The organism is Streptomyces sp. NPDC006430 (assembly GCF_040612395.1).
Lineage (GTDB): Bacteria > Actinomycetota > Actinomycetes > Streptomycetales > Streptomycetaceae > Streptomyces.
This window is the reverse complement of record NZ_JBEXQA010000033.1, coordinates 1-56,000: the sequence shown is the minus strand read 5'-3', so window position 1 is coordinate 56,000 and position 56,000 is coordinate 1. Positions and strand designations below refer to the sequence as shown.

The 56,000-nt window shown below is 71.2% G+C and carries 55 protein-coding genes (1 of these 55 running past the window's edge); 31 read left to right on the top strand and 24 right to left on the bottom strand.

The annotated features are described in order from the left end of the window. The 4 genes in view from ABZZ20_RS31050 to ABZZ20_RS31035 are tightly spaced (at most 18 nt apart) and all read left to right on the top strand, a layout consistent with a single transcriptional unit that may run on beyond the window. Positions 1 to 747, top strand: partial view of an acetyltransferase gene (locus ABZZ20_RS31050; RefSeq protein ID WP_356875337.1) — the 3' portion only. Its footprint begins 18 nt before the window's first position; 747 of the gene's 765 nt are visible here — the last part of the coding sequence; its start codon lies off the left edge, out of view; the stop codon is at positions 745 to 747. Further along, entirely contained in the window at positions 744 to 1,859 is a 1,116-nt protein-coding gene (locus ABZZ20_RS31045; protein WP_356875335.1) for a DegT/DnrJ/EryC1/StrS family aminotransferase, read from the top strand. Before ABZZ20_RS31050 ends, ABZZ20_RS31045 begins: the two co-directional genes overlap by 4 nt. An 18-nt stretch (positions 1,860 to 1,877) precedes the next feature. Beyond that, positions 1,878 to 5,177, top strand: coding sequence for a DUF4082 domain-containing protein (locus ABZZ20_RS31040; protein ID WP_356875333.1), 3,300 nt, complete (start codon positions 1,878 to 1,880; stop codon positions 5,175 to 5,177). Beyond that, a complete protein-coding gene (locus ABZZ20_RS31035; RefSeq protein WP_356875331.1) occupies positions 5,174 to 6,220 on the top strand; it encodes a glycosyltransferase in 1,047 nt (348 codons plus the stop codon). The genes ABZZ20_RS31040 and ABZZ20_RS31035 overlap by 4 nt, the downstream gene beginning before the upstream one ends. Before the next feature lie 59 nt (positions 6,221 to 6,279). Here ABZZ20_RS31035 and ABZZ20_RS31030 read toward each other — a convergent pair whose 3' ends face one another. Next, positions 6,280 to 6,969 carry a hypothetical protein gene (locus tag ABZZ20_RS31030; protein ID WP_356875329.1) on the bottom strand — a complete coding sequence of 230 codons (690 nt, stop codon included), beginning with the start codon at positions 6,967 to 6,969 and terminating at the stop codon, positions 6,280 to 6,282. A gap of 80 nt (positions 6,970 to 7,049) precedes the next feature. Here ABZZ20_RS31030 and ABZZ20_RS31025 point away from each other — a divergent pair, with 80 nt between their 5' ends. Together ABZZ20_RS31025 and ABZZ20_RS31020 are read left to right on the top strand one after the other, a co-directional pair. Then, positions 7,050 to 9,071 carry an O-antigen ligase family protein gene (locus tag ABZZ20_RS31025; protein ID WP_356875327.1) on the top strand — a complete coding sequence of 674 codons (2,022 nt, stop codon included), beginning with the start codon at positions 7,050 to 7,052 and terminating at the stop codon, positions 9,069 to 9,071. Then, positions 9,017 to 9,985 carry a glycosyltransferase family 2 protein gene (locus ABZZ20_RS31020; protein WP_356875325.1) on the top strand — a complete coding sequence of 323 codons (969 nt, stop codon included), beginning with the start codon at positions 9,017 to 9,019 and terminating at the stop codon, positions 9,983 to 9,985. Before ABZZ20_RS31025 ends, ABZZ20_RS31020 begins: the two co-directional genes overlap by 55 nt. A gap of 10 nt (positions 9,986 to 9,995) precedes the next feature. Here ABZZ20_RS31020 and ABZZ20_RS31015 read toward each other — a convergent pair whose 3' ends face one another. From ABZZ20_RS31015 to ABZZ20_RS30975, 9 genes are all read right to left on the bottom strand, one after another. Continuing rightward, positions 9,996 to 10,802, bottom strand: a complete 807-nt coding sequence (locus tag ABZZ20_RS31015; RefSeq protein WP_356875323.1) for a glycosyltransferase family 2 protein — start codon at positions 10,800 to 10,802, stop codon at positions 9,996 to 9,998. Between the two features lie 27 nt (positions 10,803 to 10,829). Beyond that, positions 10,830 to 11,921: a hypothetical protein gene (locus ABZZ20_RS31010; protein WP_356875321.1), complete on the bottom strand. Its 1,092-nt coding sequence runs from the start codon at positions 11,919 to 11,921 to the stop codon at positions 10,830 to 10,832. 6 nt (positions 11,922 to 11,927) lie between these two features. Next, positions 11,928 to 13,412: an oligosaccharide flippase family protein gene (locus tag ABZZ20_RS31005; protein ID WP_356875319.1), complete on the bottom strand. Its 1,485-nt coding sequence runs from the start codon at positions 13,410 to 13,412 to the stop codon at positions 11,928 to 11,930. Continuing rightward, entirely contained in the window at positions 13,409 to 14,179 is a 771-nt protein-coding gene (locus ABZZ20_RS31000; protein ID WP_356875317.1) for a chain length determinant protein, read from the bottom strand. The genes ABZZ20_RS31005 and ABZZ20_RS31000 overlap by 4 nt, the downstream gene beginning before the upstream one ends. Positions 14,180 to 14,318: 139 nt before the next feature. Continuing rightward, a complete protein-coding gene (gene wecB / locus ABZZ20_RS30995) occupies positions 14,319 to 15,449 on the bottom strand; it encodes a UDP-N-acetylglucosamine 2-epimerase (non-hydrolyzing) (RefSeq protein ID WP_356875315.1) in 1,131 nt (376 codons plus the stop codon). 4 nt (positions 15,450 to 15,453) lie between these two features. Continuing rightward, entirely contained in the window at positions 15,454 to 16,710 is a 1,257-nt protein-coding gene (locus ABZZ20_RS30990) for a nucleotide sugar dehydrogenase (RefSeq protein WP_356875313.1), read from the bottom strand. Continuing rightward, entirely contained in the window at positions 16,710 to 17,489 is a 780-nt protein-coding gene (locus ABZZ20_RS30985; RefSeq protein ID WP_356875311.1) for a WecB/TagA/CpsF family glycosyltransferase, read from the bottom strand. Before ABZZ20_RS30985 ends, ABZZ20_RS30990 begins: the two co-directional genes overlap by 1 nt. Continuing rightward, positions 17,486 to 18,655: a hypothetical protein gene (locus ABZZ20_RS30980; RefSeq protein ID WP_356875309.1), complete on the bottom strand. Its 1,170-nt coding sequence runs from the start codon at positions 18,653 to 18,655 to the stop codon at positions 17,486 to 17,488. The genes ABZZ20_RS30985 and ABZZ20_RS30980 overlap by 4 nt, the downstream gene beginning before the upstream one ends. Before the next feature lie 428 nt (positions 18,656 to 19,083). Continuing rightward, positions 19,084 to 19,683, bottom strand: a complete 600-nt coding sequence (locus ABZZ20_RS30975; protein WP_356875307.1) for a DapH/DapD/GlmU-related protein — start codon at positions 19,681 to 19,683, stop codon at positions 19,084 to 19,086. 289 nt (positions 19,684 to 19,972) lie between these two features. On the opposite strand from ABZZ20_RS30975, the gene ABZZ20_RS30970 reads away from it, so the two are divergent. After that, positions 19,973 to 20,230 (top strand): hypothetical protein, encoded by a 258-nt coding sequence (locus ABZZ20_RS30970; RefSeq protein WP_356875305.1) that lies wholly within the window; start codon positions 19,973 to 19,975, stop codon positions 20,228 to 20,230. Between the two features lie 62 nt (positions 20,231 to 20,292). Here ABZZ20_RS30970 and ABZZ20_RS30965 read toward each other — a convergent pair whose 3' ends face one another. Further along, positions 20,293 to 20,484, bottom strand: coding sequence for a hypothetical protein (locus tag ABZZ20_RS30965; RefSeq protein ID WP_356875303.1), 192 nt, complete (start codon positions 20,482 to 20,484; stop codon positions 20,293 to 20,295). Continuing rightward, positions 20,481 to 21,167: an HSP18 transcriptional regulator gene (locus ABZZ20_RS30960; RefSeq protein WP_356875301.1), complete on the bottom strand. Its 687-nt coding sequence runs from the start codon at positions 21,165 to 21,167 to the stop codon at positions 20,481 to 20,483. The genes ABZZ20_RS30965 and ABZZ20_RS30960 overlap by 4 nt, the downstream gene beginning before the upstream one ends. A 134-nt stretch (positions 21,168 to 21,301) precedes the next feature. Between ABZZ20_RS30960 and ABZZ20_RS30955 the strand changes: the two genes are divergently transcribed. The 9 genes from ABZZ20_RS30955 to ABZZ20_RS30915 all read left to right on the top strand — a co-directional run bounded on the left by ABZZ20_RS30955 (position 21,302) and on the right by ABZZ20_RS30915 (position 26,719). Beyond that, positions 21,302 to 21,736: an Hsp20/alpha crystallin family protein gene (locus tag ABZZ20_RS30955; protein WP_356875299.1), complete on the top strand. Its 435-nt coding sequence runs from the start codon at positions 21,302 to 21,304 to the stop codon at positions 21,734 to 21,736. A gap of 106 nt (positions 21,737 to 21,842) precedes the next feature. Next, the gene (locus ABZZ20_RS30950; RefSeq protein WP_356875297.1) at positions 21,843 to 22,238 is read left to right on the top strand and encodes a DUF2267 domain-containing protein; all 396 of its coding nucleotides are present in this window, start codon (positions 21,843 to 21,845) and stop codon (positions 22,236 to 22,238) included. 113 nt (positions 22,239 to 22,351) lie between these two features. Continuing rightward, positions 22,352 to 22,756: a DUF2267 domain-containing protein gene (locus ABZZ20_RS30945; protein ID WP_356875355.1), complete on the top strand. Its 405-nt coding sequence runs from the start codon at positions 22,352 to 22,354 to the stop codon at positions 22,754 to 22,756. Between the two features lie 343 nt (positions 22,757 to 23,099). Beyond that, positions 23,100 to 23,303: a cold-shock protein gene (locus ABZZ20_RS30940; RefSeq protein WP_053678014.1), complete on the top strand. Its 204-nt coding sequence runs from the start codon at positions 23,100 to 23,102 to the stop codon at positions 23,301 to 23,303. 157 nt (positions 23,304 to 23,460) lie between these two features. Continuing rightward, the gene (locus ABZZ20_RS30935) at positions 23,461 to 23,598 is read left to right on the top strand and encodes a hypothetical protein (RefSeq protein WP_356875294.1); all 138 of its coding nucleotides are present in this window, start codon (positions 23,461 to 23,463) and stop codon (positions 23,596 to 23,598) included. Next, on the top strand, positions 23,595 to 25,064 hold the full coding sequence (locus tag ABZZ20_RS30930) for a DEAD/DEAH box helicase (protein ID WP_356875292.1): 1,470 nt from the start codon (positions 23,595 to 23,597) through the stop codon (positions 25,062 to 25,064). The genes ABZZ20_RS30935 and ABZZ20_RS30930 overlap by 4 nt, the downstream gene beginning before the upstream one ends. Before the next feature lie 63 nt (positions 25,065 to 25,127). Continuing rightward, positions 25,128 to 25,523, top strand: a complete 396-nt coding sequence (locus ABZZ20_RS30925; protein WP_356875290.1) for a CBS domain-containing protein — start codon at positions 25,128 to 25,130, stop codon at positions 25,521 to 25,523. A 140-nt stretch (positions 25,524 to 25,663) separates the two neighbouring features. Further along, on the top strand, positions 25,664 to 26,002 hold the full coding sequence (locus ABZZ20_RS30920; protein ID WP_356875288.1) for a MerR family transcriptional regulator: 339 nt from the start codon (positions 25,664 to 25,666) through the stop codon (positions 26,000 to 26,002). 201 nt (positions 26,003 to 26,203) lie between these two features. Then, on the top strand, positions 26,204 to 26,719 hold the full coding sequence (locus ABZZ20_RS30915) for a histidine phosphatase family protein (protein WP_356875286.1): 516 nt from the start codon (positions 26,204 to 26,206) through the stop codon (positions 26,717 to 26,719). Between the two features lie 253 nt (positions 26,720 to 26,972). Here the strand turns inward: ABZZ20_RS30915 and ABZZ20_RS30910 are convergent, their stop codons facing one another. After that, positions 26,973 to 27,704 (bottom strand): DUF72 domain-containing protein, encoded by a 732-nt coding sequence (locus ABZZ20_RS30910; RefSeq protein ID WP_356875284.1) that lies wholly within the window; start codon positions 27,702 to 27,704, stop codon positions 26,973 to 26,975. Positions 27,705 to 27,999: 295 nt separating this feature from the next. On the opposite strand from ABZZ20_RS30910, the gene ABZZ20_RS30905 reads away from it, so the two are divergent. Continuing rightward, positions 28,000 to 28,464 carry a DUF5709 domain-containing protein gene (locus ABZZ20_RS30905; protein ID WP_356875282.1) on the top strand — a complete coding sequence of 155 codons (465 nt, stop codon included), beginning with the start codon at positions 28,000 to 28,002 and terminating at the stop codon, positions 28,462 to 28,464. An 87-nt stretch (positions 28,465 to 28,551) separates the two neighbouring features. Here the strand turns inward: ABZZ20_RS30905 and ABZZ20_RS30900 are convergent, their stop codons facing one another. Continuing rightward, positions 28,552 to 28,746 (bottom strand): hypothetical protein, encoded by a 195-nt coding sequence (locus ABZZ20_RS30900; RefSeq protein ID WP_356875280.1) that lies wholly within the window; start codon positions 28,744 to 28,746, stop codon positions 28,552 to 28,554. Positions 28,747 to 28,930: 184 nt separating this feature from the next. Here ABZZ20_RS30900 and ABZZ20_RS30895 point away from each other — a divergent pair, with 184 nt between their 5' ends. Continuing rightward, entirely contained in the window at positions 28,931 to 29,959 is a 1,029-nt protein-coding gene (locus ABZZ20_RS30895) for a serine hydrolase domain-containing protein (RefSeq protein ID WP_356875279.1), read from the top strand. A gap of 62 nt (positions 29,960 to 30,021) precedes the next feature. On the opposite strand, the gene ABZZ20_RS30890 is transcribed toward ABZZ20_RS30895, so the two are convergent. Beyond that, a complete protein-coding gene (locus ABZZ20_RS30890) occupies positions 30,022 to 30,444 on the bottom strand; it encodes a secondary thiamine-phosphate synthase enzyme YjbQ (protein WP_356875277.1) in 423 nt (140 codons plus the stop codon). Positions 30,445 to 30,590: 146 nt separating this feature from the next. Beyond that, complete coding sequence (locus ABZZ20_RS30885) at positions 30,591 to 32,588, bottom strand: NAD-binding lipoprotein (protein ID WP_356875275.1); 1,998 nt, start codon at positions 32,586 to 32,588, stop codon at positions 30,591 to 30,593. A 266-nt stretch (positions 32,589 to 32,854) separates the two neighbouring features. Between ABZZ20_RS30885 and ABZZ20_RS30880 the strand changes: the two genes are divergently transcribed. Continuing rightward, positions 32,855 to 33,814 (top strand): aldo/keto reductase, encoded by a 960-nt coding sequence (locus ABZZ20_RS30880; RefSeq protein WP_356875273.1) that lies wholly within the window; start codon positions 32,855 to 32,857, stop codon positions 33,812 to 33,814. A 69-nt stretch (positions 33,815 to 33,883) separates the two neighbouring features. Here ABZZ20_RS30880 and ABZZ20_RS30875 read toward each other — a convergent pair whose 3' ends face one another. Both ABZZ20_RS30875 and ABZZ20_RS30870 read right to left on the bottom strand, forming a co-directional pair. Then, positions 33,884 to 34,153, bottom strand: coding sequence for a DUF4190 domain-containing protein (locus ABZZ20_RS30875; RefSeq protein ID WP_356875271.1), 270 nt, complete (start codon positions 34,151 to 34,153; stop codon positions 33,884 to 33,886). Next, positions 34,150 to 34,332: a hypothetical protein gene (locus tag ABZZ20_RS30870; RefSeq protein WP_356875269.1), complete on the bottom strand. Its 183-nt coding sequence runs from the start codon at positions 34,330 to 34,332 to the stop codon at positions 34,150 to 34,152. Before ABZZ20_RS30870 ends, ABZZ20_RS30875 begins: the two co-directional genes overlap by 4 nt. 94 nt (positions 34,333 to 34,426) lie before the next feature. On the opposite strand from ABZZ20_RS30870, the gene ABZZ20_RS30865 reads away from it, so the two are divergent. Further along, positions 34,427 to 35,062, top strand: coding sequence for a TetR family transcriptional regulator (locus ABZZ20_RS30865; RefSeq protein ID WP_356875267.1), 636 nt, complete (start codon positions 34,427 to 34,429; stop codon positions 35,060 to 35,062). 104 nt (positions 35,063 to 35,166) lie between these two features. Here ABZZ20_RS30865 and ABZZ20_RS30860 read toward each other — a convergent pair whose 3' ends face one another. Continuing rightward, positions 35,167 to 37,473, bottom strand: a complete 2,307-nt coding sequence (locus ABZZ20_RS30860) for an immune inhibitor A domain-containing protein (protein WP_356875265.1) — start codon at positions 37,471 to 37,473, stop codon at positions 35,167 to 35,169. Positions 37,474 to 37,682: 209 nt separating this feature from the next. On the opposite strand from ABZZ20_RS30860, the gene ABZZ20_RS30855 reads away from it, so the two are divergent. From ABZZ20_RS30855 to ABZZ20_RS30820, 8 genes are all read left to right on the top strand, one after another. Then, complete coding sequence (locus ABZZ20_RS30855) at positions 37,683 to 39,143, top strand: APC family permease (RefSeq protein ID WP_356875263.1); 1,461 nt, start codon at positions 37,683 to 37,685, stop codon at positions 39,141 to 39,143. A 276-nt stretch (positions 39,144 to 39,419) separates the two neighbouring features. Beyond that, a complete protein-coding gene (locus ABZZ20_RS30850) occupies positions 39,420 to 39,746 on the top strand; it encodes a GYD domain-containing protein (RefSeq protein WP_356875261.1) in 327 nt (108 codons plus the stop codon). An 812-nt stretch (positions 39,747 to 40,558) separates the two neighbouring features. Further along, positions 40,559 to 41,827, top strand: coding sequence for a phenylacetate--CoA ligase family protein (locus ABZZ20_RS30845; protein ID WP_356875259.1), 1,269 nt, complete (start codon positions 40,559 to 40,561; stop codon positions 41,825 to 41,827). Next, complete coding sequence (locus tag ABZZ20_RS30840) at positions 41,824 to 43,242, top strand: MFS transporter (protein ID WP_356875257.1); 1,419 nt, start codon at positions 41,824 to 41,826, stop codon at positions 43,240 to 43,242. Before ABZZ20_RS30845 ends, ABZZ20_RS30840 begins: the two co-directional genes overlap by 4 nt. Further along, the gene (locus tag ABZZ20_RS30835) at positions 43,239 to 44,375 is read left to right on the top strand and encodes a GNAT family N-acetyltransferase (protein ID WP_356875255.1); all 1,137 of its coding nucleotides are present in this window, start codon (positions 43,239 to 43,241) and stop codon (positions 44,373 to 44,375) included. Before ABZZ20_RS30840 ends, ABZZ20_RS30835 begins: the two co-directional genes overlap by 4 nt. Continuing rightward, on the top strand, positions 44,372 to 45,547 hold the full coding sequence (locus ABZZ20_RS30830; RefSeq protein WP_356875253.1) for an acyl-protein synthase: 1,176 nt from the start codon (positions 44,372 to 44,374) through the stop codon (positions 45,545 to 45,547). The genes ABZZ20_RS30835 and ABZZ20_RS30830 overlap by 4 nt, the downstream gene beginning before the upstream one ends. Beyond that, positions 45,544 to 48,054: an aldehyde dehydrogenase family protein gene (locus tag ABZZ20_RS30825; protein ID WP_356875251.1), complete on the top strand. Its 2,511-nt coding sequence runs from the start codon at positions 45,544 to 45,546 to the stop codon at positions 48,052 to 48,054. The genes ABZZ20_RS30830 and ABZZ20_RS30825 overlap by 4 nt, the downstream gene beginning before the upstream one ends. A 309-nt stretch (positions 48,055 to 48,363) precedes the next feature. Next, complete coding sequence (locus ABZZ20_RS30820; RefSeq protein ID WP_356875249.1) at positions 48,364 to 48,537, top strand: hypothetical protein; 174 nt, start codon at positions 48,364 to 48,366, stop codon at positions 48,535 to 48,537. 172 nt (positions 48,538 to 48,709) lie between these two features. Here ABZZ20_RS30820 and ABZZ20_RS30815 read toward each other — a convergent pair whose 3' ends face one another. Genes ABZZ20_RS30815 through ABZZ20_RS30805 form a run of 3 tightly spaced genes read right to left on the bottom strand, consistent with a single transcriptional unit; the run spans position 48,710 to position 51,794 of the window. Then, positions 48,710 to 49,786: a Gfo/Idh/MocA family oxidoreductase gene (locus ABZZ20_RS30815; protein ID WP_356875247.1), complete on the bottom strand. Its 1,077-nt coding sequence runs from the start codon at positions 49,784 to 49,786 to the stop codon at positions 48,710 to 48,712. Positions 49,787 to 49,809: 23 nt separating this feature from the next. Beyond that, positions 49,810 to 50,778: a BadF/BadG/BcrA/BcrD ATPase family protein gene (locus tag ABZZ20_RS30810; protein ID WP_356875245.1), complete on the bottom strand. Its 969-nt coding sequence runs from the start codon at positions 50,776 to 50,778 to the stop codon at positions 49,810 to 49,812. Further along, positions 50,772 to 51,794, bottom strand: coding sequence for a hypothetical protein (locus ABZZ20_RS30805; RefSeq protein WP_356875243.1), 1,023 nt, complete (start codon positions 51,792 to 51,794; stop codon positions 50,772 to 50,774). Before ABZZ20_RS30805 ends, ABZZ20_RS30810 begins: the two co-directional genes overlap by 7 nt. A 311-nt stretch (positions 51,795 to 52,105) precedes the next feature. Between ABZZ20_RS30805 and ABZZ20_RS30800 the strand changes: the two genes are divergently transcribed. The 3 genes from ABZZ20_RS30800 to ABZZ20_RS30790 are packed head-to-tail and all read left to right on the top strand — an operon-like array spanning position 52,106 to position 54,893. After that, positions 52,106 to 52,903, top strand: a complete 798-nt coding sequence (locus tag ABZZ20_RS30800) for a phytanoyl-CoA dioxygenase family protein (protein WP_356875241.1) — start codon at positions 52,106 to 52,108, stop codon at positions 52,901 to 52,903. Then, on the top strand, positions 52,900 to 53,736 hold the full coding sequence (locus ABZZ20_RS30795; protein ID WP_356875239.1) for an NDP-sugar synthase: 837 nt from the start codon (positions 52,900 to 52,902) through the stop codon (positions 53,734 to 53,736). Before ABZZ20_RS30800 ends, ABZZ20_RS30795 begins: the two co-directional genes overlap by 4 nt. After that, positions 53,733 to 54,893: a 3-dehydroquinate synthase family protein gene (locus ABZZ20_RS30790; RefSeq protein ID WP_356875237.1), complete on the top strand. Its 1,161-nt coding sequence runs from the start codon at positions 53,733 to 53,735 to the stop codon at positions 54,891 to 54,893. The genes ABZZ20_RS30795 and ABZZ20_RS30790 overlap by 4 nt, the downstream gene beginning before the upstream one ends. 27 nt (positions 54,894 to 54,920) lie before the next feature. On the opposite strand, the gene ABZZ20_RS30785 is transcribed toward ABZZ20_RS30790, so the two are convergent. Further along, a complete protein-coding gene (locus ABZZ20_RS30785) occupies positions 54,921 to 55,481 on the bottom strand; it encodes an NUDIX hydrolase (RefSeq protein WP_356875236.1) in 561 nt (186 codons plus the stop codon). Between the two features lie 118 nt (positions 55,482 to 55,599). Next, a complete protein-coding gene (locus tag ABZZ20_RS30780; RefSeq protein ID WP_356875234.1) occupies positions 55,600 to 55,818 on the bottom strand; it encodes a hypothetical protein in 219 nt (72 codons plus the stop codon). Positions 55,819 to 56,000: the final 182 nt, after the last annotated feature.

Below are 56,000 nucleotides of genomic sequence, written 5' to 3'. Positions count from 1 at the left end.
CAGGACCTGCTGATCGTCGGCGCCGGCGGATTCGCCCGGGAGACCGCCCAGGCCGTACGGGCCGCCGTCGCCGCGGACCGGGAGCGGGGGCACCTCCCGCGCTGGCGGCTCGCCGGGCACCTGGACGACGACCCGGCCCTGCACGGCCGGGACATCGACGGCGTGCCGGTGCTCGGCGGATGCGACCTGGTGCACGGCCGGCCGGCCGCCCGGGTCGTGGTCTGCGTCGGCAGTCCGCGCGACTACGCGGTACGGGCCCGTCTGGTGCGCCGCCTGGCACTGCCCGCGAGCCGCTACGCGACAGTGGTCCACCCCACGGCGGCGGTCTCGGCGTCCTCGGTGATCGGCGCGGGCTCGGTGCTGCTCGCGCACTGCGTACTGACCGCGGCGGTGCGGGTGGGGGCGCACGTGGCGGTGATGCCGCACGTGGTCCTCACCCACGACGACACCGTCGGGGACTACGCGACGCTCGCCTCGGGGGTCCGCCTCGGCGGCGGGGTGCGGCTGGGGCAGGGGGCATACGTGGGCGCGGGCGCGCTCGTGCGGGAGCACACCACGGTCGGCGCCTGGTCGCTGACCGGTATGGGAAGCACGGTACTGGCCGACGTGCCGCCGGGAGAGGTGTGGGCCGGAAACCCGGCCCGCCGGCTGCGCGCGGCGGACGGCCCGGCACTCGATGAGCTGCGGGCCGATGGCAAGGAGACCGGCCGGAGGCCGGAGACACGGATGGGGAGCACAGTCGGATGAACCAGATACCGCTCGTCGACCTGAAGGCGGCGCACGCCGAAGTCGCGCAGGAATTACGGGCCGGATTCGACCGCGTGCTGGCCGGCACCGCCTTCATCGGCGGGGAGGAGGTCCGTGCCTTCGAGCGCGAGTACGCCGCCTTCGCCGGGGTCGACCACGTCATCGGCGTGGCCAACGGCACCGACGCCCTCGAACTGGCCCTGCGTGCCCGTGGGGTGGGCGTCGGGGACGAGGTGGTGCTGCCCGCCAACACCTTCATCGCCACCGCAGGGGCCGTCGCCCGGATCGGTGCCCGGCCGGTCCTGGTGGACTGCCTCCCCGACACCCTGCTGATGGACCCGCAGGCCGCGCTCGACGCGGTCGGAACGGCCACCCGCGCCGTGGTCCCGGTCCACCTGTACGGGCAGTGCGCCGCCGCCGCGGAGCTGGCCGCGCAGCTGCCGTCGCACGTCAGGATCGTCGAAGACGCCGCGCAGAGCCAGGGAGCCACCCGGGACGGCCGCTCGCCCGGCAGTGGCCAGATCGCCGCCACCAGCTTCTACCCGGGCAAGAACCTGGGTGCGTACGGCGACGCGGGCGCGGTGGTGACCGACGACGCCGAGGCGGCCGACCTGGTGCGGGCGCTGGCCAACCACGGCGGCACCGCCAAGTACCGGCACGACGTGGCCGGCTTCAACAGTCGGCTGGACGGTCTGCAGGCCGTCGTACTGCGGGCGAAACTGGCCCTGCTGGCCGACGGCAACGCCGCCCGCCGCACGGCCGCGGCCCGCTACGACGAACTGCTGGGCGATCTCGCCGCCGCCGGACGCCTGACCCTGCCCGTCACGGGCAAGGGCAACGTCCACGTGTGGCACCTGTACGTCGTCCGCGTCCACGGCGCGGACCGTGACGCGGTCGTCGGCAAGCTCAACGCCGAGGGCATCGGCGCCGGCGTGCACTATCCGGCCCCGGTCCACCTCACCCCGGCCTTCGGGCACCTCGGCCACGGTCGCGGGGACTTCCCCCACGCCGAACAGGCCGCGGACCGGATGCTCTCCCTCCCGCTCTTCCCACAGATCACCGCAGCTCAGCAGCGGCGGGTCGTGGACGCGCTCACCGACGCCCTGCGCTGACGCACAAAAGAGGTACAGATGAACAGACGGACAAGGTTGCTCCGGTACGGCCTCTTCACCGTGGTCGCGGCCCTGATGGCCACGGTCTTACCCCCGTCCTCGATCGCGGGCGCCGTGGATCCCTGCGGTCCCGGCACGAACCCGATCGTGTGCGAGAACTCCAAGCCGGGCACACCGATGTCCGACTGGTTCGCGCCCAGCGCATACGGCGACATCAAGGGCTTCAGCACCCAGATGAGCGTTCAGGCGGGCGAGACCGTGCAGTTCAAGGTCCAGTCGCCGACGCCGTACCGGGTGTCGGTCTACCGGCTGGGCCACTACGGGGGTGACGGGGCCCGCCTCATGTCGACTGCGGCCCAGGTGGCCCAGACGTACCCGGCGAACTTCTCGCCGGGCGGGAACCCGCGCAGCTGCACCACCAAGTCCACGACCGGCCTGGTCGACTGCGGCAACTGGCCCGTCACGGCCACGTGGACCGTACCGGCCGACGCCGTCTCCGGCCTGTACGTGGCCAACCTCGACCAGGCGGACGGCAACGGGGTGATGCCCTACCCGTTCGTCGTCCGCAACGACTCCAGCCACTCCGATGTCGTCGTGCAGACCAGCGACCAGACCTGGCAGGCGTACAACAACTACGGCGGTCAGGACCTGTACGACGGCGCGGGCCCCGCCCCGGACGGCCGCGCGTACGAGGTCAGTTACAACCGGCCGATGGACATCGGCGGGGAGAACGGGATCTACGGCTCCGAGTACCAGATGATCGCCTGGCTGGAACGCAACGGGTACGACGTGAGCTACATGTCCGGAATCGACATGTCGACCCGTGGTGCGACACAGCTCCAGAACCACAAGGTCTTCATGTCCTCGGGACACGACGAGTACTGGACCCAGGAGCAGTTCACGAACGCGCTGAACGCCCGCCACGCCGGGGTCAACCAGACGTACTTCAGCGGCAACGAGATCTTCTGGAAGACGCGCCTCGCCCCCAGCATCGACGGCACCTCCACGGCCAACCGGACCCTGGTCTGCTACAAGGAGACCAAGCTCTCCTTCCCCCAGCCGAACGGCATTCCCGATCCCAGCGGGATCTGGACGGGCACCTTCATGGACCCGGCCAGTGCCACGAACGGGCGGCCCTACCAGCCGCAGAACCAGGTGACCGGCTCGCTGTTCAGCGTCAACGGCTACCGCAGCGACGCGATCACCGTCCCGGGTGCCTTCGCCAAGATGCGGCTGTGGCGGGGCACCACCGTCGCGAACCTGACCCCCTCCCAGACCGCGACGTTCCCGGTCGGCACGCTCGGCTACGAATGGGACAGCGACGTCGAGGACGCGGCCCGGCCGCCCGGGCAGATCCAACTGTCGTCCACCACCGTGGACATCAACGACGGAAAGCTCCGCCTCGACTACGGCAACACGTACGGCAACGGCACCGCGACGCACAGCCTGGTCGCCTTCCGGGACCAGACCTCGCACGCCCTGGTCTTCGGCGCCGGCACCGTGCAGTGGTCCTGGGGCCTGACCAACATGCCCACCGGCAATCCGGGCGACACGGTGGTCACCGAGGACAAGCGGATGCAGCAGGCGACGGTCAACGTGTTCGCCGACATGGGAGTCCAGCCCAAGTCCCTGCAGAGCAACCTCGTCCCGGCGAGCGCGTCCACCGACACCACGGGCCCGGTCATCACGGTCACCACCCCGGCGGCCGGCGCCACGGTACCCGCGCTGCGACCGGTGACCGTCACCGGAACCGCGGCCGACAGCGGCGGCGGCGTGGTGGCCCGGGTGGAAGTCTCCGTCGACGGCGGGACCACCTGGAAGGCGACCACGGGCATCGGGTCCTGGAGCTACAAGTGGACCCCGACCACCCCCGGACCCGTGGAGGTCAAGGTCCGCGCGGTGGACGACAGCGTCAACATCGGCGCCACCACCACCGTGCCGTTGACCGTCGGCCCCCAGCAGTGCCCCTGCACCGTCTGGCCGGCCGCGGCCGTGCCGGGCACCGTCAACGCCGGTGACGGCAGCGCCGTGGAACTCGGCGTGAAGATCCGCTCCTCGGCGCCCGGTTCGATCACCGGCATCCGCTTCTACAAGTCCCCGGCCAACACCGGCACCCACACCGGCAGCCTGTGGAGCAGCTCGGGTCAGCGCCTGGCCACCGGCACCTTCACCAACGAGACGGCCTCCGGCTGGCAGCAGCTGAACCTCTCCTCGCCGGTTCCGATCAAGGCCAACACCACCTACATCGCCTCGTACTTCGCCCCCAACGGCGGGTACTCCTTCGACACCACCTTCGCCTCGTCCGACGCCGGGCTGGCCCCGCTGACCGCACTGCGCAGCGGGACCGACGGCGGCAACGGCGTGTACCGCTACAGCGCCACGGGCGGATTCCCCTCCACGGCCTCCTCCGGCAGCAACTACTGGGTGGACGCGGTCCTGGACACCTCCACCGCGAGCACGACACCCCCCACCGTCACCTCGATCACGCCGCAGTCCGCGGCGACCGGCACCGCGATCACCACCACCGTGACGGCGACCTTCAGCGAGGGCATCGACGCGGACACGCTGGTGTTCACCCTCAAGGACCCGGACGGCGCCACCGTCCCGGGCAGCAAGGTCCTCGGCGCCTCCAACAGCGCCACCTTCACCCCCTCCACCGAACTGGGGCTCAACACCACCTACACGGCCTCGGTGCAGGCCGCCGACCTGTGGGGCAACGCCATGGCCGCGCCGGTCACATGGACCTTCACCACGAGTGCGAGCCCTCCGGCAGTGAACTGCCCGTGCACCCTGTGGACGTCCACCGCCGAGCCGAGCACCGCCAACGTCAACGACGACACCAACTCCGTGGAGCTGGGCACCCGCTTCCAGTCCGCGGTCAGCGGATACGTCACCGGCATCACCTTCTACAAGGGCCCCGGGAACACCGGCACGCACACCGGCAGCCTCTGGTCGTCCACCGGCACGCTCCTGGCCACCGGCACCTTCGGCAGCGAGACCCTCTCCGGCTGGCAGCAGCTCCACTTCGCCACCCCGGTGCCCATCACCGCGGGCACCACTTACGTGGCGTCCTACCACGCACCGAACGGCAAGTACGCCGTGGACGGCGGCTACTTCACGGCCGCGCACCGCTCCTACCCGCTGGTCGCTCCGGCCGACGGCAGCGGCGGCGCCAACGGCCTGTACAAGTACGGGACGGCAGCGACCTTCCCCACCAACACCTTCGGCTCGGTGAACTACTGGGTCGGCCCGGTCTTCACCACCACGGCGCCGACCGGCCTCACGTCGGGCGGTTCGACGGAGGTGTCCGCCCAGTGAGCACCGTCAGCGTCGTGATCCCCTGCTACAAGTACGGCCACTTCCTGGCCGACTGCGTCAAGAGCGTCCTGGACGAACAGGAGGGCGTAGACGTACGGGTCCTGATCATCGACGACGCCTCGCCCGACGACTCCGCGGAGGTCGCGCGCGCCCTCGCGGCCACCGACCCCCGGATCGAGGTCCGGGTCCACGAACACAACCGGGGCCACATCGCCACCTACAACGAAGGCCTGCTCGAATGGGCCGACGGGGACTACGTCGCCCTGCTCTCGGCCGACGACCGGCTGGTCCCGGGGGCCCTGGTGCGCGCCGCGGCCCTGCTCGACGCCCACCCGGAGGCCGGGTTCTGCTACGGCAGGCCGCTGCGGTTCCAGCACGGCGGGCCGCTTCCCGCGGCCCGCACCCGGAGCACCGGTTCGGTGGTCTACCCCGGACACTGGTGGCTGGAGCGGCGCTTCAGGGAAGGCACCGGGTGCATCACCTCGCCCGAGGTGGTCGTCCGTACCAGCCTCCAGCGCAAGGTCGGGGGCTATGATCCGGAGCTCCCGCACGCCGGGGACATCGAGATGTGGATGCGGCTCGCGGCACACGCCGACGTGGGCTACGTCCGCGGGGCCGACCAGGCCTACTACCGCGTCCACGGCAACAACATGTCCACCACGGACTTCGGCGGGCAGCTCGACGACCTGCGCCAGCGCCTCGTCGCCTTCGACGCGGTACTGGAGAAGTGCTCCGGCCTGCTCCCGGAGGCCGACCGGTTGTCCGCGGCGGCGCGCACCCGGCTCGCCCGGTACGCCCTGCGGCGTGCCTACCGGGCTTACGACCGCGGGCGTACGGCGGTGGTTCCGGTGGACGAGTTGGAGGCGTTCGCGGCCGAGTGCCTGCCGGACCACACCGCGCTCGCCGAGTACCGGGCGCTGCGCAGGCGCCGGCGGATCGGAGCCCGCGCGATGCCCTACCTCCAGCCGCTCGTGCTCTCGGCCGTCGCCGACCGGGGGCGGGAGTGGCTCTGGTGGCAGTCCTGGAAACGCAGAGGCATCTGATGAACCATCAGCACCACCGCCCCGCCTCCGGGGCACCCTCGGCCCGCCGGCCCGCTGACTCAGCGGGCCGGCGCCGCCGCCGGCACCCGGACCTCGGCCGGGTGCTCCGAACCGGTGTCGGCGCCATCGCGCCGGCGCCGGTTCCGGCGCGCCACCAGCCGATCGGTCCACAGGGCAGCGGCCACGGCGACGACCGCGGTCAGCAGCGCCGTCCCGAGCAGTTGGCGGCTCTTGGTTCCGATCTGCTCGACCGCCGTCGGCGGCACCAGCAGGGTCACGCTCATCCGCGCCCGGGCCGGGATCTCCTGCTCGGCTTGCAGGTCCGCGATGTGCTTCGTGTACGCCTCGACGACCTTCAGCACGGCCCGGTCGGCCGCGGCGGACTCCGCGTGTTCCGCCTGGACCTGGAGCGACGGGATCAGATAGCGGGGAGTGACGCTGGTGCCGCTGTTGCGCGGGATCAGCCGGTAAGTCCCCTCGACCCCCGCCGCGCGCAACTCGGCCGTCCCGGCCGGCGATTGCAGCTGTTGGACCGCCGCGTACGAGACGGCGGCGAGCGGCGGTTGCAGATTGGCGAGCTGGTTCGGCTGGTTGCCGGTCACCGGCGGTTTGAGCACGACGATCGCCGAGCTCACGTAGGTCCGGGTGGGGCGGAGCACCTGCACGCCTCCGGCGGTCGCGAGCGCCGCCACCAGGAGCAGGACGTACCAGCGGCGGCGCAACGTGCGGAACAACTCACCAGGCGACACAGGATTCCTTCCGTCGCGGTCGATCTTCCCAGGACGCGTGTCGGCCCGCCATCGGTTCCAGCACCTCGTGGGAGGCATCTGTGAGCATCGGTGAAATAGCCGCCGTGCTACGGCGCCGCTGGTACGTGATGGCACCCCTGGTGCTGATCGGACTCCTCGCGGGCCTGCACCTGTACCGGTCGGTGCCAGTGGCGTACCAGTCGCAGAGTTCGGTGGCGCTGCTCGACTCCACTGCGGTCGCCGAGCTGGCCCCCGCCTTCGGCAACCCCATCTCGAACGCGGGCGGTTCACTGGTCGTGACCGCGGACGTGCTGATCAGGACCCTGTCGGGGGCGGATGCGGCGCGGGACCTCCAGGGTCTCGGCGTGAGCGACCCCTACACGGTCGGCTTCGCCGCGAACACCTCGGGCCCCATGCTCACGCTGACCGTCACGGGCACCGACCGGGCGAAGGTGCTCAAGGAGACCAGCACGCTCACCGCCTTCGCCGGAGAGCAGCTCAACGCGCTCCAGGCCGCGGCCAAGGTGCAGCCCGCGTACTTCGTGCAGACGGCCCCGGTGGTGCTGCCGCAGACCCCGGTGCCCCAGCTCAAGAGCCGCTACCAGCAGGTCCTGGGCGTCGTCATCGCCGGCCTCGTCGCCGGCTTCACCCTCTCCTTCGTGACGGAGAGCCTGCTGGTCGCCCGCCGACGCCGGCGCGAGGCCGCCGCCGCGTCGGGCGCCGCAGGCAAGCGGGAACGCAGCAGGCCGCGGGCCCGGCAGTTGGACGCCGCCGCGCTGCTCAGCGGCTATCTGGGGCTGGCCTTCTTCATCCCCTCGAACCTGACCCTGCCCGGCCTGGGCGGGGTGGGCACCCCGGCCAACGTGTTCGCGCTCTGCGGCCTGTTCTGGTACCTGGCGACCTGGCTGACCGGCCGCATCCGGCCGGCCCCGGGAACCCGGCTGCCCCGGGTGGTGATGTGCCTGCTGGCCGTCTCGGTCCTGGCCTCGTACCTCGCGAACGCCTCCCGGGGCAGTTCGCACAAGGAGGTGCTGGGCGCGGACCGCGGCCTGATCGGACTGCTCGTCTGGGTGGCGCTGGTGGTCCTGGTCTCGGCCGGCATCCAGGACCGGGCCCGCCTGGACGTCCTGCTGCGGCGGGCCGTGGTGATGGGGGCGGTGGTCGCCGCCATCGGCTACTACGACTTCTTCACCGCGACGAACATCGCCGAACGCATCAGCATCCCAGGACTTCATTCGAGCGTCGCGCAGATCACCGCGCTGGACCGCGGGGCCTTCACCCGACCCCGCTCGACCACGGCGCAACCGTTGGAGTTCGGCGGCATGCTCGCCCTGCTCCTGCCCTTCGCCGTGCAGCAGGCCTTCGATCCGGTCCGCCGGCACCTGAGCGGCTGGCGCCGCTGGGGGCCGGTGGCGTTGATGGGCGGCGCCCTGCCGCTGACGGTGTCGCGCACCTCCATCATCGGTGCGCTCATCGTGGTGCTGGTGATGGTGCCGCGCTGGAAGCCGCAGCGGCGCTGGACCGCGATCGGCCTGCTGCTGGGCTCGGTGGCCTGCTTCAAGGTCGTCGTCCCCGGGCTGATCGGCACGATCACCGCACTGTTCGGGTCCTTCCTGTCGAACTCCGACAGCAGCACCCAGGCCCGCACCGTCAAGTACAGCGCGATCGTGCCCTACCTGGAGGGACGCCCGCTGTTCGGGCGGGGTCTGGGGACCTTCACCCCGGACCTCTACTTCTTCACCGACAACCAGTACATGCTGACACTGGCGGAAATGGGCCTGCTGGGCCTGGTCGCGCTCCTGGCGCTGTTCTTCACGGGGATCCACCAGGGCGGTGCGATCCGCCGCCTCGCCACCGGCGAATCCGACCGGGAACTCGGCCAGGCGTTCTTCGCATCGGCCCTGGTCGCCCTGGTCAGCAGCGCCACCTTCGACGCCCTCAGCTTCCCGATGTTCGCCGGGATGTTCTTCCTGACGATCGCCGCCGGAGGCAGTTACCTCGGCTTCATCCGGCGCGCCGTGCCGAAGCCCCGAACCGTGGAGTCCCCATGTCCTCCCGTCACCCGGACACGCCGGCCCGAACTCGCGCAGCCGGTCCCGTAGCCGTCCTCGTCGTCACGTGGAACAGCGCCCGGGTGCTGCCCGAGTTCCTCGCCTCGCTGCCGCAGGGCATGGCCGGGCTCCACTACCGCCTGGTCGTTGCCGACAACGACTCCGCCGACGACACCGTGAACCTGCTCAGGTCGTCGGCCCCGGACGCGACGGTCGTCCAGACCGGCCGCAACGCCGGATACGCGGCCGGGGTGAACGCCGCCCTGGCCGCCGCAGCCGAGTGGGAGGGCGGCTTCCGCGCCGCCCTGGTGTGCAACCCGGACGTCCGGATGCGGCAGGGCTGCGCCCGACTCCTCGTCGACGCACTCGGCGCACCCCTGCCCGACCGCGGCCGGGTCGGCATCAGCGTCCCCCTGCTGTACGAGGAGGACGGGACGCTCCAGCACTCGCTGCGCCGGGAACCGCGCGTGACCCGTGCCCTCGGCGAAGCCGTGCTGGGCAACCGCCGGGCGGGACGCTTCCCGGCGTGGAGCGAGCTGGTCACCGATCCGTCCGCGTACGGACGGCCGACGGTCGCCGACTGGGCGACCGGTGCGCTGATGGCCCTCTCCCGCGAATGCCTGGACGCCTGCGGAGCCTGGGACGAGTCGTTCTTCCTCTACTCGGAGGAGACCGAGTTCTGCCTGCGGGCCCGTGACCGCGGCTTCGCCACCCGGCTGGAGCCCGCTGCCGAGGCCACTCACCTCGGCGGGGACTCGCAGGTGTCGCCGCGCTTGTGGACGCTGCTGACCCTCAACCGCGTACGGCTCTACCGCCGCCGGCACGGGCCGGCGGCGACTGCGGCCTTCCGGGGGGCCGTACTGCTGCGGGAGACCTCGCGTGCGGCGCTCGGCAGGCCGGCGAGCCGGGCGGCGGCGCGGGCCCTGGCCAGGCCGTCCGCCCTGCACGCCACGCCGGGGCCCTGAGCGGGCCGGGTCAGCCGGAGGGCGCCTGCCCGTCCCAGGCGGTGTAGAAGCTCTCCGGGTTGACCAGGTAGCGGACCGTGGGGCGGGGCAGGTGACGGACCTCGTGGCGGCGGCTGTAACGGCGCACGAGCTCCCAGTCCTCGCGCGGCAGCACCTCCGGGGTGCGCCGCAGCCGGCTGAAGTACAGCGACCTGCTGCGGCGCGCCACGAAGGCGTTGGTGTCGAGGAAGGCCTCGCGGGCGGCGCGGCGGCGGTCGAACGGAACCGAGAGCACGTCCCGCTCGCTGCCGTCGGGGAGCACCCTGCGCAGGGCGGTGTAGACGCCGTCGGGTCCGCCGGACGGCTCCAGCAGCGCGAGGGCCTGCTCCAGGTGGTCGGGCTCCCACAGGTTGTCATCGTCCAGGAAGGCCACGTACCGCGAGCGGGTCAGCCGTATCCCCACGTTGCGCACGACTCCCGCCGTCGCCGTGTTCCGGGCCAGTGACACCGCGAACAGCCGCGGATCGAGCGGCAGTTCGGGAAGGCCCGCGCCGTCGTCGACGACGATGACCACCTGATCGGCCACGGTCTGCCCCAGGGCCGAGCGGACCGCCGCGCACAGCGCCTCGGGGCGCCGGTGGGTGGCGATCACCGTGGCGACGAGGGCGGCCGGCGGCCGGCCCAGGACGGCGGCGAGCCGTGCGGTCTCCGCGTCCTCGAAGCGGCGCAGCCGTACCGCGGACGGGGCGAGCAGGACCTTGTTCCTGGCCTCGAAGAGCACCAGCCAGCCGAAGGCCCGCTTGAGCAGCTCCCAGGGGGCCCGGGCGATACGGCGCATGACGTCCTCTCGATCGGGGGGCCGGTGTCAGGAGGTGGGGCCGGGAACGACGGGCCGGCCGTCGGTGGTGCGGTTGCCCCGCCACACGTTCCCTGTGCCGCCCGCGTTCCAGGCGGTGACCGTCCCGTAGGCACCGCTGCCGGGGTGGTATTGGGCCGAGAACACGTTGTCCGTGACCTGGATGCCGGTGGCGCCGGGGCCACCGCCGTAGAGGGCGTACGCCCCGCCGGCCAGCCAGTTGGAGTCGACCACCACCGAGGAGACGACCCCGGTGTCGGCGAAGAGCCCGACCGCTGCGGTGGCGCCCCGATCGACCGGGACGGGGTTCAACAGGGTGTTGTGGCGGATCGTCAGCCGGCCCTTGTTTCCGCCGCCGCTGATGACGGCGTCCGTGTGCTGCCACTCGCCGCCCTGGTTGCGGAACGCGACGATGTCGTGCACGTAGTTGTCGTGCAGGTCTCCCTGCCCCATGGACAGGGCGTTGCCGAACACCGAGACGTCGCACCAGCCGACCTCGATCGAGCTGCCGCCCATGTTGGAGACCGCGTAGTCGACGCCGCCGTTGTCGGGACCCTTGCCCGGTACGGCGGTGATGGTGGTGTGCAGGACCCGCAGACCGCTGAAGCCGGGGCGCAGGTTGATCCCCCACCAGTTCGTCGAGGTGATCCGGCTGTCGATGACGGTGACGTCGTTGGCGTAGACGTCCAGCGAACCGCGGATGTCCCAGCCCTTGATGACCGTACCGTCGGTCTTGACGGACATGTTCCCCGTGTCGTGCCGCTCCAACTCGATCCGCGGTCCGGTGGTCCGCGCATCGGGGAACCCGCAGGCACCGGGCGAGGTGCAGACGCCCGGGCTGGCCGGCCCGCCGGTCCCCGGCGGGGGAGTGGCGGAGGGCGGGACCGAGGTGGCCGAGGGGCTCGGAGTCCCCGTGGTGGGCGGCTCCGCGGAGGGCGTGGGCCGGGAACGGGGGCCCGGGCAGTCGAGGGCGCTGTCCGGGCACGGCCCGGCCGAGGGCTCGCCCACGCCGGTCCGGTCGGCCCGGTACAGGACCAGTACGAGGCCCAGCAGGAGCCCGGCCGTCAGCCAGGCCCGCAGCCGCCTGCGGTCTCGTGTCACGGCGGGCTAGCCCCCCGCCGCCGCGGTGGCACCGACGGCCGTGGAGCCGCGCAGGAAGCCACGGCTGGGCAGGATGCACAGGACGTAGCACAGGGTTCCCGCAGCCGCGGTCGCGAGCAGTGCGAGGACGCCGTGGCCGAGCAGCCGCTCCAGGCCGAGGACCACGACGGCCATCGCCACGCCGCCGAGGAAGGGCCACGCGCAGGCCCGCACCACGGTGCCCAGGCCGATGCCGCCGCGGTGCAGCGCGACGAGGAACACCGGTACCACGACGGCGCCCGCGACCAGGACGTGCCCCTGGGCCACGCCCACGATCCCGCCGGAGCGGGCGCCGACCACCAGCGCCGGGACCAGGAGGGCGAGCCAGAGCCCCTGGACCCCGATGAGCGAGCGGCGCCGGCCGATGGCCACCAGGCAGTCGTAGGCCAGCTCGCAGCCGATGCGGACCAGGCCGAGCGCCATCAGCCAGGGCAGTGCGGCGGCGGCGGGCACCCAGCGTGCCCCGTAGACGAGCTCGACGATCGGCGCGGCCAGGGCGGCCAGCAGGACGCAGAGCGGGACGGTGCCCGTCATCACGACGCCCAGGGCGCGGCCGAACCCGCCGGCCAGCGCCCCCGGTGAGTCGGCCAGCCGGGAGAAGCCGGCGAAGGAGACGCGACGGGCCGCCTCGGAGACGATCCGCACGGGCCAACCGGAGATGTTGAAGGCGAGCACGTAGAAGCCCAGGGCCAGCTGGTCCAGGGCGGAGCCCACCACCATGGTGTCCACGTTGACCACGCCGAGGGCGAGCATGCTGGCCCCGGCGAGCGGGAGCCCGAAGCGGAGCAGCGCCCTGGCCTGTTCCCGGTCCCAGCCGAAGCGCAGGGTGCCGGGCGCGGCGAGGCAGCATCCGACGAGGGCGGCCACGTTGCCGGCGACGGAGCCCCACGCGAAGCTCATCGCGCCCCATCCCTCGACTGCCAGGAGCAGGGTCACCGCGGTGCTGAGGACGAAGTTGAGGGCGTCGATGGCCATCCGCCGGCCTTGCGCGAACTCCCGGGTGAGGAAGCCGGCGGGCACCTGCGACAGACCGTCGAGGATCACGCACACGCACATCACCCGCAGGACACCGGACGCTTCGGGCGAGCCGAGCACCCGGGCCACCGCGGGGGCCACCGCGAACAGCACGGCGTACAGCAGGCAGCTGGAGGAGACGCTGAGGGTGAGCACGGTCGGGGAGAAGCGGCGCGGGTCCCCCTCCCAGCGGACGATCGCCAGCGAGACGCCGAGCTCGTTCGCGGAGAGCAGCACCAGCAGGACCGTCTGGGCGATCCCGTAGACCCCCCAGGCCTCGGGGCCGAGGAAGAAGCGGGCGAGGATGATGCCGGTGACGAAGTTGCCGAGGCGCATGACCACGGTGTTGACCAGGCTCCACCGGGCGGCTGAGCCGACCTTGCGCCCCAGCGACGGCGTCTTCGGCGGGTCCTGGACGCCCGCTTCGGGGCCGGTCACGCCGATCCCGCGGGGTGAGCGGCCGGTGGCCGGGCCGGCGGGGTGACGCTCGCCCCGGAGTCCGCCCCGAATCCCGCGGCGTCGGACGTGCTCCCGGGCGTGCTCCCGGACGTGCTCCCGGGCACCCCGGCCCCCGAGGGAGCGGACCGGCGCCTACCCGGCCTGCCGGGACCGCGGCGGCGGGCCTCCACGAAGAAGGTGGCCACCAGGCTGAGCACGAAGCCCAGCGCCCCCGCCATGATCAGGTACTGGAGCCGGGTCTTGGTCTGCGGCTCCGGCTTCTGGGGCGGGACGATCGTGGCCATGCGGATCATGGCCTCCGGCGTCACCGACTGCTGGGCCTGGAACTCCTGCAGTCGCTTCTCCGCGTACGCGGTGAAGACCTGGTCCGACTTCAGGACGGCGACCGGATCGGTCCCGGTGACGCTCAGCCACATGAACGGTCCCTGGGCGTTGTCGGCGATCTTCGCCTCGTACCGTCCGGTGACGCCCTGGGACTTGAGGTCGGCCCGGGAGTCGTCGGAGTTGAGGTTGCGGGCCAGGCCGTCCGCCATCCCGGTCAGGGAGGCCTGGGTGCTCAGGAAGGGGTTGCCGTCGAAGGCCACCGTGGCCTTCTTCGAGTTCAGGAGCGTCACCGTGCTCTGTGACCGGTACTCCACCGGGACCAGCAGGTACACCCCTGTGATGAGCGCGGCCGTGAGCAGCAGTCCGGGCAGCAGCACATACCAGCGCCTGCGCATGACCCGCCAGATCTCCGCGAGATCCATGGTCTTCCCCCTCGCGGCGGCGTCATGACCTGCATGCGCCGCCGCCCTTTCATTGTGGTGATTACGGTTCTTGGTACTTGGCCCGTGGCGCTTGATTCCTGGTTCTCGCGCTTTCGGACCGTGCGCTTCGTGTCGCCCGCTACGGCGCCGCGGACGCCTCGCGCCGGGCGAGGTCGGTGGGCCGCAGTCGGGTCCCCCCGCCCTCGCCGTCGAGCAGGACCCGGGCGATGCGCTCGCTCGCGCGCCCGTCCCAGAGCTCGGGGCAGCGGGGCGCGGGCGGATCGTCGAGCACCCGGTTCACCGTGGCCGTGATGCGGTCCGGGTCGGTGCCCGCCAGTACGTTGGTTCCCTCCTCGACGGTGATGGGGCGCTCGGTGTTCTCCCGCAGGGTCACGCAGGGCACGCCGAGGGCGGTGGTCTCCTCCTGGACGCCCCCCGAATCCGTGAGCACCAGGCGGGCGGAGTCCTGTAGGGCGATGAAGTCCAGGTACCCGGCGGCCGGCACCATCCGGATCCCGCCGGGGACCCCGATCCCGGCGAGGCGCTCGGCGGCCCGCGGGTGCACGGGCAACAGCAGCGGGCAGCGGCCCGCTACCTCGCCCAGGGCCTTCAACAGGCCGCGCAGCGCCTCGGGGTCGTCCACGTTGGCCGGCCGGTGCAGCGTGACCAGGCCGTATCCGCCCCGGGTGAGCCCGTACCGGTCGAGGACGTCCGATTCCCTGGCCCGTTCCAGGTTGGCGAACAGCGTGTCGATCATGACGTTGCCGACGACGTGGATCTGGTCCTCCCGGTACCCCTCCGACCGGAGGTTCGCCGCCGCGTCGGGAGAGGGGGCCAGCAGGTAGTCGCTGACCCGGTCGGTGGCGACCCGGTTGACCTCCTCCGGCATGCTCCAGTCCCGGCTGCGCAGACCGGCCTCCACGTGGGCCAGCAGCGGGCCGGCCTTCGCGGTGACCAGAGCACAGGCCAGCGTGGAGTTGATGTCACCGACCACCACCACCGCGTCCGGTGCCAGTTCGTCGAGCAGCGGCTCGAAGGCCGCCATCACCCGGCCGGTCTGCTGGGCGTGGGTGCCGGACCCGGCGCCCAGGTACCGGTCGGGGGGACGGATGCCGAGGTCGCGGAAGAAGACGTCGTTCATGGACTCGTCGTAGTGCTGGCCGGTGTGGACGAGGACCACGTCCGCGCCGCGGCGCTCCAGTGCGTCCATCACCGGTTTGATCTTCATGTAGTTGGGCCGTGCTCCGGCCACGCAGACGATCCTGGCCATGGCGTCAGAGCACCTCCACCGTGGCGCCGGACAATCGGTTGCGGCAGTCGAGGACGTAGGAGGCGTGCTCGGTGACCATCGCGTAGTCGAAGGCGTCGTGGTCGGTGAGCAGGACGACCACGTCGGCGGCGGCCAGCTCCTTGCGGGTGGGGTCGACCCGCACGAGGCGGGTGTCCGCCTTGAGGCCCTCCACCACGTGGGGGTCGGCGGCGCGCACCTTGGCTCCCATGTCGAGGAGCAGTTGGGAGACGCGCAGCGCAGGCGACTCCCGCGCGTCGCCCGTGTTCTTCTTGTACGCCAGCCCGAGGAGCAGGATGCGGGATCCGTTGACCGAGCGGCGCTTCGAGTTGAGTGCGTCGATGACCCGGCGCACCACGTACTCGGGCATGTGGCTGTTGATGTCGTTGGCGAGTTCGACGAAGCGGAAGTTCTGGCCGAGTTCGCGCTGCACCCGCCAGGACAGGTACGACGGGTCGATCGGTAGGCAGTGGCCGCCTACCCCGGGGCCCGGCGTGAACTTCATGAAGCCGAACGGTTTGCTGGACGCCGCCTCGATGGCCTGCCACACGTCGATGTCGAGGTGGCGGGCGAACATGGCGATCTCGTTGACCAGGGCGATGTTGACGTGCCGGAAGGTGTTCTCCAGCAGCTTCGCCAACTCCGCCTCCTTGGGCGAGCGCACCGGAACGATCTTGTCGACGAGGCTGCCGTAGAAGTCTTCCACGGCCTTGAGCGAGGCGGTGTCCACGCCGGAGACGACCTTGGGCGTCTGCTGGAAGCCCCAGACGGTGTTGCCGGGGTCGATCCGTTCCGGGCTGTAGCCGAGGTGGAAGTCGACGCCGGCGGTGAGGCCCGAGCCGTCCTCCAGGATCGGCCCGAACAGCTCCTCGGTGGTACCCGGATAGGTGGTGGACTCCAGCACGACGGTCGCGCCGGGCCTCAGGAAGCGGGCGAGCGTGTGCGCCGACTCCTCGATGTAGCGCAGGTCGGGAGCGCCGTCCTGTAACGGGGTCGGGACGGTGACGACCGCGACGTCGAACCCGCCGCAGTCGCGCGCGAGTTCGCTGGGCTGGTAGGCGCCGCGCTCCAGCGCCCGGGCCAGCCGTTCGGAGGATACGTCCTCCACGTACGACTCGCCGGCGGCCAGGCTCTTGACCCGCCGCGCGTCCACGTCGTACCCGACCACTTGGTGTCCGACCTCGGCTGCCCTGATGGCCAGCGGGAGGCCGACGTATCCCTGTCCCACGACGACGACGCGCATCAGTGACTCCTGTTCGCGGAACCGGCAGACGGTGTACGGCGGACGAGTTCCCGGACCGTCATAAGGAGGAAGGCGGTGTTGGTGGTGAGGTAGCGCTTGCCGAGGCGACGCGGCTCCTGGAGGGTGCGGTAGAACCATTCGAGGCCCATGCGCTGCCAGACCAGGGGGGCCCGCTTGGTGACGCCGGCCAGGATGTCGAAGGAGCCGCCGACGCCGTGCACCACGTGGGCGCCGGTGCGCTTGCCGTAGCCGGCGGTGAAGATCTCCTTCTTGGGCGAGGTCATGCCGAGGAACAGCAACCGGGCGCCGCTCTCCGCGACGCCGTCGGCGATCGCGGGCTGGTCGGAGTCGTCGAAGTAGCCGTTCCTGCTGCCGACCACGCGCAGGGCCGGGAACTGTTCGGCGATCCGGCGGAGCATCAGGTCCAGTACGTCCTGTCGGGCGCCGATCAGGTACACGGGGACGTCTTCGGTCTCGGCGGCGGCGAGCAGTCGCATGAACAGGTCGATCCCCGCGACCCGTTCGGGCAGCCGGACACCGAGGACACGGCCGGCCCACACCACCGCCTGGCCGTCGGCCAGGACGAGGTCGCAGCCGGAGACCGCCGCGGCGAGCCGGGGGTCGTGCCGCATGTTGACCAGCTTGGCGGCGTTGACCATGCCGATTTCGATCTGTTCACCGCGCCGTACCGCGTCGAGGCAGCGCTGCACGGTCTCGTCCATCGTCAGGGCGTCGAGCGTGACCCCGAAGAGGGACGGGCGGGACGGTCGTGGGGTCATCTCTGTACCCCCCCGAGCCATGCGTGCAGGAGCCAACCGAACTCGTAGGGCCTGCACTCGCGGTCCACCGCGACCGGTCGGAAGAGCCGGTCGAGCGGGGCGAGCCGGGCCTGCGGGACCAGCCGGGTGGTGAGGCCGCGGGCGGCGCGGACGGCCTTGGCGGGGTCGCCGCGGTAGACCTTGCGCCAGGTGACGCCGTAGTCCTCCAGGATCAACGGTTCGCGCGGGGTGCCGTCGGGCCCGCTGATCTCGGGCACCTGTGTCATCCAGCGCAGTCCCCGGCGGATCGCAGCACCGAAGTCGGTGCCGCCCGCGTCCGCCAGGTCGAAGAGGGCGGTCGGAGCCATGCCGTGCTGGTGCACGCTGTAGACGGGATAGCCCTCCACCACGCCGCCCGTGCGGGCGTCGTAGTGCCACCACCACTGTCCGCCGTCCCCCTGCAAGGAGCAGATCCGGGCGGCGCAGGCGTCGGCGGCAGCGAGGGCCTCCGGGTCAGGGCTGCTCGCGTGCAACCGGGCCAGCGCCTGGAGCGGATAGGTCTGGTCGGCGAAGCAGGCCACGTGGGAGCGGTACTCGGGGACGAGCCCGGACCCGGTGGCGTGCGGGAACAGTGGGCTGTCACCCTTCTTGGCCGAGAGCAGACGGTCACGGGCGGCCGGCAGGCGGTCCTCCACGTCCGTTGCGGTCCGGGCGGCGGCGAGGGCCGAGAGCACCCAGGCCGCCTCGACCGTGTACTGCGGCCGTTCGAGGACGTCCAGGGCGGTCATCCGGGCGAGGGCGTCCACCAGTTTGGGATGGCCGGTCTCGGCGGCGGCCCAGGTGATGAGCGCCGCGTCGCCGAGGTTCGTCACGGCGGGCAGCCGTTCCACCAGGAGGCCCGCGAACTCCCCGGCGGTGCGTCCGCCGAACAGGGCCCGTTGCCGGTCCTCGGGCAGGAACCGGGCTCCCAGCACGGTGATGGCCCCGTACCGGGTACTGGTCCCGCGGCTCTCCACGCGGCGGGTACCGTCGGGTGCGACCGTCCCCACCCGGGTGAACACGAAGGTCTCCTCGCCCGGTAGGTACATCCCGGGCAGTCCCGCCTCGGCCAGCGCGAGCAGCCGTTCGGCGAGCGCGTGCAGCGACGGATCCTCGTGGGCCAGTGCTCCTAATCGTGCGGCGGTCACCGGGTCCCCACCTCGGCTCCCCGTGTGATGCGTGCACCCCGTATGCCCGAGCCCTGCAGCTCCAACACACCTACCCCCTCTGATCGCTCCTCGGACAGACCAGGCGGTCGTCGTTCCGCGGAGGGGAGTGCGCATGACGGCGTACGCGCCGGCGGTGTGGTTCCCCGTGGCACGAACCGTCCCGGGCCGCCCACTGGAACCCCCCAGCGTTGCCCGGGACCGGAACACGCGCGGAATGGCAGCGTCGAACGGGCGCTGTCACGCGCCTGCCGTCACTTGGTCCGCGATGCCCTCGTCGTGTACAACCCCCCACTGAACAAAGCCTGTTGCCTGCTCAGATCCCGTGTACAGGGACAAGGTATGCCCAAGGGTGTGGGTTGATTGCGGTTTTGAGGAAATGCCACCGACCCAAAAATACCGACGTTCCGTCAGGTCCGCTCGGCCAGGCTTCCGTCCTTCTCCTCGTGCAACACGCCGGTGCGCGGACACTCCCATACGCCCGGTTCGTCCTCGCGTTCCACGAGGCGTACCCCGGCCCGCCCCACCCAGCCGATCCGGCGGGCCGGCACCCCCGCCACCAGGGCGAAATCCGGTACGTCCCGGGACACGACCGCGCCGGCCGCGACCAGGGCCCACCGCCCGATGCGCACCCCGGCCACGCACACCGAGCGGGCCCCCAGCGAGGCCCCCTCGGCCACCACGACCCCGGCCGCCTCCCAGTCGCCGCCGCGCTTCTGCCGGCCGTCGGGGTCGACCGCCCGCGGGTAGAAGTCGTTGGTGAGCACCGCGGCCGGGCCGATGAACACGCCGTCGCCGAGTTCGGCCGGTTCGTAGACGAGTGCGTAGTTCTGGAGCTTCACGTGGTTCCCGATCTGCACCCCGGGCCCGACGTACGCTCCGCGGCCCACGATGCAGCCGCGGCCGAGCCGCGCGTCCTCCCGTACCTGTGCCAGATCCCAGATCGTGGTTCCGTCCCCGAGTTCGGCCGTCTCGTCGACCTGGGAGGAAGGTTGAATTCGGACACTCACGGGGTGGTCCCCTTACGGCTCGCGAGGCATTCGGATGCACGGCCTTCCGGCGTACGAAGGGGAGCATAGGCGCCCTGCGGCCGGCCCACCGGGAGATCAACCGACTGCCCCCGCAGCGGACTTGGGCGCAACGTGGTCGCGGGAGCCGGTGCCGTCCCCCCTGCGCGGCGGGAGGTGCCAGGGGGGTGGAGGGGGTGGCTAGCCCCATGGTCGGGATCTGTCGGCGCGGTGATGCTGGAAGCACGTGAGGCGGACTTGGACGAGGACGAAGGGGACGGCAATGCGAATCGTGGCTGCTGACGGAGTGAGCGGGACGGCGCTGGCGAACGGTGGGATGCGGGTGCGGACGGCCGGGCGGAGGGAACTCCGGTGCAGCGCGGTGGGCTCCGCGATGTGGATCGCACTCCGGGTGAACGACGGAGCCCTGGATCTGGCCGCGGCCTCGCTCGCGGATGCGTGGCAGACCGATGAGGGGAAGGTCCGTACCGCCATGACCGTCTGGGCGCAACGCCTGATGGACGCCGGGCTGCTGAAGGCCGCGGCCTGACCGCCGCGCACCGCGCCCCGAGGCGCATCCGCGGGCCGGGGGAGGAGCCGCCGCAGCACTGATCAGCCGCGCGCCGGTACCGCCGCCCAGTCGCCCCACCCGGCCGGGAAGTGCAGGCGGTCCAGCTGCGCGGCTGCCGGCGCGAGCGGCGGATCGGTCGAGCCCGCCCACGCGGCGCCCCCGGTGGCGCTCCCGCTGCGCCGGCGCCGGTGCCGGTGGTGCCCGTCGTTGCGCAGGTCCCCGCCCGTGCTCACGGCTCCCGGCGCTGCTGGTCGCTGTCCCGGCGCAGCCGACGGGTGTGCCGGGTCATTTCGTCGATGCGGTCGGCGAGGTCGGCGTGTTCGGGTCGGAGGTGGCGCCGCGCGTCGGTGAGGGGGCCGACGAGGTGAGCGGCGTCGTCGTGGGCGAGGGCCTGATTGAGGACACCGAGGTGCTGTTCCGCGGTGGCCGGGAGATCGGTCAGCGCGGTGATCTGGCCGGCGAGCCGTCGCAGGCCCGCGGCATTGTCCCGCGCCCATGCGGTCACCGTGCGGTCGGCGGCGCGCCGGTCGCGCACCGCTTGGACCCGCTGCTCGCCGGTGGCTCCCGCTGTGCCGGGACGCTGGCGCAGGTAGCGGCGCTCGGCGGCCTGCCGGCTGGCGACTCCGAGGGGTCCCGCGAGGTCGGACCAGCTGGCGCCCGCCTCGCGGGCGGTCTCGATCAGCCCGGTCTCCCAGCCCGCGAGCTGCTCGCGCACCTGGCGCAGCAGCAGGAGCGAGGCGAGCGCCGGATGCGGACCTCCGTTGGTTCCGGTCTCCGGGCCGTCCGGCCGGGCGCTCTGCGCGTCGCGCACGGCCCGGTCGATGGCGTGAAGGGCCGCCGCGGCGGCCAGGAAGGACGCCGGCCCGGGTTGGGGATCGGGTGTGGGGGCCGGGTGGGACGGATCGGCTGTGGTCACGGTCTGTTCCTCGCTTCGGCTGGTCATCCTTCGGATGACGTCATACTTGTCATCGTTTGGATGACATGTTACAACGGGAGTACCGAGAAGCGCATTGGCAGTTACTTGCCTGGACCAACTGGAGGTGTTTCGCGATGTTGATGCGCACTGACCCGTTCCGCGAGCTCGACCGGATCACCCAGCAGCTGATGGGGACGACCGGTACCTGGTCGAAGCCGTCGGTGATGCCGATGGATGCCTACCGCGAAGGCCACGACTACGTGATCGCCTTCGACCTCCCCGGTGTCGCCGCGGACGCGATCGACATCGACGTCGAACGGAACATGCTCACCGTCAAGGCCGAACGCCGCCCCACCGCGAAGGGCGACAGCGTGCAGATGGAGCTCTCCGAGCGTCCCCTCGGGGTGTTCTCCCGCCAGATCGTGCTGGCCGACGCCCTCGACACCGAACACATCGACGCCGACTACGACGCGGGTGTCCTGACCCTGCGCATCCCGATCGCCGAGCGCGCCAAGCCCCGGAAGATCGCGATCAACAGCCACGACGACCGCAAGCAGATCAGCAGCTGATTCCCGCGGCCCCGCCCCTGTGAGCGGCGGAGGACGGGACGACGCCCCTTCCCCCCGGCGGTCCCGTCCTCCGCAGTCGGCCATCACCCCAGGGAGGACTGAGCCCATGCGTCTGCGCTGGGAAGCATTCCTCGAGCGCGTCACGGAACGCGGCGAATACAACACCCAGGACGAGGCCGATCGGGCGGCCCGTGTCGTGCTGGCCCTGCTCGGCGCCCATCTGGTCGGCGCGGAGCGGGCCGAGCTCGCGGCCCGTCTTCCCGAGACCTACGCCCTCATCCTCCTCAACCCCCTGCCGGCCGCCGAGCCGCTGTCCGCCGAGCGCTTCGTACGCGCCACCGCGGCCTGGATCGAAGGCGCCACCCACGCGACCGCGACGTGGGACGTCGGAGCCGTGCTCAGCGTGGTTGCCGATGCGGCCGGTGAGGATCTCACCCGGCGTCTCCTGCTCCAGCTCCCACCCGGCTACGACCTCCTCTTCGGGCGCCCCGAGGCCGTCTGATCCACACGCACCCGTCCCGTCGCCGACGGCGCCCCACCCGACCGCCCCTTCCACGAGAAAGGCATGCAGCAGCCGTGTTCCACCAGCCTGAACCGCTCCAGCGGGCAACGGACATGACGTACGACCAGATGCTGGAGAGGGTTCGCTACGAGGGCGCCTACCCCACCCGCGAACGGGCCGAGGAGGCCGTCCGCAACGTCCTGGCGGCCCTCGGGCGCCAGATCGTCGGGAACGAACTCGTCGAGCTGGCGTCCCGCCTCCCGGCGGAAGCCGGCCTGGTCCTCACCGCTCAGGTCCCCGACGCCGAGCCGCTCAGCGGCTGGGGCTTCGTGAAGGACCTCGCGGCTCGCAACGGTGCCACGCCCGCCACCACGCGCTGGGAAACCGGCGCCGTCCTGGCCGTGGTCGCCCACCTGAGCGGCCCCGACCTCCTCGCCCGCATCCTGTGCCGGCTCCCCGAGGGCTGGGCCCTCCTCTTCGGTCAGGCGCAGCTCCGCCAGCCGCAGCCCGCCGCGTGAGCCCACCGCTGGAACCGGCGTCCACACCCGGCTCCCGGCCCGGAAGCTGTCCCCGGCACCCCTCGCATACCTGTGCCCGCCGGCATAGAAATAGGGAAAAGGCGCGGTGAGTATTTCTGGCTCACCGATAGAGCGGAGCATCTTTCCTGCTCGACCGGCCCCGACGTGCTACTGTGATTTCAGTTGCAGTCATGGTTCCCAAAAACTTCGGGCACTCCCGCTGAACCGCTGGTCCGGCGGGAGTGCTTTTGTATTCCGGTCATTTCCGGACGGGGTGATCATCGCGGCGACTCGAGGTCCGCAAGGTGCGGACCTCTGGGCTGTGCCCCGAAGGAGATTTGATATGGCTAACGGTACCGTGAAGTGGTTCAACGCGGAAAAGGGCTTCGGCTTCATCGAGCAGGAGGGCGGCGGTCCTGACGTGTTCGCCCACTACTCCAACATTGCCTCCCAGGGCTTCCGCGAACTGCAGGAAGGCCAGAAGGTCAGCTTCGACATCGCGCAGGGCCAGAAGGGCCCGACCGCGGAGAACATCGTCACTGCCTGACGCTGACGCGTAGTACGCAGCTGGGGCCCGCACCTTGGGGTGCGGGCCCCAGCTTGTTTTGTTTCCCTGTTCGGCCGGGTGAACCGTCCCCCGCGTCGAATATCATCGCCCGCACGATAACGGCCGTTCTCTTCGGTGTCGCTGCGGTGCTCTCTCCATGACGATCCAGCTTCCGGTCACCATTCGGCCATGCTGCATTCGTCTTTTCTTCGGCTCGTTCTTGCGAATCCGTGCGGCCTGTTTTCTGCTGCCGGAATTCCTCGATGCGTGCCGTATCGAGGAAGGTTCTGCATGAACCGCTCAGCTCGTACGAACGACCGCTCGACCCGCACCCGTACCGGTGGCCGCCCTGGCGGGCAGGGCCGTTCGGGTGGTTTTGGCCGACGTCCCGCCGCCGTACAGGGCGAATTCGCCCCGCCGGCCACCCTGACCCCCGCCCTGCCGCCCGTCGAGGCCTTCGCGGACCTCGCGCTGCCGTCGCAGCTGCTGGCCGCCCTCAGCGCCGAGGGCATGTCCGTGCCCTTCCCGATCCAAGCGGCCACCCTGCCGAACACGCTCGCCGGCCGCGACGCCCTGGGGCGCGGGCGCACCGGATCCGGCAAGACCCTCGCCTTCGGTCTGGCCCTGCTCGCCCGTACGAGCGGACAACGCGCCGAGCCCGGCCAGCCCCGCGCGCTGATCCTCGTACCGACGCGCGAGCTGGCCCAGCAGGTCACAGCCGCCCTCACCCCGTACGCCAGGGCCCTGAAACTGCGCCTCGCGACGGTGGTGGGCGGCCTGCCGATCCACCGCCAGGCCGGGGCGCTGCGCGGCGGGGCAGAAGTCGTCGTGGCGACGCCCGGCCGCCTCAAGGACCTCATCGAACGCGGCGACTGCCGGTTGGACCAGGTCGGCATCACCGTCCTGGACGAAGCCGACCAGATGACCGACATGGGCTTCATGCCCCAGGTGACCGCCCTGCTCGACCAGGTGCGTCCCGGGGGACAGCGGATGCTGTTCTCCGCCACTTTGGACCGCAACGTCGACCTGTTGGTCCGCCGCTATCTGACGGACCCCGTCGTGCACTCGGTGGACCCGTCGGCCGGCGCCGTCACGACGATGGAGCACCACGTGCTGCACGTCCAGGGCCACGACAAGAACGCCGCGACCACGGAGATCGCCGCCCGCGACGGCCGAGTGATCATGTTCCTGGACACCAAGCACGCCGTGGACCGCCTGACCGAGCACCTGCTGAGCAGCGGCGTACGGGCCGCGGCCCTGCACGGCGGCAAGTCCCAGCCCCAGCGCACCCGCACGCTCGCCCAGTTCAAGACCGGACACGTGACGGTGCTGGTGGCGACGAACGTCGCCGCGCGCGGCATCCACGTCGACGACCTCGACCTCGTGGTCAACGTGGATCCTCCCACCGACCCCAAGGACTACCTGCACCGCGGCGGGCGCACCGCCCGCGCCGGCGGGTCCGGCAGCGTGGTCACCCTCGTCACCCCGGGGCAGCGCCGCGAGATGACCCGACTCCTGGCCGCCGCGGGCATCACCCCCCGGACCACCCAGGTGCGCTCCGGCGAGGAAGCGCTGTGCCGCATCGCCGGCGCCCAAGCTCCCTCCGGTGTGCCGGTCGTCATCACCGCCCCGGCACCGCAGCGCCCCGCCCGCCAGGGCGCCCGCCCGTCCCGGGCGGGGCGCAGTCGCCCGGCGCGGGACCGGCGCGGGACCGGCGCAGGCACTCCGAGGCGGCCGAGCGCACTGGCCCCGGCGGCCTGAGCAGCGCCCTCCGCAGGGTGCCCCGCCGGCACTGCCCCGTCCCCCACTTCGCAGGAGAGTTCGTTGACGTTGATCGAGACGCACCCGTACGAGGCCGGATGTGCTCCCACGGTGGGCGACGTGATGCAGCCGTGCGGCCCGCAGGTCTGTGAGGACATGAGCGTCGAAGTGGCCCTGTCCGTCATGGCCGGAGCCCTCGTTGGCCACCTCGTCCTGTGCGACGAGGACGGTCGGTGCACCGGTCTGGTCACGCAGACCCAGCTGGTCGCGTTCCGCACGTCGGCCGCGTACACCGACCGTGTCCGTCTGGGCGCCGTCGTTCGCGACCGTGTGCCGTGCATCGCTGAGGGGATGTCGGTGCACGATGCTGAGCGGGTCCTGTGGGACGGACCCTTCGGCATCCTGCCGGTCGTCGACGCCGACGGCTGTGCCGCGGGCGTCCTCACCGGAGCCTGCTGATCCGGCCCCGGTTCTGACCCGGGCCGCCCACAGAGTGAACCAGGGTCGGTAGGACCTGGCAGATGGTGTTGAATTTCCCTCGGGGCCCTGGTGCCGTACGGCGCCAGGGCCCTTCGACGCGTTCCCACTCGAGGTGAAAATTGACGGCAGAGAACTCACTCGGACGACTCGACGACGACGACTACCCCGCCTACACCATGGGCCGGGCCGCCGAAATGCTCGGCACCACACCGAACTTCCTGCGCGCCATCGGCGAAGCCCGTCTGATCACGCCGCTGCGCTCCGAGGGCGGCCACCGCCGCTACTCCCGTTACCAGCTGCGCATCGCGGCCCGCGCCAGGGAACTCGTCGACCAGGGCACCCCCATCGAGGCCGCGTGCCGCATCGTCATCCTCGAAGACCAGCTCGAGGAGGCCAGACGCCTCAACGAGGAGTACCGGCGGGCAGCCACCGGACCAGGGGCAGACGGCGGCGCCTGATCGCGCGGCGCGGGCGGCCCGGCCCCGGCGCACTCTCGGCCGGAGCCCCCGTCGAGCGGCCCCGACAGCGGCGTTCCCCACACAGCGGCGTTCCCCACACACTGGGCCCGTCGCAGTGAGCTGGTGGCGTTCGGGCCGTCAGCCGCCGTCGCGCGACATCCTTGGCGGTGAGCCCTTCGGGGGCGATCGAGAGGAGCGGATGTGTCGAGTCGTGAACGCCGGATCGTGGTGGTCCGTCATGCCAAAGCGGGGCCGAAAGACGTTCCGGACGACTTCGGCCGTGCGCTGGCCGACCGCGGGCGAGCCGACGCGCCGATGACCGGTCGCTGGCTCGCACAGCAGGGCTTCCGGGTGGATCTGGCCCGCTGTTCTTCGGCCCGGCGCACGCGCCAGACGTGGGAACTCGTACTGCCGCACCTGCCCGAGCCGCCGCCGACGGTCTACGAGGACCGGCTCTACGACGCAGACGTGGACGACCTGCTCGCCATCCTCGCGCAGACCCCCGACGCGGTGACCTGCCTGGTGCTCGTGGGGCACAATCCGGCCGTGCACGAGCTGGCGAAGGGCCTCTGCGGTGACGGCCCCGAGCCCTTGGTGAGCCGGGTCGCCACGAAGTTCCCCACGGGGGCGGCTGCGGTACTGACCATGACGGGCGAATGGGCCGACGTGGCCCGGGGCGGAGCCCGCCTGGTGGCGTTCCACGCGCCCCGAGACTGACGGCGGTCCGCGGTGGGGGCGCTCGGCGACCGCACGCCGTTCCGGGGGGATGAGGACGACGTGCGGCCGCCCGTCCGGCGCTGCCCCACCGCTCGAAGGGCAACGCACCGACACTCCGCGTTTGTCCCGTCCAGGCGGTGCCAAACGCCCGGCACGCGAGGAGACCCCCGCTGGAGCGCGGGCGCCGGTCCGCGGGCACGGTGGCGGGGGCGTCACCCTGCCGTGCTGCTCCCCGCCGGCCGGCCGTGGGGCGTCACCGCCCCCCGACCACCAGGCGCCGGAACGCCCGTGCGTCGACGACGGCCGCCCCGCCCACGTCGTTGTTGAAGTAGGCGAAGACGTCGGCGTCGGGGGGCCAGGCGTCCGCGATCCGCGCCGCCCAGGACTTCAGGGCCGTCCTCCCGTACCGGGGCGCGGGCTCGGCCCGGCCCGCGTGGAAGCGTACGTAACCCCAGTCGGCGGTCCTCCACAGCGGTGTCACGGGACGTGATCCCCGGTCCGCCCAACAGAGCGCGGCCCCGCGCGCGGCCAGCACCTCCCTGACCTGTGGGACCCACCAGGAGTCGTGCCGCGGTTCGACGGCCACGCGCGTACTTCGGGGGAAGCAGGCGAGACAGGCGTCCAGGGCTCCGGCGTCCACGCGGAGGGTCGGCGGCAACTGGAGCAGGATCGGGCCCAGCCGGTCACCCAGGGCGCTGCTGTGCGCCATCAGCCGTTGGACCGGCTCCTGCGGCTCCCGCAGGCGTTTGACGTGGGTCAGGAAACGGCTGGCTTTGACCGCCATGACGAAACCGGGCGGGGTCCGCTCCCGCCACGCGGCGAACGTCTGCGGGTCGGGCAGCCGGTAGAAGGCGTTGTTGCTCTCGACGGTGCGGAAGTGCTGCGCGTACTCCTCCAGCCAGAGCCGCTGGGGCCGTCCTTCCGGATAGAGGATCCCCGCCCAGTCCCGGTACTGCCATCCGGAGGTTCCGACGTACACCGGCATGAGGTCACCCGCCTCCGGGCGGAGGCCCCCTCCCGGGGCTGCTCCGCGCGTTCGCCTTGCTGGTCCTCCTGAGGAGCGGCTACCCCCGGTGCGCCGAACCATGCAGGGGCCGGCAGCCGGTCGGAACGGCCTGTGCACGGGTGCCCCCTGGCACGGATTCCCACAAGATGGGAGGCAGGACGTGCATGACGGCGCCGATCACGGGGAGCCGCCAGGTAGGACGCGCAACGCGTCCCGGCAGGCAACCGGGAGTCCGACCCCGCGCCATCGTCCTGGCCCTCTGAACGGAGGCACCATGAGCAGTACCGAACCGCACGGCGACGAGGTGTACCAGCCCAGTGGGGCGGAGGACCCGGCCCAGGCGCAGCCCGACATGGAGAACGCCCTGGACGAACCCGGCCTCGACGAGACCCTGGATACGGGGTACTCGCCGCCCGAGCGACCCCTGGCGGTCACCGACTACGGCACCACGGTCGACGAACAGCGGGCCGGCGAGACCCTCGACCAGCGTCTCGCCCGCGAGGTTCCCGACTCGGGCGCAGACGGGAGCACGTGGGACGTGGCTGCTGAAGGGGCTGGCGACGCCCCGCAGGCCGGTCCCGTCCGGGCGGGACGGCTGGCCAGTGCCGAAGAGACCGGCCCCGTGCGCCACATCTCCGTCGTGGCCCGTGACGTGGGAGTGAACGGTGGCGCCGCATCAGCGGAGGAGGCGGCCGTTCACCTCATCGAGGAAGGGGACGAGCAGGAGGATTCCCGCTGACTGCCACTACGGCCACTGCCACTACGGCCACTGCCACTGCGGCCACTGCCACTGCCGGAGCGGCTTGCGCCGCGCGGAGGCTTGCGGTCAGTGCGTCCGGTGGGTGAGGCCCCGTTGTCCCGGAACGGTCGACGCCCGCCCGGCGCCGGTGGGTCGCCGGCCCGCACCACGGGGGCGAAGGCCGGGGAAGGGATTGCGCCGCACCGGCGCCGCAGGGCTCAGGACCAACAGTGCGACGAGGGCGACGACCGCGACGAGGATGAGCACGGCCACGAGCTTCATGTTCCTGCCTTCCGTCGGGTAGGGACGACGTGTCACTACGTTGTGTAACCAGAACGGCGGCGCGTAAACACGTTGGGTGAAACCCGCCAGGGGGCGTTGGCGCGCACCTTCGGCGCGGCTCCGCGTCCGCGCGGGACGGCCTCGCCAGGCTGGCGGGGGGACCAGCACCGAACCGGAGGCACCGATGACGCAGGCCGTACCGTTCACGATCGCCGAGACCTACGCGTTGCAGAACGCGCTGGGCAAGCTCGTCGCCGAGGGAGCCGGCCCGGGAGGCGTGGTCATCTGCGGCACGGCCGCCGGGGACCGGAACGTGCTGTCGGACGGCGTCGTCTCTCCGTTCACGGGTCCCGGCGCCCCGGATGAGGCGACCGTTTACGACATCGCGTCCCTGACGAAGGTCACGGCCACGTGGCCGCTGGTCGGCCGCGCCGTGCACGCGGGACTGATGGATCTGGACGCCCCCGTACGGGACTTCCTGCCGCCCGTGGACGACCAGCTGCCCGGTGCGCGGGCCACGGTGCGCCAACTGCTCTCCCACACCTCCGGTCTGCGCGTCTCCACCCGACTCGACCTGTACGACCTCACCGAGGAACCGCTGCACGAGTTGATCTGCCGCGAACCACTGGAGAACCTTCCGGGCACCCACCGGTACATCAACCGCGGCTTCATCCTCCTCGGGCTCGCCCTCGCCCACGTCCACCAGCAGCCGCTGGACCGGCTGGCAGCCGCCCTGTGGACCGAGCTGGGCATGCACGCAACGGCCTACGGGCCGCTCGCCCAGTCGCCCCGGGTCGCGCCGACGGAGCGGTCCGGGGACCACGACCGGCTGTGGGGGGCGGTCCACGACAAGAACGCAGCGATCATGGGCGGCGTCGCCGGGCACGCCGGAGCGTTCGCACCGGCCGCCGATCTCGCCACCTACGCCGAGCACCTCCTCGCCGGTGACCGGACGCAGCTCGCCGGATGGCTGCGGACCAGCCTCGCCCCGCAGGCGGAGATCGAGCCCGGTCTGCGCCGCGGCCTGGCGTGGGCCCTCGCGTCCGGTGACACGGTGGCCTACCACCACGGCTTCACCGGCACCAGTTTGTACCTCGCCCCCGTCACGGGACGCTACGTGGTCATCCTCACCAACGCCGTCCACAACGGCGCTTCCCGGACCCGGATCGCGCCGCTGCGGGAGTGCGCCCTCAAGACGCTCTCCACGAGCTGAGACCGCAAGGGCGGCGGCCGGCTCGGCAGGCCGGCGATGGATAGCGATCGATCGGGACGTGTTCAGGCCAGGAACGACAGCCGCACCGTGCGGCGCGGATTGTCCCGATTGGTGTCCACCAGGACGACCGACTGCCATGTGCCGAGCGCGAGTTCTCCGCCGACGACCGGCAGGGTGGCGTGCGGGGTCACGAGTGCGGGCAGCACGTGGTCGCGGCCGTGTCCGGGGGAGCCGTGCCGGTGCCGCCAGCGGTCGTCGGCGGGAAGCAGCGTGCGCAGCGCGTCCAGCAGGTCCTCGTCGCTGCCCGCGCCAGTCTCGATGACGGCCAGCCCGGCGGTCGCGTGCGGGGTGAACACGTTGAGGAGGCCGTCCCGACCCCGGGCGGTGTCCCGCAGGAACTCGGCGCAGGCGGCGGTGAGGTCGTGGACGGCCTCCGTGGTGCCGGTCGTGATCTCGACGGCCTTGGTGGTGAAGGTGTCTGCCATGCGGCCATCCTGGCGCGCCACCGCGTACGCGTGCCGCCGCCGCACCGCATCGGGCGCGGACCGCGGGCGGCGCGGATCGCGGACGGTCGGCCCGCCCGTCGGCCTACCGGTCGAACCACGGGGCGGCGGGCGCCACCGGAGGCAGGTCACGACTTGCCCTCCGCCTCCGCCTCCGCGCAGGCGTGGGTCCGGCTGGAGGGGAGGGAGGTGGCCGAGTGGTCGCCCGGGTCCGGGACCACCGCTTCCGTGGCGAGCACGATCACCGCGTCCTCCGGGCCGAACCGTACGCGGTCCCGCTTGTCCGGATTGATCCGGACACCGTACGAGGGGCCGTGGGCGCCGTCCTCGTGCCGTCGGTACCCGATGACGCAGTGCCCTTGCCTGCGGCCGGACTCCACCACCGTGGCGAAGGTGATCGGCTGCTCGGACAGCACGTAGTGCGACGCCGGCTTCAGGTGGAGCGTGGCCCCGCCGGCCGAGAACAGGCGGTCGAAGACGTCGGCGAGGTGTCGGTTCTCCGCGATCTGTGCCATCAGCAGGCTGATGAGCCGGCCGCCGACGATGAAGTCGGAGCCTTCCCGGGCAGGGGCGAGCAGCCGGTTGCGGTCGTCGGTCATCTCGGTCACGACGGCCAGTTCCCGGCCCGACGCCTCCTGCAGCGCACGCAGGTGGAGCAGGGTCACCAAGGTCCGGTCGTCGCCGCCGAGCGTGCCGGCGGCGGCATCGGTCGTGTCGTCGTAGCCGAGGACGATGGCCCTGTCGAAGGACAGCACGTCCAGATCGGCGAGGGCCCGCGGGTCGGTGATGTCCCCGCCGTGCACGGTGACGCGCATCCGGCGTTCGGGCGACCGTGCGCACCGGTCCGCCTCCTGGAGCGCCTCCTCGCCCTGCGCCATGACCACCAGGACGGACCCGTCGGGTACGCACGGATCGAGCTGGTCGATGATCAGCGGCGCGCGGCGGTTCCAACCCAGCAGGAGGAAGTTCTCGGGGGGTGGCGTCGGCGTGCCGGGCGCCACGACGGCCTCGTCGTCGACGGGGAGCGGCCTGTCCGTCGGCACCGCGGTGTCGTCGTCCTCGGTGATGAGGACGATCCGGTCGCCCTCCTCCAGCACGCTGTCGGCCGGCGGGTTGAGCTCGACGACGCCTGTAGCCCGCAGGATGCCGACGACGCACGAGGTGGCGTACGCCAGGAGCAGCTCGCCGAAGGTGCGCCCGGTCAGGGAGGGTTCGCAGACCGTGTAGAACTCGTCCCCGTCGAAGTCCAGCAGTTCCTGGTGGACGAGGGACAGCCCCGGCTGGCGCGAGGTCTGGGCGATCAGGCGGGCGGTGACGTCCTCGATGTTCAGTACCCGGCCGTGGACTCCGGAGGCCAGTTGCGCCGCACGGTGGTGGCGGCCGTCGCGGACCGCGGCCACGACGCTGGGGCGACCCCGCCCCCGTACGGCCGCCTCCAGCGCGAGGAGGGTCTTCACCACGTGGGCGTCGCCCTCCGCGCCCTCGTGCGTGAGGACCAGGACGGCGCGGGCGGTTTCCGGGCTGACGAGAGTGACCACCGCGGGGTCCGTGGTCACACCGCTGCGGCAGATCAGCCGGGTGCGACCCAGGCGGCCGACCGCGATGGCGATCTGGTCCTCCATCTCCGCCTTGTCCTGCGGGCCGAGGACTGCGACGACCGCCCTGCGTTGGTTGGAGTTGGCGACGATCAGTTCGGAGACGATCGGGAAGACCTGGTCGGACCAGCCCAACAGGACGGTGTGCTGCTCCTCCAGGACGGTGGACCGACCGCGCCGCAGGTCCATCGCCTTGTCGTTGAGGCCGGTGGTGATCAGGCTGACGAGCGTGGAGACGAACAGGAGGGCCACGAGGGCCAGGAGGACGGAGATCAGTACGTAGAGGGGGCTGCCGACCGCGCCGCCGATCTTCAGGGTCTGTCCGACGCTGACCCAGATGGCCACCAGCTGCCCGGACCAGGTGCTGGGCGCACGGCGGTCGGCCCAGACCAGCGCCGCGCTCGCCGGGACCACGACGGCCAGGCAGAGCAGGGTCAGCCAGCCGATGAGCACCGGTGTTCCGCGGGCCATGATGCTGTCGAACCAGTACCGTGCGCGCGCTAGTGCGGGCCTGCGGTCTTCCGTCGTCATGCGACCTGTCAACCGGACTTCCTCGGGCAGCTGTTGGCGCCGGGCCGGTGGCGGGGGACCGTCCGGCACCGGCGGGTTGTGCACGAGCCACGCTAGTTCGTCCGGCCCGGGCGCAAGGTTCCAGAGCCGTAGATTCCGCCCATCGCGTGACAACTCGGTCCCACTTTCGGGCGCCGCCGGCAACAGGGAACGGCCGGCCGCCCGACGGCCGCCGTGTACGCAGCCCGGTACGAGGGGCCGCCCGCACGGCCTCGTAGGGTGACGGCATGGCGAGCACACGACCGGAGAACGACGGCACCCGACTGCTGTACGGATGCATGGCGCTCGGCGGCAGCTGGGACGGCGATCCGTACCGGCCCGCCGACATCGATGCGGCCGAGGCGGCGATCGTCGCCGCGCTGGACAGCGGGATCAGCACCTTCGACCACGCCGACATCTACCGCCGCGGCAAGGCGGAGGCCGTGTTCGGAGAGGTCCTGGCCCGTACGCCCGGCCTGCGCGAGCGGATCGTCCTGCAGACGAAGTGCGGGATCCGGCTCGCGGAGGGCGACCGCCCCGGCATCTACGACCTGCGCGGTTCTTCCATCGTCCAGCGGGTCGAGGAGAGCCTCGGCCGTCTTCGCACCGACGTGGTCGACGTACTGCTCCTGCACCGGCCGGATCCCCTCGCCGACATGGCGGACGTCGCGGCGGCCCTCACCTCACTGCGTGAACAGGGACTCGTCCGACGTTTCGGCGTCTCGAACATGAACGCCGCGCAGATCGCCCGCCTCCAACTCCACCTCGACTTTCCGCTGGCGGTCAACCAGTTGGAGATGAGCCTCGACCGGCGGGACTGGCTGGAGGACGGAGTGCTGGTGAACACGGCGGCAGCTGCGGCGGGCGGCTTCCCGTCGGGGACGGTCGAATACTGTCTGGAGAAGGGCGTCCGCCTCCAGGCCTGGGGTGCACTGGCCCAGGGGCGGTTCACCGGACGGCAGGAGAGCCCCGAGGAGCACGCGACCGCCCGCCTCGTGCGGTCACTGGCCGACGCGAAGGGCACGACGCCGGAAACCGTCCTGCTGTGGTGGCTCCAGTGCCACCCCGCACGGGTCGCCCCCGTCGTGGGTAGCGGCCGACCCGAGCGCATACGTGCCTGCCGCGACGCTGCGCTGCGCGAACCCGATCTGACGCACGAGGAGTGGTACGAGCTGTGGCTCACCGCCCGCGGAGCGCCGCTGCCGTAGCCGCGTGCTCACACAACACCCGGGCTGCCGGAGCCGTGACGGACGACGGGCCCGGCAGCGGCGCCGCGGTCAGCCGATGCTCCACGACCAGGTCTGGTCCGCGCTGACCAGGAAGGCGAGGACGACGAGGTCAGCGACCCCGAGGGCGAGTCCGAGCCGGGCGCGCCCGGGACGGCGCGTGCCGCGGTGCAGGGCGAGGGCGGCGAGGACGATCGCGGTCGGCCCGAGGATGAGGTTCATCGCGAGGAGGCCGATCAGACCGAACGTGAAGGAGGCCACCGCCATGCCGTCGGCCTGACGGACGGTGGGGGAGCGGAGCGCGGTGCCGGGGACGCTCATGAGCGACCTCCCTGTCGGCCGGACGGACGGTGGTGACGGGCGGTCCGTTCGCGGACCGCGAAGAGCAGCAACCAGCAGGCGATGGCTGCGGTGGCGGCGAGGGACACGTGGACGGGGACGTGGGCCACGGTTCCCAGGACGATCCCCATCAGCATGAGGGCCGCTACGAGGAAGAGCATGGTGCTTCCTCCCAAATGGGTGACAGTTGTTCACTGACTGCCCAGTCTAAATGAAGGCACGTGGATTCCGGGATCCGGGGGTTGACTTTTCGTCATGAGTGAGACAGTCGGGGTGCGCCAGGCCCAACGCCGCAGAACGCGCAGGGCCTTGCTGGACGCGGCCCTGTCCCTGCTGGAGGAGCAGAGTCTGGGCAGTCTCGGCCTGCGGGAGGTGACCCGCGTGGCCGGAGTGGCCCCGACCGCCTTCTACCGGCACTTCCGGGACATCGAGGAGCTGGGCATCGCGCTGGTGGACGAGGCGCTGCAGAACCTGCACGCCACCGTCCGCTCGACCCTCGCAGCCTCCGGCGAGGCGGCGCAGCGGATCGATACGGCGGTGGACCTGATGGCCGAACTCGTACGTGACTACCCCGGGCACATCCGCTTCATCGTGCGGGAACGGCACGGCGGCGTGCGCAAGGTGCGCGAGGCGGTGGCCGGCCAGCTCGACGCGTTCGCCCGCGAGGTGGCCGAACGTCTCGGCGCCGATCCGCTCGGCGCGGGCTGGAGCCCGGAAGACCTGCTCATGCTGGCGCGCCTGTACGTCGACCACATGGTGATGACGGCCTCTGCCTACCTGGCCGCCGACCTGGAGGACAACGAGTGGGCCGCGGTCACGCGCACCGCGCGCCGCCAGTTGCGGCTGATCCACGTGGGGCGGGTGAACTGGCCCGCTCCGCGGGATCGGTGACGACGGCGGCGCGCCGCCGGTGGGGGCGGCGCGCCGATCCGCCCCCACCGCTCCGGTCCTCTCGCCACCCGTGCGTCGAGAGGACCGGACGGACACCCCGTGCGTCAGGGCGACGGACTGACCTGGACGGTGGTCGGAGCGGTTCCGGCCCCCTCCTTCACCACCGCGATCCGGGTCCCGGTGTCCGGCACCTTCACGCCCACCTGCGGCAGGTCGGCGTTCCAGTAGCTGCCCCGCCGGTCGTCGAAGACCGCAACCCCGGGACGTGTCGGGACCAGCACCGGAACACCGGCCTTGTGCAGCACGACCTCGTCGCTCGGGCGCGTGGAGAACGTCGCGTCGAAGGTCTGCGCACGGGCATTGAGCAGCGTGCCGTCGGCGTTCCGCAGCGGCTCCGGTCGTGCGTCGACGGGGAGCAGGAGGCCCGAGCCCGGGTGCGCCTTCGTGGTGTTGTCGCTGTACGCCGTGTCCCAGAGCCAGATGAGCACACCCTGCTGGTACGGGTAGAACTCCACCGTGTCGTTCCCGAAGCCGAAGTTGTACGGCCCGCTCTTGAGATAGGTCCCGTAGCCGGTGTAGCGCCGGTTCTCGACCAGGTAGGCGCGCGGGTGCTCGGCGCTGCCGGTGCGGCCCTCGGTGCGTGACCACCGGTGTGCCGTCCAGCCGTTGGCGCCCTGCTCGGCTCCGTCGCGCAGCAGCTCCTGCTCGCCCGCCGTGATCCGTACGTCGTCGAAGGTGACGCCCCTGCCGTGCGTGTTGCCGTCAGAAGTCACCCGCAGGCGCAACTGGATGCTACGGCCCGTGAACCCGTCCAGCGGAACGGCAAGTTCGGCCCAACCACCGGACGATCCCGAGACGCCCTTCGCCGGGATCGCCGCGCCGCCGACCGTGCCCGGCAGGGCGGCCCACGTGGTGCCGCCGTCCGCGGAGGCCTCCACGGTCAGGAAGTCGAAGTCCTGCTCGATGTCGTACCAGACGCGGGCGGCGAGCCGGGTCGGGCCCGTGCCGGGCGGACGGCCGGAGAGGTCCACCGTCCGGGTCAGGGTGTTGTCCATGAAGTCGCCGGTGCCGCTCCACCACTGGCTGCCACCCTCGTAGGGGTCGGTCAGATCGGTGCGGGTCACCGACGGCGGCAGGTGCACCAACAGGGCCTGTGGATCCTCCGTGTTGTAGCCGGACACCCCGAGGACGGCGCGCGTCTTGCGGCCCGCGTCGGCCTCGGTGTACTCCAGCCAGCCCAGTTGCAGCTTGCTCCACGGGTCGAGGTCGCCCGGGTAGTCGCCGGTGGTGTTCGGGCCCCTGCCCAAGTAGGAGGCCGAGGACATCAGCGACCAGAAGTTGACGCTGTTGTCCCCGTCGGAGCTGTACAGGTCGGGCAGCCCGAGGTCGTGACCGAACTCGTGGGCGAACAGGCCGACTCCACTGTTCTCGCCGCCCGTCAGGTAGTCGCCGGCCCAGATGCCGGAGTCGCCGACCGGGGCGCCGCCCGCCTTGTTCCCCTCCGGTCCGGCACTGCCCGCCTGGTCCCAGTACGCGAACCAGCGGTGCGCCCACACGGCGTCCTTGCCCTGGGCGCCCCCGCCCCAGGTCTGGTCCTTGCCCGCGTGCACGACGACGAGATGGTCGAGATAGCCGTCCGGTTCGTCGAAGTTGCCGTCGTGGTCGGAGTCGTAGCGGTCCCACACGTCGTAGTCGGCGAGCTGGGCCTTGATCTGCTCCGGGGTGCGGCCCTTGGCGCGCTCGGTGTGGTACCAGGCGTTGGTGGCGTCGCGCACCAGGTCCCAGTTCGTGCGGCACTGACCGGGCTCGGAGCAGTTGTCCGTCCCGTAGCGCGCCTCGTTCCACGGCAGCCGCACCCAGTCGCTGACCTGGCCGTCCATGTCGTAGCGGCCCGAGGACTGTAGCCGGTAGTAGTTGCGCAGGGTGACGTCACCGGGGTCGGTGCCGAAGAACTGCTTCTGGTAGTACGCCTGGCTGAAGTCCTTGCGCCACAGGGTGTGGTTGTCGCTCTTCGCCGGCTTGGCGATGGTGTTGTGTCGGGGGCCGGGGGTGCCGCCGAAGCGGGGGCGGCCTTCGTACTCGGTGGTCGTGTCCACCTGGTCGCCGAACTCGGCCAGGATCACGAAGATCTTGTCCTTGCGCTCCTGGGCGAGTTCGACGTACCGCTTGCCGATCGTGGCGCGGCGCGGCAGCGTGCCGTCCGCCTCGGTGCGGGTGCTGCCGGCGGCTACGCCTTCCAGCGCTTGGCGGCGCAGGCTCTGCCGCTGGAGTTCCAGCGGTGCGGGTGGTGGGGCTGTGGACAGTTCGGGGGCCTGCTGCTGCGCCGCTGGGGGCGGGGCGGTGGCGGCCAGTGCGGGGGTGGCCAGGAGGGCGAGGGATATCGCCGCTCCCACCACGGAGAGTCTGCGCAACGGGGCTGACCTTTCGGCGAGTTGGGAGGAAGCGAAGGTAATATTTCACATGTCACAGGTGACGGCTAGGGTGCCCACTCTGTCGCCCCTGCCGCACCCCTTGACGCATTAAGTAAAGGTTCTTAACTTGATCAGGCTTGCTGCCGGCCGGTCCGTCACCCGCCCCGCCCGGATCCCCTTCGCCCCGCCCTGAGCCCGGGAGAGCCCTCATGTCCGGAACCCCACCGCCCCCCTCCGGCGGATTCGTCCGCCGCATCGGACTCTTCCAGGCCACCGCCATCAACATGAGTCAGATGTGTGGCATCGGCCCCTTCGTCACCATCCCGCTCATGGTCGCCGCCTTCGGCGGACCGCAGGCCGTCATCGGGTTCCTCGCGGGCGCCGTCCTCGCGCTCGCCGACGGCTTGATCTGGGCCGAACTCGGCGCCTCGCTCCCCGGCTCCGGGGGCAGTTACGTCTATCTCAAGCAGGCCTTCCAGTACCGCACCGGACGGTTGATGCCGTTCCTCTTCGTGTGGACCGCGATGCTCTTCATCCCGCTGATCATGTCCACGGGGGTCGTCGGCTTCGTCCAGTACCTCGGCTACCTCGTACCGGACATGGGTCAGGGCGTCGGTGACGCCATCGGCCTGTGCGTCGTCGCCCTGGTGGTCCTGCTGCTCTGGCGCGGCATCGACCACATCGCCAGGATCACCGCCGCGATGTGGGTCGTGATGATCGCCTCCGTGGCGCTCGTCATCCTCGCCGCGGCCACCCACTTCCGCCCCGAACTGGCGTTCGCCTACCCTGCGGAGGCCTTCGAGTTCACGAGCGGGACCTTCTGGGTCGGCTTCGCGGCCGGCCTCACCATCGGCATCTACGACTACCTCGGCTACAACACGACTGCGTACATGGGCGCCGAGATCAAGGACCCCGGCCGGACCCTGCCGCGTTCCATCGTCTTGTCGATCCTCGGCATCATGGCGATCTACCTGCTGCTCCAGATCGGCACCCTCGGCGTCATCGACTGGCACCGGATGACCGACCCGCACGACATCGCCTCCACCTCGGTCGCCTCGGCCGTCATGGAGGAGACCTGGGGCAAGGGGGCGGCGAGCGTGGTCACCGTCCTCATCCTCGTGACCGCCTTCGCCTCCGTCTTCACCGGGCTCCTCGGCGGTTCCCGGGTCCCCTACGACGCGGCGCGCGACCGGGTCTTCTTCGGGCCGTACGCGAAGCTGCACCCCGTGCACCGTTTCCCACTGTTCGGCCTGGCCACGATGGGCGTCGTCACCGCCATCGGTTTCCTCATCGGCCGCCACACCGACCTCGCGACCCTCATCCAGCTCCTGACCACTGTGATGGTCATCGTCCAGGCATTGGCGCAGATCCTCGCCGCGAGCACACTGCGCCGTCGCCAGCCGAGCCTGCGCCGTCCGTACACCATGTGGCTGTACCCCTTGCCGAGCATCGTCGCCCTCACCGGCTGGCTGGTGATCTACGGGTACGCGGACCGGAACTCGCCCGGCCGTCATCCCATCGAGTGGTCCCTGGCGTGGCTGTCACTCGGCTGCGTCGCGTTCCTCCTGTGGTCGAGGCGCGAGCGGGTCTGGCCGTTCGGGTCGCGCGAGGTCACCGAGGGGCTCCCCGACGCGTCCGCCGTGAGCGAGGAGCAGGCCGCCGCTTCCTGAACGGCCCGTCCGCGCCGGTGCCGCCCCGATGCCGCGTGCGGGGCGCGCCGAGCGGGATGCGGCCCTGGGCGAACACGGGGCCCGTCATCTCGATGTCGGCGCGGACGTCTCAGCCACCGCGTACGAAGCACGGCCAGAACGCCCGGGTAGGTCGTTCACCCGTTGGTCGTGGCCGTGCCGGTCATCGTCCCCAGCCGTTCGGGGGATACGCGGGCCGCATCCGGCGCGTTTCCCGCCCTGCCGGGGCATCCCTTGGTGGAACGAAAGGGAGACGCGATGCCGCTCTATCTATCGAGGTTCAGCTACACGCCCGAGACTTGGGCGAGGCTGATCGTCCACCCCGAGGACCGTGCAAAGGCCGCTCAGGCATACATCGAGTCCGTCGGCGGGAAGCTCCACGGCTTCTGGTACGCCTTCGGCACGCATGACGGTTACAACCTGTGGGAGGCCCCCGACAACGTGTCAATGGCCGCGGTTGCACTGGCGATCAGTGGAGGCGGCGCGCTCAGCTCGTTCGAGACGACAGTTCTCCTGACCGTCGATGAGACCATGGATGCCCTGCGCAAAGCCGAGCGAGTCCAGTACCGGGCGCCGGGCGCGTAGCGGTCCAGGGGCCGGGCTCGCGGACTGCACGCCGGCAGCCACGGCCCGGGGCTGCCTACCGGCCCGCCTGGACGGCGACGCCGTGGGCGTCCGGCTCGCCCGACGTGCGCGGTCACCGGCCTCGGCCCCGAGCGGGCCGGCCCACCCGGCTCGCCGTGTTGGTCCGCGGACACTGGTCCGTCGAGGCCCCGCACCACGTCAGAGACGTGACATGCGCCGAGGGCGCCTCCCGCATCCGCACCGGCGCCGCACCCCGCGCCATGGCAACCCTGCGCACTACCGGTCACGCCCCGCCCACGCGTGTGAGCTACTTCGTCCCGCAACCTGAGAACGCATCAGCCCCGGTGTTCCTCCCGTCGTCGGGGACGACGGGACCGACTGATCCGCCCCGGGACAGCAGCTGAATAACATTTCCGTCAGCTGCATGAATCATCGGTATTGAGTGAATGAACTGCGCGCGCCGTTTACCCGCCGAGCTGTCTTTTCGTCGTCACCGCCGTCCGTCATGGGTGCGCACCATGAAGGACGGCCTTGTGATTACTGCCTCTCGCTTGACGGAAAGTCGGCGCAGTTTCGGCCGTGCGGGCCGGAAGTCTGCTGTGTTTGGCCGGAGGTGGGCGCGATCGATTTGGCGGTGCGTTCGAGGTGTTCCATCATGTGAATGGGCATCAGGCCGGGGCTCACCTCGTCAACTGTGCGCCATACGTGCATGGTTGAGCGCTCAACTGGTGGAATGTGTGAGTACGGCCACACCCCGGCTCGGCACCCGCCGCCCGTTTCTTTCAACTTTCACTCTTCTAGGTATAGGCAGCATGCCCGTCCAGCATTTTTCAGACCTCGTGCGATTCGCCCGTGACCGCTCCCCGTTCTATGCCGACCTCTATGCGGACCTGCCGCCCCGGGTGAACCGGCTCACCGATCTTCCGGTGGTCGAACAGGGCGCGTTCTGGGCGGCCAACACTCCGCACGACAACAGGGTCTTGACCGCCCCCCTCGGAGAAGCCGTCGTGTTCAAGACCGGCGGTACCACGGGAGTGCCGCGGTTTTCCTGCTACACCCGTGAGGAATGGCAGGAGTTCGTCGGCGCTTTCGGTGCCGGGCTGGTCGACGCGGGCCTCCAGCCCGGCCATCGGGTGGCCGACCTCTTCTACGCCGGTGAGCTCTACGCCAGCTTCCTGTTCGTCCTGGACGCGCTCGCCCACGCCCCCGTCGCCAACGTTCGGCTGCCCATCGGTGGTGGCGCCCCGCTGGAATCGACGGTTTCCACCCTCGAAGACTTCGCCGCGCAGGTCGTCGCGGGCACGCCGACGACCCTGTGCCGCCTCGCCGAGCACCTGATCTCCCAGGGCCGGCAACTGCGCGACGTCGAACTGCTGTTCTTCGGCGGTGAGGCGCTCTTCGCCGACCAGCGCCGCCTCCTGGCCGCCGCCTTCCCCCGCGCCGAACCCCGCTCGCTGGGCTACGCCAGTGTGGACGGCGGCCTCCTCGGCAGGCCGGTTCCCGGCGTGGACCCGCGTACGCACCGCCCGTTCTCCCCGCACACCCTCGTCGAGATCCTCGACGAGACGACCGGCGAACCGATCCGCGAGGCAGGCCGGCCCGGACGGGTCGTGGTCACCCAGCTCTTCCGCCGTCTCATGCCGATCATCCGCTACCCCGCCGGTGACCGGGCCGAGTGGACCGACACTGAAGGCGGCACCTTCCGCATCCTGGGCCGCGCCGAGGAAGGCGTACGTGTCGGGCCCGTCTCGCTGCCCTGGCAGGACGCCACCGACGCCGTCGCAGAGGCCGACGTGGAGGGCCTGGTCACGGGCGTGCAACTCGTCGTGCGGCGCTGGGAGGGCCGTGACGGCCTCGTACTGCGGCTGGCCACGGCCTGCGACCACGACCCGTTCGACCTGGAGGTGTGCGAGAAGGCGGTGGTCACCGGACTGAACGCCGCCCGGCCGCTCTACCCCGACAGCGTCGCAGCGGGATTCGTCCACCCGGTCCGCGTCGAGTGGGCCCGCCACCGCGACCTGGTGGTCAACCCCCGCTCCGGCAAGCTCGTCCGCGTCGTCGACGAGAGGCCGACCGCATGACCACCCCCGCACCGCCCGCCGCCCGCCGGCTCCCCCTCGTCCTGCGCAACCGCTCCTTCGGGACCGTATGGCTGGGCCAAGTGCTCGCCCAAGCCGGGATGCGCATGTTCCAGGTGGGCACCTCCTGGTGGCTCATCGGCTACGCCGCGTCCGGCGACGGCGCCTTCGAGGCCGGCCTGTTCATGGCCGTGAGCACCCTGCCCGCCGTGGCCCTGGCCCCGCTCGTCGCCCGCGCCATCGCCCGCTTCGCCCACCGCTCGCTGCTGCGCACCGCGGCCGGCGGTGCCGGAGCGGTGGCTGCCGCGCTGGCCGTCTGGGCCTGCGTGAGCGACCTGCCGGTCGCCGCGGTCTACGCCACGGCCCTGGCCCTGGCGACCTGCCAGGCCTTCTTCGACCCCTGCCTGACCACCTCCGTGCCCGAACTCGTGGACGACGAGGACATCGAGGCGGCAACAGGCTTCGAACTGTCCACCCAGTCGCTGGCCAGCCTCGGCGGAGCCCTGCTCGGCGCCCTCGTCGTGGACGGGGCCGGTGTGGCCGGACTCGCCGTGGGCTGTGCCGTCGCCTACACGGCAGCCGCGCTGCTCATCGCGACCGTACGCTTCCGCACCGCGGACGGCACCGCCGATGCGGCCACGGGTGTGGCCCCGTGCGCCCTCGCGGACACGCCCGGGGACCTCAGCACCGGAGCGGTTCCGTCTCCGCGCGGCGCCGGGGAGGCGCCGCGTCGGACGCTACGTCAGATCCTGGGCGCAATGCCGTACGTCCGCGCCATCCTGCTCTGCTTCACCGCGGCCAACCTCTTCACCACTGCCGTCTTCGTCGTCATGCCGCTCTACACCGCTTCGGTGTTGCACGGCGACGGCGGCACCGTGGCCCTGCTGGAGGCCTCCCTCGGAGTGGGCACGCTGATCGGCTCCTTCACCGGCGCCCGGGTGCCCGGCCGGCCCGCGGTGCTCGGCTCCGCGTGCCTGGGAGCGATGGCCGTCGCGCTCGCCGTCCCCGGCCTGATCGCCGCACGGCCCGTCATCGCCGGCGCCCTGCTGGTGACCGGCTGGTGCGTCGGGGTCATCGGGGTGCGTTTCGTGGCCCTGTTCCAGCGGCTGGTACCGGTCGGCGACAAGCCCGCCTTCTTCGCCGTCATGCAGGCCGTCCTCGGCGCGACCTTCCCGGTCGCCTCGCTGCTCTTCGGCGTGCTCGGCGACCACCTCTCCGCCCAGACGCTGTGCCTGGTCCAGGCTGCCGGACTGGTCCCCGCGGCCATCGCCCTGGCCCTGCTGCCCGGACGATCCGCGATCGGGGCCGAGGCTGCGACAGCGACAGCGACAGTGACCGCGACCGGGGCCGCCGGCACGCCGCTCCCGCCCACGGCACCGGAAGCGGCACCGACCACCACCGCGGGAGGCGCACGATGACCGCCGTGATCGAGCAGGCGACCCCGGCCGACATCGCCGATCTCCGCCAGCTCTACTACGCCGTCTACGGGCCTCACTACCCCACCGCCCTGGGTACCGACCCCGCCGAGATGTCCCGGCTCATCAGCGACCCGCACACCCTCTGGCTCGTCGCCCGCTGCCCACGTACCGGCGCCCTCGCGGGATCGGCCGCCGTCCACGGCGAGCCCGGCAGCCGGATCGGCCGTCTCGAAGGGCTCGCCGTCCACCCCGACCAGCGCGGTTCGGGGCTCGCGGGCCGGCTGACCGACGCCCTGTGCGCGGGCACGCTCGATGCCGGTGAGCTCGATTCGGTCTACGCCACCGTGCGGACGGTCAGCGCGGGCCCGCAACGCGTCGTGGCCCGCAACGGCTTCCGCCCCCTGGGCATCCTGCCCAATGCCGTGGACCTCAGCAGTCGGGAGAGCCTCGCGCTCTACGCGCGTCACGCACCCGGAGTGCTGGACCGCAGGCTTCACGTCGCCGAAGTACCCGACTCCCTGCTGCCCCTACTTAACACCGCCGCAGCGAGTCTGGGGATCTCCTACGCGGACGCTCGGCCCACGCCGCCGCTGCCGGCGCCCGCGGGGCCCGCGGCGGCGCCCCTGGAGATGATCGAGGCAGCGGGCTTCGTCCGCCGCCGCTTCCGCGAACACTTCCCCGACACCGGCCGTTGGTTCTACCCGCTGCACACGCCGAACATCCTCCTCACCCCCGACGACGGCGGTTTCGAGGTGTACGCCTACCTCAACCGCACCGGCGGCTACTGCGCCCTGGTCACCGCCCATCCCGACCCGGTGGCCGCCGCCGGGTGGTTGGAGCCGGTCACCCGTACCCTCACCCGCGCCGGAGCCGGCTACGTCGAGGCACTGGTGCCCCTGGAACACCACGCCGCGCTCTCCGCGTTCGCCGCGCAGGGCTTCATCGCCGGGGCCCTCTATCCGGCCATGCGCCGGGACGGGGACGGCTTCCACGACTACGTCGTGATGTCCAGGACCACCGAGCACATCGATTTCCGCGGCGTGGTCGTCGACCCACCGCTCCAACCCTTCCTCGATTCCTATGTGTCGGCCTGGGCGTCGACGCATCTGCCCGCACGTGAGGTCGTTTCATGAACCCCCCGAACCCCCCAACCGCCTCGAACCCCCACCTGGCGCCCGTGGACGTTCCCGACGCAGCGGCCCTCGGCCGGGTGCAGGAACTCTGCGACCTGATCGAGCCGTACACCTGCGGCCCCGCGGAAGAGGACCTGTTCACCGCCGCCATGGCGGAGATCAACGCCTGGCACCACGACCGGTCCCCGTTCTACCGCAGCCTTCACGACGCCGAGCGCCCCGACACCCCCTACCGGGCACCCCTGGTGCACGCGAACTTCTTCAAGCGGCACGAAGTCCTGTCCATACCCCGGGACGACGTCCACCTCCACCTGACCTCCTCCGGTACCACCGGACAGAAGTCGCAGATGTTCTTCGACGAGTGGACCATCCGCTCCGCGCAGCGCATGGTCGCCCGCATCTTCGACCACAACGGTTGGATCACCCCCGACCAGCCGGTCAACTACCTGCTCTACAGCTACGAACCGGCCCGCGACCTCAATCTGGGCACCTCGTTCACCGACAACTACCTGTGCGACTTCGCCCCGGCTCGGCAGGTCGAGTACGCCCTGCGCAACACCGGCAACGGGCACGAGTTCGACCCCTTCGGCTGCGTCGCCGCACTGCGCCGCTTCGCCGAGGACGACGCTCCCGTCCGCATCCTCGGGTTCCCCGCCTTCCTGTGGTTCACCTTGGAGCGGATGCGTGCCATGGGCCTGGCGCCGCTGCAACTGCCGGAGGGCTCCCTGGTCATCCTCGGGGGCGGTTGGAAGGGCCACACCGACCGGCAGATCGGCAAGCACGAGCTGTACGCCCGGGTCACCGAACAGCTCGGCATCCCTTCCGAGCGGATCCGCGACACCTTCGGCTCCGTCGAGCACTGCATCCCGTACATCGAGTGCGCGCACCACAACCTCCACGCGCCGGTCTGGTCCCGCGTCTTCATCCGCTCCACCCGTACCCTCGAACCGCTTCCCTACGGCGAACGCGGCTATCTGCACCTGGTGTCCCCGTACATCACCTCCGTACCGGCACAGAGCGTGGTCATGGGCGACCTCGCGTCGCTCCACCCGGGCGGGGAGTGCGGCTGCGAGCTGACCACCCCGTGGTTCACGATCCACGGCCGCGCCGGCGTGAGTCGCAACCGCAGCTGTGCCGTGGCCGCCGCCGAACTCATGAAGGGAATGTCATGACCGACACCACCAACCAGCACTACTGGCAGGGCGCCTTCATCGGCGACGACGAGGTCGCCCACCGCCTGACCACGCTGCCCTCCGGCGTGGCGACCGCACTCGCCGCGCCCCTCGACACCGAGACCGTCCTCGCCGCGTGCGACACCCTCGCCCGCGCCCTGCGCGACCCCCAGCACCCCGTCCGCGAGCGCCTGGCCCCGCACCTGCCGGCGGGTGCGGACGAGGACGCCGAGGAACTCCTCGCCGAGCTGGCCGCCTTCCTCGACCGGGGCGCCCTCGGCCGCAAGTTGCGGCGCGAACTGGGCGGCACCGCCCCGCAGCGACTCAACCGCCCCGACGCCAGGGAAACGGTCTACGAGGCCTGGGCACCCGTCGGCCTGGTCGCCCACATAGCCCCCGGCAACGCCGCCACCGTCGCCCCGCTCAGCCTGATCGAGGGCCTCCTCGCCGGCAACGTCAACGTCCTCAAGACCAGCAGCGCCGACACCCTCCTGGCCCAGCACCTGCTGGCCGAACTCGCCGCGCAGGACCCGACCGGCGCCATCGCCGAACGCGTCATCGTGCTCCGCTTCCCGTCCTCCCGCCAGGAGTGGCTGCGCCTGATGTGCGCAGGCGCCGACGCCGTCGCCGTCTGGGGCGGCGAGGCCGCCGTCGAGGGCGTCGCGGCCCACGTCCCGGCCGGCTGCCGCCTGGTGGAGTGGGGCCACAAGATCTCCTTCGCCTACCTCACCTCCGACGCCTGGGCGGACGAGGCGACCCTGACCGCCCTCGCGAAGGACATCTGCCTCTTCGAACAGCAGGCCTGCTCCAGCCCCCAGGTGGTCTACCTCGACACCGAGGACACCGACGAACTGCACGCGTTCGCCGAGCGCCTCGGCGCTGCCCTCGCCGCACAGCCGGCGCCCGCCGAGGAGGAGCTCGACCCGGCCGAGTACGCCGAACTGACCACCACCGAGCACCTCGCCCGGCTGGAGGAACACCTCGGCCTGACCCGCGTGCTCGCCGCCCCCGACGGCTCGTGGCGCGTGATGGCCGATACCCGCCCGGCCCTCACCGCCTCACCGCTGCACCGCAGCGTCTGGGTCAAGCCGTTGCCCCGCAAGCAGCTCATCGCGACGCTGCGTCCCATGCGCCGCTACCTCCAGACGGCGGGCATCGCGGGCAGCCGCACCGACATCGCCGAGCTCTCCGCCACGGTCCTGGCCGCCGGCGCCACCCGGGTCACCCCGATCGGTGCCATGACCGCCGGCTACCCCGGTGAACCGCACGACGGCGTCTACGCCCTCCAGCGCTACAGCCGCCGCGTCGCGGTCCAGGCCGACCAGCGCTTCGCCACCACCGCCTGTCTCGACGACCTCGCCCGCCCGGCCGTCTTCCCCCTGGCCACCGGGCCGCTGCTGGACAAGGCCGCCGTCCAGGACCTCAACCGCGGGGTCGATCCGGCCGACGCGGAACTGTACTTCCGCAGCGGGGGCAGCACCGGTACGCCCGCCCTGTCGCTCTTCACCTACGACGACTACGACGTGCAGATGCACGCCGCCGCCCGCGGCCTCCTCGCCGCCGGGTACGACCCGGCCCGCGACCGTACGGCCAACCTCTTCTACTGCGGTGGCATGTACGGCGGTTTCATCAGCTTCTTCTCCATCCTGGAGCGTCTGGGCGGTGTCCAGATGCCGATGGCCGCCGGCCCCGACCACCGGGCCACTGCGGAGATGATCGCCGCGTACCAGGTCGACACCCTCTTCGGCATGCCGTCCTACCTCTGGCAGCTCCTGCACGAGGAAGCCGACCTCCTGCGCTCCTACGGCGGCATCCGCAAGATCTACTACGGTGGCGAGCACTTCACCAAGGAACAGCGCCGCACCCTCACCGAGTCCTTCGGCATCGAGGTCATCCGCTCCCTCACCTACGGGAGCACCGACCTCGGCCCCCTCGGGTACCAGTGCACGCAGAGCAGCGGCAGCATCCACCACCTGCATGCCGACCTGCACACCATGGAGGTCGTCGACGTCGAGGCCGACCGCCCCGTGGCACCGGGGGAGACCGGGCGGCTCGTCTTCACCACCCGCGCCCGTCGCGGCCAGCACCTCGACCGTTACGTCATCGGCGACCTCGGCCGGGCCCTCCCCGGCCGCTGCCCCTGCGGTAGCCACGCCCCGCGCTTCGAACTGCTCGGCCGGCTGGGCGAGGTGATGCGCGTGGCGACGTACTTCCTGAACTACCGCCGCTTCGTGGCCATCGCTGCAGAACACCTGGGCTACGGCGGCGAGATCCAGGCCGTCCTGACCAGCGGGGCCGTACGCGAGGGCCTCACCCTCCGCATGGAGAGCTCCCGCGCCCCGGAGCTGGGCACCGCGCGCGAGGCCTTCCTCAACGCCTACCCGGAGGTTCGCTCGGCAGTGGCGGAGAAACTGCTCGACTTCACGGTCGAGTCGGTGGACGGAGCAGCCCTGGCCCGTGCGGCGACGAGCGGGAAGCTGCTGGCTGTGGTGGACGAGCGGCGATAGGCCGCACCGGTCGTCCGGGGCAGCCGCCGAGGCGGCCGTACCCGGACGACCGCCGTGTGTTGTCGGCGGCTACCGTCGCCCTGCGCGTCCGGCCCGGCCGGGCCCCGGAGCGCTACCCGGCGGGGCGTCCGATCTCGGGCACGGCTGGCCCACAACTCCCGGGCAGCCGGTACCTCGTACGGGCCGAACGGAGCCCGTTGCGGAAAGTCTTGCCCCTACCCATGGGTAAAGCGCCGTGTTCCGCACGGGTTTGATAAGACTTGGCCCATCCGGTGCGCGGACACGTCTGAGTGGGGGAGTACCACGACCATGGTGGAGTTTCCGAAGCCGCGGGCCCTGGTGTGCCCGTACTGCAAGGCCGGCCCGACGGACGGGACCGTACGGACCCTGTCGGCGGAGGCAGGATGTTTGACGGTCACCTGGCACACCCCTTCCTGCCCGCACTACGCGGCGGACCGCATCCTCGCGGACAAGCGGACCTGACCCGCCGCCCGGCAGGCGCTGGTGGCTGCCCGCGCACGCCCCCGGTACCCGATCCCCCGCCCCCGCGGCGCAGAGGCCCGCACCACCGCGCACTCGTTCGGCAACTGTGCGGGGGAGCGAACGCATCGGGTCACGGAGCGACACCGGCGCGCAACGGGCCGCCGCACGCACCTCACCACGGGCCGACCGGCACCCACGCCGCGGACCGCGCGATCGAGGCACGCGCGGCGTCCAGCACGCGGTCCACGCCGAGGCCGTCGACGGCGCCGGCGATCTGCGCACCGCGTTCGCCCGCCACCCGGCGCGCGAACGCGGCGAAGGACGCGGCGTGCCAGAGCAGTACGCTGCTCCCCGTCTCGGCAGGTACGACGGCCGTCGTGTCCGCGGGCCCGCCCACACCGAAGCGCAGTCGCTGGTGGGCGGTGGCGTAGTGGGTCCCGCGGTAGACGTCGAGCACGTCGGGGCGGGTACTGCTGAAGTGCACCCCCGCTTCGGTGCCGTAGGCGAAGACCTCCAGGTCGTTGGCCGCGCCCGGTGTCACCTTCGACACCTCGACGCTGCCGAGGGCGCCGTTGTCGAGAGCGAAGTCGACCTTGGCGAGGTCGTCCGCCGCAGCGTTCGCACGCGGATCGTAGAAGGCCGTTCGGGCACTGACCCGAGCGATCCTGCCGAACAGGAAGTGGACCAGGTCGACCGCGTGCGGACCGAGGTCGAGCAACGCGCCGCGACCCGCATCGGTCGGCGGATTCCCGGCTCCGTGCCGGGCGAGGTTGCTCGACCGGTGGTAGCCGATGCGCAGGCTACGGATCTCCCCCAAGGAGCCGCTCTCCCCCAGACGCCTGGCCTCGCGCAGGGCCGGTACGAACCTGAAGTTGAAGTTGACACCGAGCGCGGCGTTCCCAGCGGCAGCACGAGCGACCAGGGAGGCCGAGGCCTCACCGCTTCCCGTCAGCGGTTTCTCGCACAGGACGGGCAGTCCCGCCGCCAACGCGTCGGTACACACCGGCGCGTGCAGCGGGGAGGGCGCACAGCAGTCCACCACGTCGATGCCGAACGCATCGTAGAGGCGGTCCGCAGGAGGGCGCGCCGGCACGGACCACTCGGCCCGTGCCCGCGCGAGCGACGCCGGGTCCGGATCGACGACGAGGGCGACCTCCGGTACCCGCGGAAGGCCCGGGAAGATCCTTGGCAGTACTTGGTAGGCGAGCGCGTGGAGCGGCCCGACGGTCCCGTACCCGACGATCGCCACGCGCAGCACCTCACGCCCCGGGGTCACAGCCGCACCGCCGGTACGGCGTCGGCGATCACGTCGAACACCGCCCGATCGGAGCGCAGGGCGTCCACCGTACGACGCATCAGGTCGAGGTCCACCGCGCAGTACCGCAGGGTTGTCACACCCAGGGCGCGCACGTGCTGTTCGAGGCGTCGGCGCAATCTGCCGGTCGGCTCGGTGAGGAGGCTCCCGGTGAACGTCGCGGTGACGAGGGACGTCGCGCCGGCCGCCTTGAGGGCTCCCCGGCAGACGTCCGCGAGCCGCGCGGCCGCCCCGTCGAGTATCCGGCCCGCCGTCCGATCGCCGTGTGCGTCGGCGGTGAAGACGTCGCGCGCGAAGTCCGCGACCGTCTGCTTGGGATGCTCCGCCCCGTAGACGAAACGATCGATCTCCACCCCCCGGGTCCGCTGCGCGACCAGCGCGGTGAGGCTCGTACGCTCACCGCGGCCCTCGGAGTGGGCGATGACCGCCCGCAGCGCCCGCCGTCCGATGTCGTACGCACCGCCGTCGTCGCCCAGCAGGTACTCGTGGGCGCCGTGCCGGGCGACGGCCTCGAAGCCGCGGCGCGCCGCCACCCCCGATCCGGTCCCGGCGATGACGACCAGCTGGTGACCGTCTCGGTCCTCGGCGAAGAACAGCGGTACGACGTCGTTCGTGATGTAGGTGCGTCGTGCTGGTCGCAGCGACTTCGGGAGGGTCCCGGCGAGCAGTTCGGCGAACTCGTCGAGGTAGGAGCCGGTACAGGCCGCGCCGACCGCGAAGAGGACGTCCTCGATGTCCGGGAACCGCTCCGCGACCCCGGCCACGTCCGCCAACAGTGCGCGCTGCGTTTTGGGGGAGGCACCGATCCTGTTGAGGGAAGGCAGTGTGGCCTGCGCCCAGACCGTTCGGCCGTCGGCGACCGCCACCCACGTGTGCGATCCGCCTCCCTCGACCAGCAGGGACTTGGGCCGGCCCGCAGTCAGCACGCGGGCCCGCGGAAGGTCGTGTCCGGGAAGGTGCCCAGATCGTGGTCGGTGCCGGCATCGCCGCCGGCCATCTGCCGGGCCGCTGCACCGAGCGGTTCGAGGACGTCCATCATCCACTCGCATTCGTCGACGGTGAACAGGCAGGCGGCGGACCTGGTCGTGCCGGGGCCGCCGGTCAGCTGTCGGACGATCTCGGGGTAGGGCCGCGCCGTGCTGAGCCGGGGGCCGAGCGCCTTGACGCGAGCCGGACCGGGCCGCAGCCACGTTCCCGCGCCGTGCCGACCCGCGGGAGCCAGCAGGGAGACGAGCCCGTACGGATAGGTCGGGTCCTGCCACGATGCGCTGCCGAGGTCGAGGCGTACGGCAGCACCCGACGGCGCGGAGAGTTCCAGGAACCGGGCGTCGACGGGGAAGCCCTTTCCGACCAGGCCCGTACAGGAGATCGTGCGGCCCGAGGCCACCGGGGCACCGGTCAGCTCGAAGCGGGTCTCGGACCACGTTTCGGCGGCGTAGCCGGTGTCCCGGGGTGGCGGGTGGGCTCGGGAGAGGGGCACGTGGCGTCCGGCCCGGGACACGGTTGTCGTCCCCAACGGGCCGACGATGCCCAGGGATACCAGCAGGGCGAGGAAATGCGGCAGCATGTCGAAGGTGAGGCCGGAGCCCAGGGAGGGCAGCCGCGGCACCTCGATGGGCGTCCGTTGGACGAGGACGAACCGGACGGACTCGATCTGGCCGCCCAGGTGTTGCCAGAGGTCGTCCGCATGGCCGACGGCCGCGCTGATGTAGGCCGGAAAGTGATCGACGCCCAGTACGAGCCCCGGCAGTCGGCGGGCCCGGGCGACTTCCCGTGCCGTGAGGGAGAAGGGTTTCTCGACGACGGCGAGGACTTCCCGGGTCGCCGCCGCTTCGAGGACGCCGAGGTGAGCACTGTCGGGCGTGGCCACGATCAGGAGATCAGGGGCTTCGCGAGGGGATTCGTACGGAGCCCGCTTCTTCTCGAAGCCCTCCCAGGACATCAGGGCAGGATCGATGTGCGGTTGACGAACGTCCCGGTAAAGGGCGCGGATTCGAGATCCACTTGAGACGGCCGCGCCGATGGCCGGACGATATATGCGCTGTCCCCAGTCACCCAGTCCTTCCACGCAGATCCGGAGATCTTTTCCCGGTGTGCTCCGTTCAGCTTCAGCCAGGAGTGCTGATCGCCGACTGGCGCGGTGCGTGAAGTACGTGAACGGATTCATAGACTCCTACCAATGATCAAGGATGGTCCGGTAGGGTGCCCACAGGCTTCGGTGCCCCGGTCGGGCGGGTGAAACGGAGGCAGGAGTTGGCGTTCAGCTACGACCAGCGAGCCTTTTTCCAACTCAACGGATATTTGGTCGCGAGCGATCGTATCCCATTACCGCTCATCGACAAGGTCCAGTCCCTGGTACGGCGTGAAATCGACGAAAAGGTCCAGCCCTACAGGTTGGTTGGCGGTGAAGTCTCGCGCCTGGACCAATTGTGGGACCGGGACCCTCTCTACCGCGAGATCATCGAACATCCGATGCTCCTCGATGCCTTGCAAGACATCCTGGGGCCGAACATCGAGTTCCTGACGCGCAGACACAACCACGTGACCCTCAATGGTCCGAGACACCAGGTTCCGGGACGCGGCGGCGCCGGATTCCACCGTGATTCGCTCCAGTGGAGTCGTCCCATCGTCACCGTGCTGGTCTACTTGGACGAGTCCACCGTCGAAACCGGAGCGACGCGACTCATACCGGGGTCCCACCATCTTCCGTACGTCGCAATGCCGTCCGACGGCGGCGGGGGCAACCACCTGGCGGAGCACGAGGAATACGCCGGATACGCGGACCAGGGCCTGGCCTGTGAACTGCCACGGGGCGGCGTCCTCCTCTTCAACAGCCTTCTGTTCCACTCCGCGGGCATCAACCGAAGTCCGACCGATCGGATGAGCATCACGCTCGGATATCGGTCGGTGGACGAACTGCAGCCCACGCCGCCGGGGTACGCCCACCTCGTACGGGGCCGCGCGATCTACCGTGGCAACGACGCCGATGCGACCCGGCCGAAGTGGCAGGGCGACATCTTCTCCGGGCACGACGCGCCGGAGCGCGGGTGAACGCTTCCCGAGGACCGCTTCACGACGTCACGGTGATCGTCCTCGCGGGCGGCAGGGCGACCCGCCTCGCGCCCCTGGGATCACCCCTGGCCAAAGCGATGCTTCCCATCGGTGGCCATCCGTACATCGGCTACCTCGCCGCGCACTACCTCCGGCTCGGCGTGGCCTCGGTGCACGTGGCGGCCGGGCACCGGGGGGAGTCGATAGCGGACTACTTCCGCACGGAGCCGTGGCTCAAGAGCGCGATCGTGGTGGAAGTGTCCGATCCGCAGGGCACCGGCTACGACGTGGTCCGCACGGCGAAGTCCATCGACACGCATCTGGTGCTCCTGGTGATGGGGGACGTCGTCACCGAATTCGATCCGTCGGCCCTGGTACGAGACTTCCACGAGAACCCGTCGTGCTGCACCCTCGTCGTCTGCGATCGCAGCCCGCAGAACGAAGGCGCGCTGGCCGTCCGTTCCGACGGCCTACTCCTCGCTTCGGCCGAAGCGGGCAGCGCCGCCGCCCGCTTCCCGGGCACCGTCCACGCGAGGAAGAGCAGTACCGGTGCGGCCCTGATGGACCGCTCGGCGTTGACCGCTACGGCACTGGAACGGGGAACGTCCATGGAAAGAGACCTGTTCCCCCGATGGATCGGCGAGGGGAAGATGCGCACGTTCGACATCGGCAGCGCATTCTTCTGGGACTTCGGTACGCCGGAACGCTACGGATTCATCGCCGACCGCCCCGAAATCGTCGAACGACTGTACGGTCGGGCGTGTCCCGAACCGCGTGCTCCGAGGACCGGTCCATCCGTCGTGACGGACTCCTCGGAAGAGGGGCGTCGGTGACGGCCGCCTGGACGGCCGGACCCGGTGCTCTGCATTCGCGCGACTCCCATCTGTGGTCCGTCGAGGACGGCGACGAGATCGCCGTCTCGTGTGCGCGAACCGATCAGTACGCGCTGAAGTTCGGTTCTCCGTACACCGTTCCGCTCCGCGAACTCTTCGCAGCGGCCCGCGATCGGTACGACTGCACGACGGTCTACTTCATTGCCGACCGGAAATGCGTGTCGGTGATCGAACCGGCCCGGGACGAGGCGACGGCGTGCGGCCTTTCCGTGTTGGGCACCTCCACGCTCACCGGTCACGAGTCGAGCAAGAGCGTCGATTCCACCCTGCGCATGTGGGACGAGTTGTCGACGGCGGGAGTACTGCGCCGCACCCTCGTCGTCGGAATCGGAGGAGGCGTGACCTGCGACGTCACCGGATTCATCGCCAGTACCTATATGCGGGGCGTGCCGTACGCGTTGTTGCCGACGACGCTCATGGCCCAGGTCGACGCCGCCATCGGTGGGAAGACCGGGGTCAACCTGCACGGACAGAAGAACCTCATCGGCGCCTTCTACCACCCCATCGGCGTCGTCATCGATCCGGATGCCGTCCGGTCGCTTCCCGACCGGATCCTTGCGGCCGGCCTGGCGGAGGTGATCAAGGTTGCGGTCATCGGCAGTCCCGAGCTGTTCGAGATGGTCGCGGTGGCGGATCTGCACGACTTCCGCTCGGACCCGGCCCTGGCGCGGGCGGTCGTCCGGCTCGCCATCCGGGAGAAGCTGCGACAACTCAGCTGCGACCCGATGGAATTGGGGGACCTACGTCGCACCCTGAACTTCGGCCACTGCGTGGGTCACGCGATCGAGGCGGAGCTCGGCTACGCATGGCTGCACGGGGAGTGCGTGGCGGCGGGGATGGCGGTCGCATCGAGGCTGGGAGAACGGATGGGGCATGCCGCCCCGGCCCTCGTGTCCCGCATCCTCGACACGCTCGCGCGACTCGGGCTACCCCTCCGCGTTCCGGACGAGATCAGCGAGGTCGTGTGGGACCACCTGGTCCGCATCGAACGCGTCCGCAACGGCAACCTGCACATCGTCGTTCCGGGAGGGAAGATCGGTGCCTGCGTCAGCCTCCCGGCGTGGCCCGTCGAGGTCGCCTGGGACGACGTCCGGTGAGCGGGTGCCCACTCTCCGAACAGCAGCTCACCTGCCCTGCGGATGGGGAACGAGGGCGCGCGTCTGCAGGGCGTCCACGCACATGAAGGCGATGTCCGTATCGGTCAGTTCGCCGCTCCGGACGTGATCGAGGAACCGGTCGTACGGCATCAGGACCGTGCGGCAGAACTCGCCCTCCTGGCGTTCCGGCCGCCCCGACCGTACGCAGTCGAAGGCGAGGACCGCGTAACGCCGGTGCGACGCGTAACTCGCGAGCCACGTGCTGCCGACGATCTCCGCCCGCTGCGCGGTGTATCCGGTCTCCTCGTAAAGTTCCCGCAGGCACGCCGCGAGCACGTCCTCGCCTTCCTCGACGTTGCCGCCGGGCAGTTCCAACAGCAGGCGTTGCGGACCGGGCCGGAACTGCTCGGCAAGAACCACGTTCCCTTCGTGGTCGAGCGCGAGCACGGACACCGTTCGCCCCCCGTGGAGGATGTCCCAGTCCATCACCGAGTTGTCCGGCATGCGGTATCGCCGTGCACTGATGTGCAGGAAGCCGGCTGGAGCGGGCAGTTCCGCGACGAGCTGCCACGCCTGGTCGTCGGCCATCAGACCCTCTTTCCCTGAGATCTCCGCGACGGGGAAAGGGTAGTCGGCGGCACTGCCGCGCTCCGGTGAACGCGCGCAAGGACCGACCGCGCGGTGGAGACGAGGCCGGGACGACCTCTCAGACCGCCGCCGAGAGGAGCGGCACGAGTACGGTCGTCTCCAACTGGTGCCGGTACGCCCGGCGGCGCCCGCGGTGCACGCTCCTGCGCGCCAGGCACAGGGCCCCCGCCTCGGCACGGCAGTCGGGGCAGCGGACGCCGAAGGCGCCGTGCCGGTAGAGCCGAAGGGTCTCGTAGACCCCGTCCACAGCCGAGTCCATGACTCCCGTACCGCTCATGTCTAGCCTCCAGCGCTGTCCGAGGGCGGGCTGTCCTTCGCCACCTGCTCCTCGACGGGACAACCATGATCACGATCGTAGAGGACGGGACTGACATTGATACTCGTAGCGGGTTCCGGTGGTCGTGGCTCAGGGTCTGACTGACGTCCTGCTGGACTGTCCTGCGACTGTTCTGTCCGGCT

Coding starts and splice junctions, on each gene's coding strand:
- ABZZ20_RS31045 (WP_356875335.1), top strand. CDS start 744: ATGAACCAGATACCGCTCGTCGACCTGAAGGCGGCGCACGCCGAAGTC.
- ABZZ20_RS31040 (WP_356875333.1), top strand. CDS start 1,878: ATGAACAGACGGACAAGGTTGCTCCGGTACGGCCTCTTCACCGTGGTC.
- ABZZ20_RS31020 (WP_356875325.1), top strand. CDS start 9,017: ATGTCCTCCCGTCACCCGGACACGCCGGCCCGAACTCGCGCAGCCGGT.
- ABZZ20_RS31015 (WP_356875323.1), bottom strand. CDS start 10,802: ATGCGCCGTATCGCCCGGGCCCCCTGGGAGCTGCTCAAGCGGGCCTTC.
- ABZZ20_RS31000 (WP_356875317.1), bottom strand. CDS start 14,179: ATGGATCTCGCGGAGATCTGGCGGGTCATGCGCAGGCGCTGGTATGTG.
- wecB (WP_356875315.1), bottom strand. CDS start 15,449: ATGGCCAGGATCGTCTGCGTGGCCGGAGCACGGCCCAACTACATGAAG.
- ABZZ20_RS30990 (WP_356875313.1), bottom strand. CDS start 16,710: ATGCGCGTCGTCGTCGTGGGACAGGGATACGTCGGCCTCCCGCTGGCC.
- ABZZ20_RS30985 (WP_356875311.1), bottom strand. CDS start 17,489: ATGACCCCACGACCGTCCCGCCCGTCCCTCTTCGGGGTCACGCTCGAC.
- ABZZ20_RS30955 (WP_356875299.1), top strand. CDS start 21,302: ATGTTGATGCGCACTGACCCGTTCCGCGAGCTCGACCGGATCACCCAG.
- ABZZ20_RS30950 (WP_356875297.1), top strand. CDS start 21,843: ATGCGTCTGCGCTGGGAAGCATTCCTCGAGCGCGTCACGGAACGCGGC.
- ABZZ20_RS30945 (WP_356875355.1), top strand. CDS start 22,352: ATGACGTACGACCAGATGCTGGAGAGGGTTCGCTACGAGGGCGCCTAC.
- ABZZ20_RS30940 (WP_053678014.1), top strand. CDS start 23,100: ATGGCTAACGGTACCGTGAAGTGGTTCAACGCGGAAAAGGGCTTCGGC.
- ABZZ20_RS30935 (WP_356875294.1), top strand. CDS start 23,461: ATGACGATCCAGCTTCCGGTCACCATTCGGCCATGCTGCATTCGTCTT.
- ABZZ20_RS30930 (WP_356875292.1), top strand. CDS start 23,595: ATGAACCGCTCAGCTCGTACGAACGACCGCTCGACCCGCACCCGTACC.
- ABZZ20_RS30910 (WP_356875284.1), bottom strand. CDS start 27,704: ATGCCGGTGTACGTCGGAACCTCCGGATGGCAGTACCGGGACTGGGCG.
- ABZZ20_RS30905 (WP_356875282.1), top strand. CDS start 28,000: ATGAGCAGTACCGAACCGCACGGCGACGAGGTGTACCAGCCCAGTGGG.
- ABZZ20_RS30900 (WP_356875280.1), bottom strand. CDS start 28,746: ATGAAGCTCGTGGCCGTGCTCATCCTCGTCGCGGTCGTCGCCCTCGTC.
- ABZZ20_RS30895 (WP_356875279.1), top strand. CDS start 28,931: ATGACGCAGGCCGTACCGTTCACGATCGCCGAGACCTACGCGTTGCAG.
- ABZZ20_RS30890 (WP_356875277.1), bottom strand. CDS start 30,444: ATGGCAGACACCTTCACCACCAAGGCCGTCGAGATCACGACCGGCACC.
- ABZZ20_RS30885 (WP_356875275.1), bottom strand. CDS start 32,588: ATGACGACGGAAGACCGCAGGCCCGCACTAGCGCGCGCACGGTACTGG.
- ABZZ20_RS30880 (WP_356875273.1), top strand. CDS start 32,855: ATGGCGAGCACACGACCGGAGAACGACGGCACCCGACTGCTGTACGGA.
- ABZZ20_RS30875 (WP_356875271.1), bottom strand. CDS start 34,153: ATGAGCGTCCCCGGCACCGCGCTCCGCTCCCCCACCGTCCGTCAGGCC.
- ABZZ20_RS30870 (WP_356875269.1), bottom strand. CDS start 34,332: ATGCTCTTCCTCGTAGCGGCCCTCATGCTGATGGGGATCGTCCTGGGA.
- ABZZ20_RS30865 (WP_356875267.1), top strand. CDS start 34,427: ATGAGTGAGACAGTCGGGGTGCGCCAGGCCCAACGCCGCAGAACGCGC.
- ABZZ20_RS30855 (WP_356875263.1), top strand. CDS start 37,683: ATGTCCGGAACCCCACCGCCCCCCTCCGGCGGATTCGTCCGCCGCATC.
- ABZZ20_RS30850 (WP_356875261.1), top strand. CDS start 39,420: ATGCCGCTCTATCTATCGAGGTTCAGCTACACGCCCGAGACTTGGGCG.
- ABZZ20_RS30845 (WP_356875259.1), top strand. CDS start 40,559: ATGCCCGTCCAGCATTTTTCAGACCTCGTGCGATTCGCCCGTGACCGC.
- ABZZ20_RS30840 (WP_356875257.1), top strand. CDS start 41,824: ATGACCACCCCCGCACCGCCCGCCGCCCGCCGGCTCCCCCTCGTCCTG.
- ABZZ20_RS30835 (WP_356875255.1), top strand. CDS start 43,239: ATGACCGCCGTGATCGAGCAGGCGACCCCGGCCGACATCGCCGATCTC.
- ABZZ20_RS30830 (WP_356875253.1), top strand. CDS start 44,372: ATGAACCCCCCGAACCCCCCAACCGCCTCGAACCCCCACCTGGCGCCC.
- ABZZ20_RS30825 (WP_356875251.1), top strand. CDS start 45,544: ATGACCGACACCACCAACCAGCACTACTGGCAGGGCGCCTTCATCGGC.
- ABZZ20_RS30820 (WP_356875249.1), top strand. CDS start 48,364: ATGGTGGAGTTTCCGAAGCCGCGGGCCCTGGTGTGCCCGTACTGCAAG.
- ABZZ20_RS30805 (WP_356875243.1), bottom strand. CDS start 51,794: ATGTCCTGGGAGGGCTTCGAGAAGAAGCGGGCTCCGTACGAATCCCCT.
- ABZZ20_RS30785 (WP_356875236.1), bottom strand. CDS start 55,481: ATGGCCGACGACCAGGCGTGGCAGCTCGTCGCGGAACTGCCCGCTCCA.
- ABZZ20_RS30780 (WP_356875234.1), bottom strand. CDS start 55,818: ATGAGCGGTACGGGAGTCATGGACTCGGCTGTGGACGGGGTCTACGAG.